This window comes from Sandaracinobacteroides hominis (genome assembly GCF_016464365.1).
Lineage (GTDB): Bacteria > Pseudomonadota > Alphaproteobacteria > Sphingomonadales > Sphingomonadaceae > Sandaracinobacteroides > Sandaracinobacteroides hominis.
In genome coordinates this window covers 56,165-113,835 of sequence record NZ_JADCUC010000003.1, presented here as the reverse complement: position 1 = coordinate 113,835, position 57,671 = coordinate 56,165, and the positions used below count along the sequence as shown (strand labels likewise).

The 57,671-nt window shown below is 65.2% G+C and carries 46 protein-coding genes and 1 tRNA gene (2 of these 47 running past the window's edge); 22 read left to right on the top strand and 25 right to left on the bottom strand.

Annotated elements, in window-relative coordinates; translation table 11 throughout:
- The 4 genes in view from IM784_RS07815 to IM784_RS07800 are tightly spaced (at most 45 nt apart) and all read right to left on the bottom strand, a layout consistent with a single transcriptional unit that may run on beyond the window.
- Positions 1-520, bottom strand: partial view of a serine hydrolase gene (locus tag IM784_RS07815; RefSeq protein ID WP_199554762.1) — the 5' end (the start) only. Its footprint begins 1,808 nt before the window's first position; 520 of the gene's 2,328 nt are visible here — the first part of the coding sequence; its start codon is at positions 518-520; its stop codon lies off the left edge, out of view.
- Positions 520-1,545, bottom strand: a complete 1,026-nt coding sequence (bla, locus tag IM784_RS07810) for a class A beta-lactamase (protein ID WP_199554761.1) — start codon at positions 1,543-1,545, stop codon at positions 520-522. The genes IM784_RS07815 and bla overlap by 1 nt, the downstream gene beginning before the upstream one ends.
- 32 nt (positions 1,546-1,577) lie before the next feature.
- Positions 1,578-3,659, bottom strand: coding sequence for a TonB-dependent receptor (locus IM784_RS07805; RefSeq protein ID WP_199554760.1), 2,082 nt, complete (start codon positions 3,657-3,659; stop codon positions 1,578-1,580).
- Between the two features lie 45 nt (positions 3,660-3,704).
- Positions 3,705-4,427, bottom strand: a complete 723-nt coding sequence (locus IM784_RS07800; RefSeq protein WP_199554759.1) for a TonB-dependent receptor plug domain-containing protein — start codon at positions 4,425-4,427, stop codon at positions 3,705-3,707.
- 439 nt (positions 4,428-4,866) lie between these two features.
- Here IM784_RS07800 and IM784_RS07795 point away from each other — a divergent pair, with 439 nt between their 5' ends.
- Positions 4,867-6,462, top strand: coding sequence for an N-acyl-D-amino-acid deacylase family protein (locus IM784_RS07795; RefSeq protein ID WP_199554758.1), 1,596 nt, complete (start codon positions 4,867-4,869; stop codon positions 6,460-6,462).
- Positions 6,463-6,470: 8 nt separating this feature from the next.
- Positions 6,471-7,499, top strand: coding sequence for a DUF1611 domain-containing protein (locus IM784_RS07790; RefSeq protein ID WP_199554757.1), 1,029 nt, complete (start codon positions 6,471-6,473; stop codon positions 7,497-7,499).
- Here the strand turns inward: IM784_RS07790 and IM784_RS07785 are convergent.
- The 8 genes from IM784_RS07785 to IM784_RS07750 form a co-directional block, all read right to left on the bottom strand.
- Complete coding sequence (locus IM784_RS07785) at positions 7,480-8,136, bottom strand: helix-turn-helix domain-containing protein (RefSeq protein ID WP_199554756.1); 657 nt, start codon at positions 8,134-8,136, stop codon at positions 7,480-7,482. The genes IM784_RS07790 and IM784_RS07785 overlap by 20 nt on opposite strands.
- Positions 8,137-8,260: 124 nt before the next feature.
- Positions 8,261-9,412, bottom strand: coding sequence for a dipeptidase (locus tag IM784_RS07780; RefSeq protein WP_199554755.1), 1,152 nt, complete (start codon positions 9,410-9,412; stop codon positions 8,261-8,263).
- Positions 9,409-10,974 (bottom strand): serine hydrolase, encoded by a 1,566-nt coding sequence (locus tag IM784_RS07775; RefSeq protein WP_199554754.1) that lies wholly within the window; start codon positions 10,972-10,974, stop codon positions 9,409-9,411. The genes IM784_RS07780 and IM784_RS07775 overlap by 4 nt, the downstream gene beginning before the upstream one ends.
- The gene (locus IM784_RS07770) at positions 10,971-12,077 is read right to left on the bottom strand and encodes a YkvI family membrane protein (protein ID WP_199554753.1); all 1,107 of its coding nucleotides are present in this window, start codon (positions 12,075-12,077) and stop codon (positions 10,971-10,973) included. The genes IM784_RS07775 and IM784_RS07770 overlap by 4 nt, the downstream gene beginning before the upstream one ends.
- A complete protein-coding gene (locus tag IM784_RS07765; protein WP_199554752.1) occupies positions 12,074-13,117 on the bottom strand; it encodes a DUF1611 domain-containing protein in 1,044 nt (347 codons plus the stop codon). Before IM784_RS07765 ends, IM784_RS07770 begins: the two co-directional genes overlap by 4 nt.
- Positions 13,084-14,232 carry a dipeptidase gene (locus tag IM784_RS07760; RefSeq protein ID WP_199554751.1) on the bottom strand — a complete coding sequence of 383 codons (1,149 nt, stop codon included), beginning with the start codon at positions 14,230-14,232 and terminating at the stop codon, positions 13,084-13,086. Before IM784_RS07760 ends, IM784_RS07765 begins: the two co-directional genes overlap by 34 nt.
- Before the next feature lie 34 nt (positions 14,233-14,266).
- On the bottom strand, positions 14,267-15,262 hold the full coding sequence (locus IM784_RS07755; RefSeq protein WP_199554750.1) for a dipeptide epimerase: 996 nt from the start codon (positions 15,260-15,262) through the stop codon (positions 14,267-14,269).
- Entirely contained in the window at positions 15,262-17,256 is a 1,995-nt protein-coding gene (locus tag IM784_RS07750) for a serine hydrolase domain-containing protein (RefSeq protein WP_235976681.1), read from the bottom strand. Before IM784_RS07750 ends, IM784_RS07755 begins: the two co-directional genes overlap by 1 nt.
- A 179-nt stretch (positions 17,257-17,435) precedes the next feature.
- On the opposite strand from IM784_RS07750, the gene IM784_RS07745 reads away from it, so the two are divergent.
- Positions 17,436-18,065 carry a helix-turn-helix domain-containing protein gene (locus IM784_RS07745; protein ID WP_235976678.1) on the top strand — a complete coding sequence of 210 codons (630 nt, stop codon included), beginning with the start codon at positions 17,436-17,438 and terminating at the stop codon, positions 18,063-18,065.
- A gap of 187 nt (positions 18,066-18,252) precedes the next feature.
- Positions 18,253-20,565, top strand: coding sequence for a TonB-dependent receptor (locus IM784_RS07740; protein WP_199554748.1), 2,313 nt, complete (start codon positions 18,253-18,255; stop codon positions 20,563-20,565).
- Positions 20,566-20,653: 88 nt separating this feature from the next.
- Here IM784_RS07740 and IM784_RS07735 read toward each other — a convergent pair whose 3' ends face one another.
- From IM784_RS07735 to IM784_RS07715, 5 genes are all read right to left on the bottom strand, one after another.
- Entirely contained in the window at positions 20,654-21,871 is a 1,218-nt protein-coding gene (locus tag IM784_RS07735) for an acyl-CoA dehydrogenase family protein (RefSeq protein WP_199554747.1), read from the bottom strand.
- A gap of 12 nt (positions 21,872-21,883) precedes the next feature.
- Positions 21,884-22,978: an acyl-CoA dehydrogenase family protein gene (locus IM784_RS07730; RefSeq protein ID WP_199554746.1), complete on the bottom strand. Its 1,095-nt coding sequence runs from the start codon at positions 22,976-22,978 to the stop codon at positions 21,884-21,886.
- A gap of 63 nt (positions 22,979-23,041) precedes the next feature.
- A complete protein-coding gene (locus IM784_RS07725) occupies positions 23,042-23,308 on the bottom strand; it encodes a hypothetical protein (RefSeq protein WP_199554745.1) in 267 nt (88 codons plus the stop codon).
- 3 nt (positions 23,309-23,311) lie between these two features.
- Complete coding sequence (locus tag IM784_RS07720) at positions 23,312-23,911, bottom strand: prolyl hydroxylase family protein (RefSeq protein WP_199554744.1); 600 nt, start codon at positions 23,909-23,911, stop codon at positions 23,312-23,314.
- 31 nt (positions 23,912-23,942) lie between these two features.
- Positions 23,943-27,395, bottom strand: a complete 3,453-nt coding sequence (locus IM784_RS07715; protein WP_199554743.1) for an indolepyruvate ferredoxin oxidoreductase family protein — start codon at positions 27,393-27,395, stop codon at positions 23,943-23,945.
- A 172-nt stretch (positions 27,396-27,567) separates the two neighbouring features.
- Here IM784_RS07715 and IM784_RS07710 point away from each other — a divergent pair.
- Positions 27,568-27,652, top strand: a tRNA-Leu gene (locus tag IM784_RS07710).
- A gap of 67 nt (positions 27,653-27,719) precedes the next feature.
- On the top strand, positions 27,720-29,306 hold the full coding sequence (gene tig / locus IM784_RS07705; RefSeq protein ID WP_199554742.1) for a trigger factor: 1,587 nt from the start codon (positions 27,720-27,722) through the stop codon (positions 29,304-29,306).
- 205 nt (positions 29,307-29,511) lie between these two features.
- On the opposite strand, the gene IM784_RS07700 is transcribed toward tig, so the two are convergent.
- Positions 29,512-30,282 carry a TorF family putative porin gene (locus IM784_RS07700; RefSeq protein ID WP_199554741.1) on the bottom strand — a complete coding sequence of 257 codons (771 nt, stop codon included), beginning with the start codon at positions 30,280-30,282 and terminating at the stop codon, positions 29,512-29,514.
- Positions 30,283-30,570: 288 nt separating this feature from the next.
- Here IM784_RS07700 and parE point away from each other — a divergent pair, with 288 nt between their 5' ends.
- Genes parE through IM784_RS07685 form a run of 3 tightly spaced genes read left to right on the top strand, consistent with a single transcriptional unit; the run spans position 30,571 to position 35,168 of the window.
- Positions 30,571-32,547, top strand: a complete 1,977-nt coding sequence (gene parE, locus IM784_RS07695; RefSeq protein ID WP_199554740.1) for a DNA topoisomerase IV subunit B — start codon at positions 30,571-30,573, stop codon at positions 32,545-32,547.
- Positions 32,548-32,605: 58 nt separating this feature from the next.
- On the top strand, positions 32,606-34,348 hold the full coding sequence (locus IM784_RS07690; RefSeq protein ID WP_199554739.1) for a tetratricopeptide repeat protein: 1,743 nt from the start codon (positions 32,606-32,608) through the stop codon (positions 34,346-34,348).
- Between the two features lie 10 nt (positions 34,349-34,358).
- A complete protein-coding gene (locus tag IM784_RS07685; protein ID WP_199554738.1) occupies positions 34,359-35,168 on the top strand; it encodes a 4-(cytidine 5'-diphospho)-2-C-methyl-D-erythritol kinase in 810 nt (269 codons plus the stop codon).
- Here IM784_RS07685 and IM784_RS07680 read toward each other — a convergent pair.
- Positions 35,165-36,115 (bottom strand): L-threonylcarbamoyladenylate synthase, encoded by a 951-nt coding sequence (locus tag IM784_RS07680; protein ID WP_199554737.1) that lies wholly within the window; start codon positions 36,113-36,115, stop codon positions 35,165-35,167. The genes IM784_RS07685 and IM784_RS07680 overlap by 4 nt on opposite strands.
- Positions 36,116-36,161: 46 nt before the next feature.
- Here IM784_RS07680 and IM784_RS07675 point away from each other — a divergent pair, with 46 nt between their 5' ends.
- Complete coding sequence (locus IM784_RS07675; protein WP_199554736.1) at positions 36,162-37,946, top strand: acyl-CoA dehydrogenase; 1,785 nt, start codon at positions 36,162-36,164, stop codon at positions 37,944-37,946.
- Here IM784_RS07675 and IM784_RS07670 read toward each other — a convergent pair.
- Positions 37,943-38,764, bottom strand: a complete 822-nt coding sequence (locus tag IM784_RS07670; protein ID WP_199554735.1) for a 3'(2'),5'-bisphosphate nucleotidase CysQ family protein — start codon at positions 38,762-38,764, stop codon at positions 37,943-37,945. The two genes, IM784_RS07675 and IM784_RS07670, sit on opposite strands and share 4 nt — an antisense overlap.
- A gap of 62 nt (positions 38,765-38,826) precedes the next feature.
- On the opposite strand from IM784_RS07670, the gene IM784_RS07665 reads away from it, so the two are divergent.
- Positions 38,827-39,366 carry a hypothetical protein gene (locus IM784_RS07665; protein WP_199554734.1) on the top strand — a complete coding sequence of 180 codons (540 nt, stop codon included), beginning with the start codon at positions 38,827-38,829 and terminating at the stop codon, positions 39,364-39,366.
- Positions 39,367-39,369: 3 nt separating this feature from the next.
- Here IM784_RS07665 and IM784_RS07660 read toward each other — a convergent pair whose 3' ends face one another.
- Entirely contained in the window at positions 39,370-39,942 is a 573-nt protein-coding gene (locus IM784_RS07660; protein ID WP_199554733.1) for a nitroreductase family protein, read from the bottom strand.
- 107 nt (positions 39,943-40,049) lie between these two features.
- On the opposite strand from IM784_RS07660, the gene IM784_RS07655 reads away from it, so the two are divergent.
- Positions 40,050-42,026 carry a TonB-dependent receptor gene (locus tag IM784_RS07655; protein WP_199554732.1) on the top strand — a complete coding sequence of 659 codons (1,977 nt, stop codon included), beginning with the start codon at positions 40,050-40,052 and terminating at the stop codon, positions 42,024-42,026.
- Here IM784_RS07655 and IM784_RS07650 read toward each other — a convergent pair.
- The 4 genes from IM784_RS07650 to IM784_RS07635 form a co-directional block, all read right to left on the bottom strand.
- Positions 42,007-42,687, bottom strand: coding sequence for a hypothetical protein (locus IM784_RS07650; RefSeq protein ID WP_199554731.1), 681 nt, complete (start codon positions 42,685-42,687; stop codon positions 42,007-42,009). The genes IM784_RS07655 and IM784_RS07650 overlap by 20 nt on opposite strands.
- Before the next feature lie 85 nt (positions 42,688-42,772).
- Complete coding sequence (gene rpoD, locus IM784_RS07645; protein WP_199554730.1) at positions 42,773-44,782, bottom strand: RNA polymerase sigma factor RpoD; 2,010 nt, start codon at positions 44,780-44,782, stop codon at positions 42,773-42,775.
- 42 nt (positions 44,783-44,824) lie between these two features.
- Positions 44,825-46,603 carry a DNA primase gene (gene dnaG / locus IM784_RS07640; protein ID WP_199554729.1) on the bottom strand — a complete coding sequence of 593 codons (1,779 nt, stop codon included), beginning with the start codon at positions 46,601-46,603 and terminating at the stop codon, positions 44,825-44,827.
- Position 46,604: 1 nt separating this feature from the next.
- Entirely contained in the window at positions 46,605-47,057 is a 453-nt protein-coding gene (locus IM784_RS07635; RefSeq protein WP_199554728.1) for a GatB/YqeY domain-containing protein, read from the bottom strand.
- Positions 47,058-47,166: 109 nt separating this feature from the next.
- On the opposite strand from IM784_RS07635, the gene carA reads away from it, so the two are divergent.
- The 10 genes from carA to IM784_RS07585 all read left to right on the top strand — a co-directional run.
- On the top strand, positions 47,167-48,330 hold the full coding sequence (gene carA / locus IM784_RS07630; protein WP_199554727.1) for a glutamine-hydrolyzing carbamoyl-phosphate synthase small subunit: 1,164 nt from the start codon (positions 47,167-47,169) through the stop codon (positions 48,328-48,330).
- Positions 48,331-48,365: 35 nt separating this feature from the next.
- Positions 48,366-48,887: a hypothetical protein gene (locus IM784_RS07625; RefSeq protein ID WP_199554726.1), complete on the top strand. Its 522-nt coding sequence runs from the start codon at positions 48,366-48,368 to the stop codon at positions 48,885-48,887.
- A gap of 14 nt (positions 48,888-48,901) precedes the next feature.
- The gene (locus IM784_RS07620; protein ID WP_199554725.1) at positions 48,902-49,294 is read left to right on the top strand and encodes a ribonuclease E inhibitor RraB; all 393 of its coding nucleotides are present in this window, start codon (positions 48,902-48,904) and stop codon (positions 49,292-49,294) included.
- Positions 49,294-52,524: a carbamoyl-phosphate synthase large subunit gene (carB, locus tag IM784_RS07615; RefSeq protein ID WP_199554724.1), complete on the top strand. Its 3,231-nt coding sequence runs from the start codon at positions 49,294-49,296 to the stop codon at positions 52,522-52,524. The genes IM784_RS07620 and carB overlap by 1 nt, the downstream gene beginning before the upstream one ends.
- A gap of 165 nt (positions 52,525-52,689) precedes the next feature.
- Positions 52,690-53,169 (top strand): transcription elongation factor GreA, encoded by a 480-nt coding sequence (greA, locus tag IM784_RS07610; protein WP_199554723.1) that lies wholly within the window; start codon positions 52,690-52,692, stop codon positions 53,167-53,169.
- Between the two features lie 6 nt (positions 53,170-53,175).
- Positions 53,176-53,859: a rhomboid family intramembrane serine protease gene (locus IM784_RS07605; protein WP_199554722.1), complete on the top strand. Its 684-nt coding sequence runs from the start codon at positions 53,176-53,178 to the stop codon at positions 53,857-53,859.
- Between the two features lie 64 nt (positions 53,860-53,923).
- Complete coding sequence (locus IM784_RS07600; protein WP_199554721.1) at positions 53,924-54,592, top strand: TetR/AcrR family transcriptional regulator; 669 nt, start codon at positions 53,924-53,926, stop codon at positions 54,590-54,592.
- A 90-nt stretch (positions 54,593-54,682) separates the two neighbouring features.
- The gene (locus tag IM784_RS07595; protein ID WP_199554720.1) at positions 54,683-56,647 is read left to right on the top strand and encodes a TonB-dependent receptor; all 1,965 of its coding nucleotides are present in this window, start codon (positions 54,683-54,685) and stop codon (positions 56,645-56,647) included.
- Positions 56,648-56,684: 37 nt separating this feature from the next.
- Positions 56,685-57,017 carry a hypothetical protein gene (locus IM784_RS17610; protein ID WP_328799482.1) on the top strand — a complete coding sequence of 111 codons (333 nt, stop codon included), beginning with the start codon at positions 56,685-56,687 and terminating at the stop codon, positions 57,015-57,017.
- Between the two features lie 67 nt (positions 57,018-57,084).
- Positions 57,085-57,671: the 5' portion of an SDR family NAD(P)-dependent oxidoreductase gene (locus tag IM784_RS07585; protein ID WP_199554719.1), read on the top strand. Its footprint extends 205 nt past the window's final position; only the first 587 of its 792 coding nucleotides appear in the window; it begins with the start codon at positions 57,085-57,087; its stop codon lies off the right edge, out of view.

Sequence of the window (57,671 nt, the reverse complement as noted above, 5' to 3'; positions counted from 1 at the left end):
TGGTTTCGTTGAGACTGGCGACGGCGTCAGGCTGGCCCATCGCTGCATAATCGAAATAGTGGCCGCGCGGCGGTTCGCGGACGAGGCCGCTGCGATGAGTCATCAACTGGCGCAGGGTGATCGGAACGCCGAACGGGTTGATGGGGCGAAATTCGGGGAGATAGGTGGTGACGGGAGCGTCGAGGTCGACCCTGCCCTGCTCGACCAGGCGCATGACCGCGATGTCGGTGAAGAGCTTGCTGATGGAGCCGGCGCGGTAGAGTGTTTGCGGGGTGGCGGCGAGCTTGCCGGCCGTGTCGGCCTTGCCCCAGGCCTTGCTACAGATGGTGCCGTTCCTGTCGATGAGGGCGATGGCGATGGACGGGATCTGCTTGTCGGCCAGTTCAGCCTGGGCGGCCGCCTCGATAGCGGCCGTGGCCTGCGCCAGCGCGACAGGGGCGATGGTTGGCGTCGTAGCGGGTTGGGCAAGAGCCTGCGGAGCCGCGCCCGCCAGCAGCAGCGCCGCCCAGATCGCGCGCATCAGCGGCCGCCGAGGACGTAGTAATTATAGGCGGTGCGGGCCATTTCGGCGATGACGCGCTCCTGCGTCTCGACGCCCTTGGTGTCGCCCTTCACGAAGACGGCGATGGCGACCTTGCTGCCATCTGGCATGGTCATCAGGCCGACATCGTTGGCGATGCTCATCAATGTGCCGGTCTTGTGGGCGACGACGGTGTTGGCGGGCAGAAGTCCTTTCAGGCGCTTCTCGCCGGTGATGCAGCGCTCCATGATCGCCAGCAGTTCCCTGGTGCTGGCCGGGCTGAGCGCCTTGCCGCTTTCGATGGCAAGGAGGAGCTGGACCATGGCTTCGGGTGTGGAAGCGTCTCGCGGGTCGTCGTTGAAGGGCTTGTTGGGCAGGCGCTTCTGGTCGCGTTCCTGTTTGCTCGGGTCGGCCTTGAAGGCGGCCTGGATGTTCTCGGCGAAGGTGCCGGGGCCCGGCGTGATGTCGAGCGCGCGGTAAATGAGGTGGGCGGTGTCTGCGTCGATGCGCTGTCCGGAGACGCCTTGCCGCTTGACCCAGTCCGTCACCACCGCCGGGCCCCCGGCGAGTGCCGTAAGCACGTCGGTTGCCGTGTTGTCGCTCCGGGTCAACATCAGTTCGAGCAGGTTGTGCAGCGACAGCGACACACCCGCATGCGGCGCGAAGCGGGCGATGCCGTCGGAATTTACCACCAGCTTCGGATCGACGTATATCATCTGGTCGAGTTTGAGCTCGCCCTTGTCGATGCGTTCGAAGATGCGGCCGGCCACCGCGATCTTGAAGGTGCTGGCCATAGGGTAGGTGACACCCTTGTTGAGGGTGATCATCTCCTTCGAGCCGACCTTTTGCACGGCGACGCCGACGCTGCCGTCTGTCTGCTGCGCGAGCCTGGCGAACTGGGCGGCAAGCGCGGCCTGTCCGGCGGGGGTGCCGGCCTGGGCATGGGCGGCGACCGTCAGCGGCGGGGCGATGATCGCCGCGGTTGCGAGCAGGCCAGCCACGGCCAGCGTCTTCATTCGGAACATTGCAACTCCTCTTCTGGCCGTGGCTTCGATGCCTAGAGCGTGACGCGGACGCCGATGTTGTACTGGCGGCCGATCAGGTCGAACAGTTGGCGGGGTGCGCCATAGCCGTCGTAGCCGGTGACCGGCGGATCGGTGTTGAAGAGGTTCTGGATCGCGCCGTAGAGCGAGACCTTGCCCTCTGCGCCGACGCTGAACAGGCCGACTTCGCCCGAGAGATCGATGTAGAGCCGGTTCTTGGCGTTGATCGGATCGGTGATCGGCACGTCGGGCTTGCTGGCGATGAAGTCGCGCGTGACGACGCCGCCGCCGACGTAGCGGCCGGTTACGTTGGCGCGGAAGGCGTCGGTGGAGTAGCCGAGCACGGCCTGGCCACGCCAGTGCGGTGTGCCGTTTACGCCGTCGATCAGCGGCTGCGCCATGTTGCCGGCGAGCTTGGTGGTGGAGCCGGCTATGCCGATGAGATCCAGCTGCTTCACATAGGTGGCGAGCACACGGATATCGAAGGTGCCGTTCCAGAGCGGGAAGTTGTAGGCGGCCTCGAAGTCGACGCCCTTCGTCTTGATGCTCTGGAAGTTGGCCGGTGCAAGGCGCATGCCGGTGATCCTGCCCGGGCTGATGCCGTCGGTGACGGGTTCGCGGGTGATCAGCTGGCAGATGGCCTGATCGCCGTTGAAGCAGAGCGTGGCGATCTGCTGGGCGGTGAGGGCGGCGATCGCGCCTTCGATCTCGATGTTGTAATAGTCGACCGAGAAGCGCAGCTGCGAGATCGGCGAAAGCACCATGCCTGCCGTGAAGGTGTCGGCCTTTTCCGGCTTCAGATAGGGGTTGCCGCCCTGGGTGGCGGAGACGGTGTAGCTTTCGTTGCGGGCAGCGTCGTTGATACCATAGATCAGCGTCTGCCCGGCGGCGAACATCTCTTGAATGTTTGGCGCGCGGATGTCACGCGAGCGGGTGGCGCGCAGGCGCAGGGCATCGGTGACGGCGTAGTTGACGCCGACCTTCCAGGTCTCGACCTGCCCGGATGTCTTGTAGTCGGTGATGCGGCCGGCGAGGCTGAGGTCGAGCTGCTTGGCGAAGGGCAGGTCGGCGAGGACCGGGATCAGAACTTCGCCGAAGGCCTCCACCACATCCTGCGTGCCGCGGAACGGAATGGTGTTGCCCACGCGATAGACGGTGGAGCCGTTCGGCCGCGAGGCGGAGATCGGATCGGACGTCGTTTCGCTGATGAACTTGCGCCAATGGATGCCGCCCGCGAAAGCCACGGCGCCTGCGGGCAGGTTGATCACATCCCCGCGAACGAGGAAATCGAGGGTGGTTTGCGTCTGATGCCAGTCGCGGACGGACGGCCCCAGGATGCTGGCGATCGCGGCCGCCTGCTCGCCCGGCTGGATGACCCCGAACAGGTTGAGCGGGATGCAGCCATTGCCGGGGTTGGTGATGGTCGAGCGGCAGATCGGATCGACGACGCCGGGAGTGGCCGGGTTGTCGACGGCATCGACGGCGCGGAGCCAGGCCTGGGTGTTGCGGCTGTCCATGAAGACCGTCTTGTTGCGGCTCTTCCCGTAGGTGAGGGCGAAATCATAGTTCCACGAGCCGATGATATTGCCCTTCACACCGCCGACCGCCTGCCACGACCAGACATCCTGATCGAAATAGCCGCGGGCGTAATCGTTGAGCGAGCGGCCCATGACGAAACTGGTGATACCCGGGTTGGCGTTGAGGATCGCGCGGACGGGGGTGGGGATGAAGACATTTTCGCTGCGGATGGTGATCTGGTCGTTGCCGATGATGCTGTCGCCGATCATCTTCGAGCCGGCGTAGCTGCCGCGACCATAGAGGGTGAAGGAGTCGGAGAGCTCGTATTCGGCCTTGGCCAGCACGGCCCAGCGTTCATAGGGCTGTTCCAGCACGAGATCGTTGGTGTTGTTGACGCCGCTGCCGCCCTGTTGCGACGTGGCCGTGGTGAGGGTTCCATAGTCGAACGGACCTGTCTGGCCGTTGCCCAGGAACTGGATGCCGCGCAAAAGCGCCGTGCCGTTGGGGCCGACTGCGCTGTTGATGACGCCACCATAGGCGGCGTTGGAAACGCGGGCATCCGGCACCAGGATATACATGGGCTCGTTGTTGGTGCTGGTGTAGGCGGGGTTGTTGATGACGGTCTAGTCGCCCCAGGGCCGGCTGCCGACGCGGGGAACGCCCTTGGACTTGGCATATTCCGCGCCGACGAGGACATGGCCGCGGCCGCCGCCGAATTTGGTGCCTGCGGCGACGGAGGCGAGGTAATTCTCGCGGTCTCCATAGTCGCTGATGCCGAACTGGGCATTCCCGCGCAGGCCCTGCAGCTTGTCGTCGAGCTTGAAGTTGACGACGCCGGCGACGGCATCGGAGCCATAGACGGCCGAGGCGCCGCCGGTGACGACTTCGACCGAGCTGATCGCCGCCTGCGGGATGGTGTTGACGTTGATGACGCCTTCGGGGGAGGCCGGGATATAGCGCTTGCCATCGACGAGGGTGAGGGTGCGCAGGTAGGTGAGACCGCGCAAGTCCATATAGTTGGCGCCGGCGATCTTCGACAGGTTGGTACTGGAAGAGGGCGTTGCGCTGGCCTTCAGCGCCGGGAGCTGGTTCAGCGCGTCGGCGATGTTGGGCGCGGCGACGCGTTCGAAATCGGCCACGCCAATGACGGTGACCGGGGTGGGCGTATCGAAGCCGGAGCGGGCGATTTGCGAGCCGGTGACGATGATGTCGTCATATCCGGTCTGCTCGGCAGCTGTCGCCGTCACCTGTGCCAGCGCGGGGGCGGCAAAGGTGGTCAGAAGCGTGGTGGCCAGAAGTGCCGAAACCCGGCTGCGTCGCGGCTGAAACTGAAATGCCGTGTGCATCGCATATCCCCTTCGTTATCTGCGGAGCCTCCCGTCGGCGTTCGCGAACTTTGTCGCGATTCCTTGCAACATTCTCGGTTTGGAGAAATGGGTCAAGAGATTCTGAGAAATTTTCTGTTTCCGAAAGTGATAATTGCCGATTGCACGCAGCTTCCTGGCCGGTTTTACGGGCCCGTCGGGGTTGAGGGAGATTTGGTTTAAATGATACTTATCAACAGGATATTGAAATTTCTGGCGCAGATTGTTTGCCGCGTTAGCGGCCAATGGGCGCAGGTTGCATCGGCTTCCGATCATATTTCCTGAACGGAAAATTGTCTTTCGGATGCGAAAATTGCCCGCTAGGCTAGCGTCGAATCATTCGTCTGGGGAAACCGGAAGGGGCCTTATGCGGACTTACCTGCGCGCGGCGCTTGTTGCTGCCTTTCTTGCGCATACATCTTTGGCGACACCTCTGGCGGCGAAAAGCCCTGCCTATGATGTGGTGATCCGAAACGGTCGATTGCTGGACGGCGCCGGGAACCCGTGGGTGACGGGCGATCTTGCCATTGTCGATGGACGGATCGCCAGGATCGGCAAGGTAGAGGGCAAGGGCAAGCGCGAGATCGATGCGGCCGGGCGTTATGTGACGCCGGGCTGGATCGACATGATGGACCAGTCGGGCCGGGTGCTGCGCGAAAATGGCCTGGCGGAAAACAAGCTGTATCAGGGTGTTACCACGGTGATCGCCGGAGAGGGCGGGACCCCGGTGCCGGCTGACGAAGTGGCGGCATATTTCAGGGAGCTGGAGAAGAAGGGCATCAGCATCAACTTCGGCACCTATTATTCGGCAACGCAGGCGCGCGAGGAAGTGATCGGAGACAAGGCGACTCCGCCGACGCCCGCGGAGCTGGAGAAGATCCGCGAGAAAGTGCGCACGGCGATGAACGCCGGCACGCTGGGGCTGGCAACGGCGCTGATCTACCCGCCCGGGAGCTTCCAGACGACCGACGAGCTGGTGGAGATCGTGAAGGCGGCCGCCCCCTGCCGGGCGATCTATGCAACGCACATGCGGGACGAAAGTGCCGGATTGCTGGACGGCATCCGGGAGGCGATCGAGATCGGCGAGCGGGCCGGGGTGAAGGTGGAAATCTTCCACCTGAAGGCCGCCTATGCGCCGAACTTCGGCAAGATGATGCCGGATGCCGTAAAGCTGATCGACGCGGCGCGGGCGCGTGGCGTCGATGTGGCGGCCGACATGTACATGTATCCCTTTGCCGGGACCGGGCTGGAAATCACCGCGCCCACCTGGGTGTATGAGAATGGCTTCGATGCGGCGGTGGCCCTGCTGAAGGACCCGGTGCAGCGCGAGCGGATGAAGAAGGACCTGGCCGCCGGACCGCAGCCGGGCTGGACCAACATGGTCTATTCGGCGGGCGGCTGGGACAGGGTGGTGCTGGCCAATCCGCACAATCCGAAGTGGGAACCGTATCGCTTCCAGTCGATCGCGGCGATTGCAAAGCAGCTGAACAGGGACCCGGCGGATGTGGCGTGGGACATCATGCTGGAGGCGCTGCCGAAACGCGCCGTGGCGCTCTATTTCATGATGGACGAACGCGACATCGAGACGGCGCTGAAGCGGCCGTGGGTTTCGATCGGCAGCGATGCCGGCGCCGCTCCGGTCTATGGCAAGATCGACGGGCTGGGGCTGCCGCACCCGCGTGCCTATGGCAACGCGGCCAGGGCGATTGCCGAATATGTGAAGCGGCGGCCGGTGCTGACGCTGGAGGATGCCGTGCGCAAGATGACCTCGTGGCCGGCGGCGCGCATGGGGCTGGATGATCGCGGCGTGCTGCGCGAGGGGCTTCGTGCCGACATCACCATCTTCGACTATGACAAGCTGGACGACCGTGCGTCGTTCGCGGAGCCGACCATTTCGCCGGTGGGCATCGACTATGTGCTGGTGAACGGCCAGCTGGTGGTGGACGGCGGCAAGATCACCGGTGCCCGTCCGGGCATGGTGCTGAAGGGCGCCTGCGCGCCAGTGACCAAGTCGTGAGGGGGGACATGACGACGCTTCCTACACCCTATCTGCTGTTCATGGGCGATATCGCCGAGCCGGGCTTTGCCAAGACCGCCTATGGGCTGCACCAGTGGGTGCCCGAGAATTGCCTGGGCGAGCTCGATTTTGCCGGCTCGCTGCTGACGACCGGCCTCCCGCGCATGAACGCAGCCGAGGCGGCGGGCAAGGGCGCACGCGCGGTGGTGATCGGCGTGGCGCATCCGGGCGGCCAGTTGGGGGATAGCTGGATTGCGCCCCTGGTCGGGGCTCTGGAAGCGGGTCTGGACATCATCAGCGGGATGCATGGGCGGCTGTCTGACAATGTGGTGCTGGCGGAGACCGCGAGGCGCTTTGGGCGGACGCTGCACGATGTGCGGGTGCCGCCGGCCGGCATTCCGGTGGGAACGGGCGTGAAGCGCACGGGCAAGCGGTTGCTGACCGTGGGCACGGATTGCGCGCTGGGGAAAAAATATACCGCGCTATCGATTGCGCGAGTGATGCGGGCGAAGGGCGTGGCGGCGGATTTCCGCGCGACCGGACAGACCGGCATCCTGATTGCGGGCGGTGGCATCCCCATCGACGCCGTGGTTTCGGATTTCGTGGCGGGGGCGGCGGAAATGCTGAGCCCGGATGCGGCGGCCAACCATTGGGATATCGTGGAGGGGCAGGGTTCGCTGTTCCATCCGAGCTATGCGGCGGTGACGCTGGGGCTGCTGCACGGCAGCCAGCCGGATGTCATCGTGCTGTGCCATCAGCCGGGGCGGACGGCGATCCTGGGCCGGCCGGACTTTCCGGTGCCGGCGCTGGATGCGGCCATCGATACCTATCTGCAGGCGGGGCGACTGACCAATCCGGCGATCCGGTGCGGCGGGATCAGCCTGAACACCGGCAGCATGGGCGCGGCAGAGGCCGAGGCGGAGATTGCGCGGACGGAGGACCGTTTCGGGCTGCCGACGGCCGATCCGTTGCGGGGCGGGCCGGCGCTGGAGCGGCTGGTGGACTTTTGCCTGGGGTTCAATCCGCGATCGGGTTGAGGTGCGGCTTCAGTTCCTCGTCGCGGGCGGAGCAGACGGAGAGGATGCGGCAGGGGCCTTCCGAGACGGCGACATAGCCATGGCCCATCGCGCCATCGTAATAGATGGAATCGCCGGCCTCTAGGCGAACCGGCGCGTACAGGTCGCAGTGGAAGTCGAGCGAGCCTTCGAGGACCAGGACATATTCCTCGCCCGGGTGGCGCATCAGGTCGCCGAATTCCTCGATCGAACGCACCTGCACGTCGATGATCATCGGGTTCAGAGATTTGTTCAGCAGTTCGGCGGCTGGATAGACATACTCGTAGGTAGAGGTGCGGATGCGCGGTCCTTCGCCGGCGCGGGAAATGCTGCGGCGGCCGGTGAAGCGCGAGGCAGGTTCGGGCGCACCCTTCATGAACAGGCGGGCGATATCGATATCCAGGCCGCTGCTCAGCTTCAGCAACTTCTCGTAGGTAAGCGACATCTTGCCGGTTTCGACCTTGGAGAGGGTCGAGACGGGGAGACCGACGCGTTCGCTGACCTGCGCCAGCGTCCAGTCCTTCTCCTGCCGGATCTGGCGGAGGACGGCGCCGGGATTGACCGCGTCGCCCGGGGTTTCGCGGGGAAATGCCTTCTTTTGCTTTGCGGCAGATTTCATGCGTTGTTTCCCGACCGGAGCCGATTGACTTGCGGACAATCTAGACGATCCGGGAAATTACGCGAACCTGAAAATCGGGGTGAAAACGGAAAATGGTTTTCAACCCATTAACTGTATCCGGCGGCTATTTTACCTCTGCTGCGCGCAGGATGCGCAGGATGTTGCCGCTCCACATCTTTTCGAGATCGGCCTCGCTGTAGCCCGCCGCCTTCAGCCGTTCCGTGACGTGGGGGAGGGCCGTTATGTCGGCCAGCCCTGCGATCCCGCCGCCGCCGTCCCAGTCGGCGCCGAAGCAGACATGGTCAGGCCCGGCGACCTTCAGCACGTGCAGCGTCGCCTGTACGAAGCGCTCGAAATCGGCTTTCCAGATCGGGTCCCGCTGGTCGAGCGCGCGCCATTGGCGGGCCATTTCCTCGCGGTCGGCCTGCGAGAGGGTTTCGATGTTCTCGAACTTTTCGAACAGGGCTGCGCGCTCGGCAGTCATGTTCATCGGCGCCAGGAACACGCTGGTGACGCAGATGGCGCCGCCCTTTGCCGCCAGCTTGCGAATGCGATCGTCGCTGAGGTTACGAGGCAGGTCGGTGAAATCGCGCGAGCCGGAGTGCGAGAGGAGCAGCGGTGTCTTTGACAGTTCGAGCAGCTGGTCGAACGTGTCGTCGGAGGAGTGGCTGGGGTCGATCACCAGACCGAGCCGGTTCATCTCGGCGACCCATTTGCGGCCGAGCGGGCTGAGGCCGTTCCACTTCGGCTTGTCTCCGGAGCTGTCGGCAAGCTGATTATTGGCGCCGTGCACAGGGCCCGCGAGGCGAACGCCGCGGCGTTTGAACTCGGCCAGCAACGACAGGTCTTCGCCCAGCGGGTAGCTGTTTTCCATGCTTTTGAAGGCGACGAGCTTGCCGGCCTTGTGCAGTGCCAAGGCTTCATCTGCCGTGGTGGCGAGGCCGATCGCCCTGCTGTTCGCCGCCATGACCCGGTCGATGCTGTCGCTGCGGTTGCGGGCGTGGGCGAGGGCTGCTGCATAGCCTTCGGGAGTGAGCGGGCCTTGCCCGGTGTAGATGACGAAGAAACCGCCATCGAGGTTGCCGGCCTGCATGCGCTGCAGATCGACCTGGCTGAGATCGATTGCCGGATCATGCCTGGCGGCGAAATCCCAGCCGGGGGCGTCGAAGAAGCTGGGGGTGTCGAGGTGGGTGTCCAGCGTGAACAGCTTCTGGTGCAGGGTTTCCGCCTGCGCTGTGGTTGCCAGCAGGAGGGCGATCAGGGCTGCGTGCTTCACTTGGCCATGTCTTTCACCGGACGGAGATCGAGATCCTTATAATCCCAGCTGAAGTCGGCGATGGGATTTTCCACCTGCATCGAAACGCGATCGACCTTGCCGTCGGCATCCAGCGCGAAGGTGACAAGGGCGGGTTCGATGCCCTTGTCGGTGAAACGGGTGACGAACGTATCGTATTGGTAATGCTCCAGCGTGCCCTTCATGTCGGGCGTGGAGCGGAAATCGATGGTGAGGCCCTTGGCGGTCTGGCCGATCACGACATCGCCATACCAGGCATCGCGGTAGGTGCCGGCGTAGGTGCCGAGCGGCAGGGATGGACCGACCTTGGCGGGCTTGGTCTTCGGCGCGGCGAGCTGCTTCACGGCATTTGCCTGCCGGGCCTTCACGAAGGTCTGGAACTTCTCCGGCCAGCCGGCCGCCGGCTGATCGAGATAATGGTCGATCAGCTCGAACATCAGTCCGCGCAGCACCCAGCCGTCTTCGCTGTTGATCTGCAGGGCGAAGCCGACGTCCTTGCCCGGAATGAGAGCGGTGATCGTCTGCGAGCCGAGGACGGCGCCGCCATGGGAGATGATCTTCACGCCGCGATAGTCGCTGACATCCCAGCCAAGCGCGTAGGTCTTGAAATTGGGGGTGAGCGCGGCGAGGTCGCCGGGGAAGGCGGATATCGGCTGGAGGACGACCGGGGTCCACATTTCCTTTGACTGGGCTTCGCTGAACAGGCGGCCGCCTTCGGGGAGCGCGCCCTTCGCCAGTTGCGCGGTTAGCCAGCGGGTCCAGTCGTCGGCGCTCATGGCGATGCCGCCGGCGGGCGCACCGTTGCGGCCGAGCTCGTCGCCTTCGGGCAGCGGTTCCTGCGGGCCGACGCCGCGGATCGCCCCCATGCGGGCGTGCGGCTGGGCACGGTTGGGGTTGGCGAGGCGGCCTTCCTTGCTGGTGGTGCCGTCTTTCATGCCGCCTGCGGCCAGCAGGTTTTTCTGCACATAGTCTTCCCAGGTCTGACCGGTGACTTCCTCGATCAGCTGGCCGGCGACCATGTAGAGGATGTTGTCGTAGGCGTAACCGGAGCGGAAGCTGGTGGCTGGCTTGATGTTGGCGATGCGCTTCACGCTTTCCTTTCGGGAAAGATAGGTGCGCGGCACGAACATCAGGTCGCCGGCGCCGAGGCCGAGGCCGCTGCGGTGGACGAGGAGATCGCGCACGGTGATTTCGCGGGTGACGTAGGGGTCGTACATGCGGAACCAGGGGAGATGCTGGATGACGGGATCGTCCCAGCCGATCTTGCCCTGATCCACCAGCTGGGCGAGCGCGGCGGCGGTGAGCGCCTTCCCCGTGGAGCCGGTCTGGAAGATCGTATGTGCATCGACCTTGTCTGTCGTGCCCAGTTTGCGGACGCCGAAGCCCTGCGCCATCACCGGCTTCCCCTGCTCGACGATGGCGACGGACATGCCGGGGATGCCGGCCTCTGTGCGGAGCTTTTCGACGCGGTCTGCAAAGCCGGCAGGGGGTGCCGCCAGCGCGGGGGCGGCTGCGAACAGCAGGAGGGCGGCGAAATGTTTCATGCGTTTGTCTCCGGCGCGGGGCGGCGCCACAGGGTGTAGAGGCCGATGGTCAGGAGCGGGGCGACGAAGACGGCCAGGAACATCCAGGCGAGCAGGCGGTAGCCGCTGGCGATGAGGGCGATGAGGCCGATGCGGTCGGCGACGAACAGGCACAGCGCCATCAGCAGCGCGGCGGATACGGCGCGCGGGATCGGGCCGAACGGACGCTTCACGGCATTGCCGATGCGCTCGTTGATGGCATGGACGGCGCCGGCGCCGCTTTCGAGAAGGGCGGCGAAGATCATCGCCTGGAACATCCAGTGGAACAGCGGCACGTTTATCTGACGCAGCAGGAAGTCCGACGGGAGCGCTTCCTTGCCGATGGCCGGATAGAAGGCGGCCATTCCGAGGAAGAAGAGGATGGCGGGGAGCATGGCGAGCGGCCCGGCCACAAGGCCGGCGACGACGGCGTCGCGCTGGCTGGTCATGTGGCGCAGCACGGGCAGGATCACCACCGCGCCAATGATATTGTAGCTGGCATAGGTAAGGCCGCCGAGCGCCCAGTCGCCGGAAGGTGGCGGGGCGATGGCGAAGGCTTCGCTGATGCGGTGGCCGAAGCTGGTGAGGGCGAGGACAAGGAAGATCGCGTAGGTGAGGTAAAGCAGCCACGAGACATATTTGAAGACTTCCTCGACGCTGTGGGTGCCAAACGCGACCGTGGCGACGATGCCTGCCCCCAGAAGCAGCCCGCCGACCCAGATCGGCCAGCCGAACATCGCCTCGCCGATGGCGCCCGCTGCGGCGCCGAAGACGGAGAGGATGAGGACGACGAAGATGATGTAGGCGATTTCGAACAGGAAGGCGGCGGGGCCGAGCAGCTTCTGGAAGAAATGGCGATAGTCGTAGGCGCCGACATGGCGGGCGAAGGCGAAGGTGATGGCGGCGATCCCGCTCCAGATGAGCATGGCGAGGAGCATGCCGGCAAGGCCGCCCCAGGGGCCGTGCGGCAGGAAGAATTCGGCGAGTTCGCGGCCCGTCGCGTAGCCGCCGCCGATGATGACCGCCTTCAGCGCGAAGCCGGGCAGCAGGAAGCGCTGGAACCAGCTGGAAGTGGCGGCGCTCATGCGAGGCAGGCGTCGACGAGGGCGTCGAAGGCGGGGCCGCCGCGGACCGGGTCCGCCGCCGGCAATCCGAGACGCGCGGAGGTGGCGGCAAGGACGGCTTCGGCGGCTGCTTCGGAAAGCGCCGAGGTGTTGAGGCTGACCCCGGCACAGCGGATGGCGGGGTTGGTGCGCTTGCCGAGCAGCACCGTCAGTTCGATCACCTCCTCTATGGTGGGAAGCGGCAGGCCGGCGATGCCCATCACCTCGCTGCGGTCCGGATCGTGGCAGACGATGAACAGGTCAGGTTGGCTCCCGTGCAGCAGGCCCAGCGAAACGGCGGCATAGGCCGGGTGGAAGAGCGAGCCCTGACCCTCGATGATGTCCCAATGATCGGGCGCCGCATCGGGGCTGAGCTGCTCGGCGGCGCCGGCTTCGAAATCGGCGACGACGGCGTCCATCGGCATGCCGCCGCCGGCGATCAGGATTCCGGTCTGCCCGGTGGCGCGGAAGTCGGCGTCCACGCCGCGTGCCTTGAAGGCGCGGGCGATGGCCAGGGCGGTGTATTTCTTGCCCAGTGCACAGTCGGTGCCAACGGTCAGGAGGCGATTGCCGGTGCGCTTGCGGCCGTTGCCGGTGGGAAGCCCGGCGGGGGGTACGCGCACGTCGATCAGCTGGCGGCCGTTGCGCGCTGCGGCGTCGGCGAGCTCGGGGATGGAGCCCAGGCGGACGTGCATGCCGCTGACGAGATCAAGGCCGGCGTCGAGCGCTTCGACGAGGAGCGGCACCCAGGCGGGCGGGATGACGCCGCCTTCGTTGGCGACGCCGATGACGAGGGAACGGGCGCCGGCTTTGCGGGCGTCTGCAGGGGAGAGACGCGGCAGGCCGGTGGTGACGCTCGCCGTTGGCAGCGCGATTTCGCCAAGGCAGTCGTCGGCTGCCCAGTCGCGGAGGCCAAAGGCCGTCTTGGCGTAGCTGGGGTTTTGCGTGTCCCCCAGGAAGAGGAGGTAGGGGCGGGGGATGCTGCGCGTCACGAGCTTTTTGCTTCCGGGCGGGGCGTCCATGTCTGGGCGAGCAGGCGGCGGAAATTGCCACCGAGCACGGCCTTGATGTCGGCGTTGGAATAGCCGCGGCGGATCAGTTCCTCGGCCAGCGTGAAGGTCTTTTTCGGATGATCGAAGCCGTCTGTATCGATCTTCTCGCGGAAGCCGTAGCTCGCCTTGTAGGAGGATTTCAGGATCGCATATTCTTCGGGCTTCATGTCGTCATAGCCGTTGAGATCGGCGTCCGAGCCGATGCCGACATGCTCGATGCTGGTGAGCTTGCGGACATGATCGATGTGATCGACGAGATCGACGATGGTGGTGGGATCGGTCTTCTTGATGAACATGCGGACGCCGGTGATACCCATCACCCCACCCTTTGCGGCGAGCGCCTTGATCGCTTCGTCGGTGGTGGTGCGGGGGTGATCGACCAGCGCCCGGCAATTGCTGTGCGTGATCGCGATCGGGCCCTTGGCGAGCTGGATCCCGTCCAGCTTGGTCTGGTCGCCGCAGTGGGAGATGTCGACCAGCATGCCGACCTTTTCCATTTCGGCGATGATGGAGACCCCGAAGTCGCTGACGCCGCCGTCGACACGGTCCGTGCTTCCGGAACCGATCATGTTCTGGCTGTTGTAGGTGAGCTGCGAACAGCGCAGGCCGAGGCGATGGAAGCGGGCGACATCCTCGACCGTGCGGAAATGCTCGGCGTTCTGGATGCCCATGATGACGGCGCAGAGGCCGCGGGCCTTGGCGCGATCGAGGTCCTCGACTTCGCCGACGAGCGTAAAGACGTCGCTGTTGCGGCCGACGAAGCCCTGCCAGGCGGCCAGATTTTCCAGCGCATCGGTGAAGGCGTCGGGGCCGCCCAGGCCCCAGGCGCTGTGGAATCCGGTGATACCGCTGCCGCGAAACTCGGCCTTTTCGGCGTCGGTCAGGCGGCGGGTGTAGGCGTCTGCGGTGAGGCTGATCTTGAGCGGCGCCAGCATGTCGATGACGAGCGATTCCTTCACCACGTCGATCGCGCGCTTCGAGAAGGCGGGGCCGCCTGCCGCCAGGGCGATCCGGCTTTTGGCGATCATCGGGAAGGCAAGCAGCGAGGCGCCGCTTCCCAGCATGTTCCGGCGCGAGAGAGTCATGGTGTGGCCCTTTTTCGTGTTCAGGTCAGGGGAGTCAGGCTGCTCCACCCCAAAGCTCTGCCGGGCAATCGATCTTGCCGTCGGTGTAGGTGACGGCTGGCGTGCGATCGGTTGCGAGGAAGGTGGGACCGTCGAGATCGACCACGTCGCAGAGCTGGCCGAGGAGGAAGGAGGGCGCCATGGCGAGGCTGGAGCCCATCATGTTGCCGACCATCACGTCGAGGCCCATTTCGCGGGCGCGCCCGGCCATGGCGAGCGCTTCGGTAAGGCCGCCGCACTTGTCCAGCTTGATGTTGAGCACGTCGAAGCGGCCGGGCAGGCGATCCATTTCGGCGAGCGACAGAACGCTTTCGTCTGCGGCGACCGGGATCGGGCGATCAACCTCGTCCATGTCGGCTTCGGCACCGCGGGCGAGGGGCTGCTCGAGGAGGGCGATGCTGTGGGTAAGCAGCATGTCGAACAGCGCGGGAAGGGCGTCTGCCTTGTAGCCCTGATTCGCGTCGACCCCGATCCAGGCATCCGGGCGGACGGCGCGGACTGCGGCTACGCGGGCAGCGTCGAGCTCGGCCTCTCCGGTGAGTTTCAGCTTGATATGGTGGGTGTCCAGCGTGGCCGCTGCTGCTGCCATCACCTCTGGCGCGTCAGCGCCCAGCGTGATGGTGGTGGGAAGCTGGCGCGGGCTTTGGAGGCCAGCCAGCTGCCAGGCCGGGCGACCGGATTGGGCGGCCTCCAGATCCCAATAGGCGCAATCGAGGGCGTTGCGGGCGCCGCCGGGGGGCAGCAGCGCCTGCAGGTCCTGACGGGTGGCGCCTGCCTCTATGGCGGGGCGGACGCTTTCGATCGCCGCCATGATCGCGGCAGCATCGTCGTTCAGATAATAGACGCCCGCCGACTCTCCGCGTCCGGTCGATTGTCCGTCGGAGAGTTCGACAAGCACGACCGCTGTCTCGGTAAAGACGTGGCCGGAGATGCGGAACGGCTTCTTGTAGGGAAACAGCTCGATACGCGCGGATAGGGTGAGGTGGGTCATCAATATACCGTTCCAAAGCCGATCAGCTTGCCGAACCAGGCAAACCACAGGAAGATTATGGCGGACAGCACCACCAGCACGCCCCACAGCCTTGAGCCCCAGCCCGAGTTGCGGCGCCAGATCAGCAGCAGGTTCCAGATCGCGAAGCCGAGGAAGGCGACGAGAACCACCGGCGTGAGGATCTGCAGCGTGTAGAGCAGCCAATCCAGCTTGCCGCCGAGATTGGCGAGGTCGGCGAACATCAGGGTGATGAGCGTTGCCCAGCCGGCGAAGATGGCGAGCGCCAGCCATGCGAGCGCATGGGTGATGCGGAATACCCGGCGATCTCTTCCGGTAAGCGGGAAGGCGACGCCGTGGCGGCGACGGGCGATGGCGCCTGCCGGCCAGGCGAGCGCGGTGAGCGCGACAAGGCCGAGTGCGGCGCTGATGGCGGGCACCAGCCATTTGGCATCGACCGTCCAGTGCACCGGATTGAGCACCATGAACGGCGAGATCTGATCGATGCTGGCGCGGACGACACGGCCATTTTCCACCTTGGCAGCCAGGCGTTCGCCGGTGAGCGGATCGCGCCAGACGAACGGGGCGACTTCGACCCACTTCACCGGCTCGCGGCCGAAGCCGTTGAACGAGGCGGAGGTAACCTGACCCTTGTCGTCGACGCTGATCTTGGTCTGGCCCAGCAGACCGGTGGCAGCCATGAAGCTGGCGACGCCGCCGCGGCTGTTGGCGTAGTTGCCGGCCAGCAGCGCACCATGTTCGCGCCTGGTCTTTTCGTCGAGCTTCTGCGCCGGTTCCAGCGGAACCGGGGCGAGATAGCGGTTGGCGAACTGGTGGAACAACGCGTTGCGCAGCGATCCGGCGGCGCCGGGGTCGCCGAGGCTGTTGATCGACAGGAAGAAGCCGGTGTTGCTGTCGGGAAAGAGCATCAGCAGCGAGTGGAACCACTGGGTGTCGCCGCCATGTCCGATGGCGCGGTGACCATTGGCGTGCTGCTCGTAGAAGCCCAGCGCCATGGTGTTGAGCGGACCGACGCCGGGGGCGCGGTAGTCGTGCATCATGGCCGCAGTTTCGGGCTTCAGCAGGCCGGCACCATTGGCGAGGTGGGCGAGCATGAACTTGCCCATGTCTTCGCCGCTGGCCGACAGGCTGCCGGCCGGGGCCGGGAGGACGAATTCGAACGGTTTGGCATCGGTGCCGGCGGTCTTGTAGCCCTTGGACATCAGCGGCGCGAGAGCCGGCGGCAGCGGCTGGCGGAAGGTCGCGTGCTGCATGTCCAGCGGCTTGAAGATATGGGCGTCGAGATAATCGTCGAACGGCTGGCCCGAGACACGCTCCACGACATAGCCGGCGAGCGCGGTGGCATAGTTGGAGTAGGAAGGTGTCGATCCCGGCGCATAGACGCGGACCGGCAGGCTGCGTTTCAGCACTTCGCCCAGCGGCAGGTGATCGTTCGGGTTCGGGCTGATCAGATAGCGCGCGCTTTCATCGAAGCCCGACGTGTGCGTCATGATCTGTCGCAGGGTGACGGGCTTGCCCTGATAGTCCGGAATCTTGAAGTCGATGTATTTGTTGACGTCGGCATCCAGATCAACCTTGCCCTGTTCGACCAGCTGCATGACCGCCGTCCAGGTGAAAAGCTTCGAGACGGAGCCAGGCCGGAAAAGGGTGGTTTGCGGTGAGACTGGCGTGCGCTTGGCGACATCGGAGAAGCCGAAACCGCGTTGCGTGAGAATCTGGCCGTCCTTCACGATGACGACGACGGCGCCAGCGATATCTGCGCGGGCGAGGGCATAGGGCATCAGCCCATCGAGCCAGGCGTCCGCGTCGGCCTTGGTCAGCGGGACTGAGCCGACGGGAGCTGCCGGTAGGATTGCGGCGGTTTTCGCGGGCGTCGCGGCGACCGGGGCGGGGGCCGGGCCCTGCGCCATTGCGCCAGAGAACGTGCCGGTAAGGGCGAGCAGCCCGACTGCCAGATCTCGTATGATTCGCCGCATGCAGATTCCCTTTATGCTCCTGCCCGTGAGCGTCCTTCCGCGCCATGGCTGCAGGCTTCCTTGCGCTGCTTGCACGAGCTGGATGGAGCGCTTATCGTTAAGGCAAGCTTCGTCCCAATCGGAGCATCATGGTTCTAATTGGAAAATTGTCAAACAGGTTTGTGGGGCTCTGGAACTCGATGAACGATACGCATTCGACACTCGGGACGGTGCTGAGGGGCCTTCGCAGCCGCCAGGGGTGGACGCTGAAGGAAATGAGCGCGAAGACCGGCATCCCGGTCTCTACGCTGTCCAAGATCGAGCACGATCGGCTGACGCTGTCCTATGACAAGCTGCAACAGCTGTCGCGGCGGCTGGGGATGCGGATGTCCGAGCTGTTCGCAGAAGGCCCGGATGTCGAAGTGCCGCAGGTGACGGCACGCCGCAGCATCGGAACGATGGAGCGGGCGCTGCGCGTCGAAACGGACAACTACGACTATCATTATCTCTGCACGGACCTGCGCCGGAAGCGGATGATCCCGATCCTGACCCGCATCCGCGCCCGCAGCACCGAGGAGTTCGGCGATCTGGTCACGCATCCCGGCGAAGAGCTGGTCTATGTGCTGGAGGGGCGGATCGTGGTGCATACGACGCACTATGATCCGGTGACCCTGAACCCCGGCGAGGCGATCTATATCGATTCGACGATGGGCCATGCCTATCTGGTGGCCGAAGGCTTTGAGGAGGCGCTGGTGCTGGGCGTCTGTTCGAGCGCCGAAGACGGGCTGATGGATTCGCTGATGAGCCTGCATGGAGAAGTGGCGGCCTGAACGCCGGGCCCTGCGCGCGGCCACATCGTGGCTTTCCGGAGACGCTGAACTGAAAAACTGTCCTGTTCGGGATTGAAATTCTCGGATTGGAATGATCTTATGCATTTTCATGACGGTTGGGGCCGTCTCAGGGACAGTCTGCGGGAACACGCCACAAGGCGGCCCTGCGAGAGAAGGGAATTTCAGAATGGCGATGGGTCATTGGTTGCAGGGCGCCGGCATGGCAGCGATCGTGCTGGCGGCCGCACCGGCATTGGCGGCAGATGCCGTGGATACTGAAACCGGGATGGAAGAAATCCTCGTGACCGCTCAGCGGCGCGAGCAGACGCTGTTCGAGGTGCCGCAATCCGTTGCCATCCTGAGCGGGGCAACGCTGGAACAGCAGCAGGCAACCAGCTTCCTCGACTATGTGAAGATGGTGCCCGGCATGGGGCTGACGCAGGATACGCCGGGTGAATCGCGGGTTATCCTGCGCGGCGTGAATACCGGCTCCGTCGGTTCCACGGTTGCGATCTATGTCGATGACAGCCCGTTCGGCGCGAGCGGCAGTCTTTCCAACGGCGGCATTCTGGCCGGAGACTTCGATACCTTCGACATCGAGCGCATCGAGGTTCTGCGGGGGCCGCAGGGCACGCTCTATGGTTCCAATGCGCTTGGTGGCGTGTTGCGCTTCATCACCGCAAAGCCCAGCACCGACAAGCTGATTGCGCGCGGGCAGGCCGGCGTTGAAACGACCAAGGGCGGCGGCACCAGCTGGTATGCCAACGCCATGGCTAACGTGCCGCTGGGCGAGACGCTGGCGTTCCGTGCAAGTGGTTTCTATCGCGATACGGCGGGCTATATCGATGCCGCGGGACGCAACGCGAAGAATGTGAACGACGCGCAGATCTATGGCGGCCGCGCTTCGCTGCTGTTTGCGCCGTCCGATAATTTCTCGGTTCGGCTGTTTGCGCTGGCGCAGAATATCGATGTCGGTTCGCCTTCGAACTTTACCGTCAATCCGCTGACGATGCATCCAACAGACCCGATTACCGGGGCCAACACATCCAACCTGACGCGCTATGAGCGGATTGCCGAAAGCAATACAGTCGACTACCGGATGTATTCGGGGACGATCGATTGGGCGGTGGGCTTTGCCGATCTCACCTCGATTACCAGCTACAGCACGCAGATCCAGAAGCAGCTGAGCGACATCAGCACCAACTCGATCCGCCCGACGGCCAACTTCTTCTATGCGCCGGCGGCGCCGGGGACGATCGGGGTCGCCTATCAGAACAACATCGACGTGAAGAAATTCACGCAGGAGGTGCGGCTGGCCTCACCAAACAACGACAAGTTCGAATGGGTTGTCGGCGGTTATTACACGCATGAGGACACCGGGCTGGCGCAGGAATACCTGCCCTTCTCTCTGGCGACCGAGCAACTGCTGCCGACCGAGTTCACCTTTGCAGGCACCACCTATCCGCACTTCGTGACTGCAGCCATCGACGCCAAATATGAGGAAGTCGCGGCCTTCGGTTCGGCGACGCTGCATCTGGGCGATCGCTTCGATATCACCGCGGGCGGGCGCTACAGCCATAACTCGCAGAGTTCCACTCAGGAGGTGATACAGCTGGGTGCCGGAACGCCGCAGGATGGTTCTTCGTCCGAAGGCGTCTTCACCTGGTCGGTGTCGCCACGCTTTGAAATCAACGATCGCACTGTTGTCTATGCGCGTGTTGCCAAGGGCTATCGCCCGGGTGGGCCGAACTTCATCCCGCCGAACCCGCCGGCCGGATATCCCAGCGAATTTTCGGCGGATACGCTCATCAGCTATGAAGTCGGCCTGCGGGCGGAAACGCCGGAGCGGACCTTCAGCCTGGATGCCTCGGTCTATTATCTCGACTGGAGCGACATCCTGATCCTGGGGCTGGTGGATACGCCGGCAGGGCCAGTCGGGGTGAACACCAACGGGCAGGATGCGAGCAGCGTCGGTGTGGAACTGACGGCCATCGCCCGGCCCATCGCCGGTCTGACCATGACGCTGAACTTCGCCTACAACGACGCGAAACTGCTGGACGACACCGTGCCGAGCGGTGGCGGGACCAACCTGACCGGCGGCTATGACGGCGACCAGCTCCCCTATGCGCCGAAGCTGAATACCAGCCTAGCGGCCGACTATGAATGGTCGATCGGCGACGATGCGGCGGCCTGGGTAGGCGGCAATGTGCAGATCGTGAGTGAGCAACCCGGCGGCTTCAACGCGGCCTATCGCGCTGCCTTTGGCGGGCCGATCATCTTGCCGGGCTACATGAATGTGGACCTGCGGGCCGGCGTTCGCTTCGGCGGGGTCACCGTTTCGGCCTATGCCCGGAACCTGACGAACGAACTGGCCCTGATCAGCGCCGGGGCCTATCCGACGGCGGTGCCGACCGATCTGGGCGGACAGAATATCACCCAGATGTTGGCGGGTGCAGCGCGTCCGCGGACGTTCGGCGCGACGGTCGGATTCAGCTTCTAGAGCGGAAATGCAAAGGGGGCGCCCCGCAACGGTGCGGGGCGAAGCCTGCGTTAACCATTAGGGAAACGCAGGCTTTTCCTCTGCCGCGTTACAGCGGCTTCAGCTGGCTGAAAGGGGTGTCCTTGTCGGGGCGAAGGTCTCCGGGGAGGCCCAGCACGCGCTCGGCGATGATGTTGCGCAGGATCTCGTCGGTGCCGCCGGCGATACGGAGGCCCGCCGACCACATGTAGCTGCCCTGCAGTTTTTCGAGATCGGAGCCGGCCTCCACTGCGAGGCCGGACATTTCGGCGAGATCGAGGGCAAAGCTGGAGACGTCCTGCAGCGTCTTGGCGACGACTACCTTGGAGATGGACTGCTCAGGCCCCGGAACCTGCCCGCGCGAGAGGGCGGAAAGCGCCCGCATCTGCGTGAGCTTGATGCCTTCGTCGGCGATATAGGTGTCGGCGATGCGGTTCCTGACATCGGCGCGCTGGATGGCGGGGCCGGTGTCTGTGTCGATGCCGCTCGCCACGTTGATCAGCGCCTGATAGCCCGGCGCGCCGCGCGGCTTGCCGCCGACGGCCAGGCGCTCGTGCATCAGCGTGGTGAGGCTGACCTTCCAGCCGTCGCCGACGGCGCCCAGGCGGTGCGTGTCCTTCACGCGGACATCGGTGAAGAAGACTTCGTTGAAGTCGCTGCTCCCCGACATCTGGCGGATGGGACGGACTTCGACGCCGGGCGCCTTCATGTCCACGATGAACATGGTGAGGCCCTTGTGCTTGGGCGCGTCGAAATCGGTGCGGGTGACGACGATGCCGAAGTCACTCTTGTGGGCGAAGCTGGTCCAGACCTTCTGGCCGTTGATGACCCATTCGTCGCCGTCCTTCACCGCCCTGGTGCGGATCGAGGCGAGATCGGAGCCGGCCACCGGCTCGGAGAAGAGCTGGCACCAGACTTCCTCACCGCGCAGTGCCTTGGGCACATAGCGGGCGGCGATTTCCGGCGAACCGTGGGTGAAGACGGTGGGAATGCACATGCCGAGGCCGATCGAATAGAGCCCCGACGGCACGAAGGTGCGGCCTTCCTCCTGGTTGAAGATGATCTGGTGCATGGGGGTGAGCCCCTGCCCGCCGATCGCCTTGGGCCAGGTGATGCCGACATAGCCGTTTTCGAACTTCTTCAGCTGCCACGCCTTGGAGCGGGCCACGAAGTCCTCAAGCCCCCAGGGCTTTTCCGGTGGCTGTTGATATTCGGCGGCGGCTTCGGCGAGCCACGCCTTCACTGTGGCGCGGAATTCGGCTTCCTGCGGAGCGTCGTTGAAATCCATCTTCCCTCTCCCTCAGGCGGCTGCGCGGTTGCGGTTTTCGAGCGCCCGGACGAGGCGATCTGACCAGTGCGCCTTGCTGCCGATGGAGACGGCGAGCAGGCGGTTGCGGCGATAGTAGAACTGGCAATCCTGTTCCCAGGTGAAGCCGATGCCGCCGTGCAGCTGCACCGATTCCTCGGCGGTGTATTTCAACGCGTCGAGGCTGGCGACGCGGGCGGCTGATGCCGCCTGCGCCAGTTCGGGGGCGTCCGCGCTCCAGGCCCAGCAGCCGTGCAGGGCGTGGGCGCGGGCGAGTTCGGCCTTGATATACATGTCGGCGAGCTTGTGCTTCACGCCCTGATAGCGGCCGATGCGCTGGCCGAAGGCGACCCGCTCCTTCGCATAGGCGAGCGTCATTTCGCGCGCGGCGTCGGCGGTGCCGAGCGCTTCCCATGCCGAGAGCACGGCGAGGCGTTCGGTAAGCTTCACCCAGTCTGCAGCGGTGCCGAGCGCTTCGGCGGCGACGCCGTCGAAGCCGACCTTCGCCGATGGGCGGACGAGGTCGAGCGTGTCCTGCTTTTCGCGGGTGGCGCCGTCCAGCGAGGCGATGGCCATGGCCGGGCCGTCAGCCGTGGCGACGGTGACGATCGCGACGGTGGCGACGAGGCCATCGATGACCGGGTTTTTGGTGCCCGAGAGCTTGCCGCTGGCCAACTTGGCGGAGGGCATCTGGGTGGGGCTGTTGCTGCCCTCAGCCCAGGCGAGGCAGCCGACTGCTTCACCCGACGCCAGTTTCGGCAGCCATTCGGCCTTTTGCGAGTCGCTGCCGGCAAGCAGGATCGCCTCGATGGCGGCGAGCGTGGACATCAGCGGCACCGGGGCGAGGCTGCGGCCGATTTCCTCGGCCAGCACGCAGGCTTCATCGGCGCCGAGGCCGAGGCCGCCATGCTCTTCCGGCACGCGGGCGGCTGGCCAGCCCTGTTCTACGACTTCGGCCCAAAGGGCGGCGTCGTGGGTGGCGGCTGCATCCATCACTTTGCGCGCAGCCGGGGGCCCGGCGCGGGCGTCCAGAAACTTGCGGGCTGCTTCTTTCAGTGTCTTGGCGTCGTCTGACAGGTCGAAGTTCATGAGGCTGTTCCTCCCGCTTCCGGCCTAATCTGTCAGGCGATAGGATTTCGCCTGTCGATTGCGTCAGTCTCCGCCGCCATCGCTTCCGCCGTCGCTGCCGCCGTCTCTACCATTGGCGCCCCAGCTACCGCTGGCGCCGCCGCCCCCGAACGCACCGCCGCCGCCCTTGAAGCTGTCATGGCTTTCGCTTCGGTCGCCAGAGCCGCCCGTCTCCGAAGCATGACCATGGCGTTCTGTCTTGTCGCTGCGCTTTTCCACCTTGCGAACGCCGCCAAACTTGAAGGCCAGCCAGATCACCAGCAGCAGGACAAGGATGAAGGCAATTACCATGGCTCAGCGCATCTCCCGCTCGCGATACCATTTGGTAATGATGTATTTCGTGCCGCGATGCACCTTCATTCCGGCGTGCAGGGTTTCATAGTTCGGCCGGCCTGCCGCATCGAGGTTGTGCCAGGCGACCAGCTTTCCGGTTTCGGGCTGGATGATCTTGTCGATGCGCTTGAAACGGGTTGCGCCGCCCTCCTCCGGCCGGTTCAGATAGACCATCAGCGTCCATGTGCGCTGGCCGCCGATGGCGGTGTTGGCGTGCCAGTCGGGGCCGGTTTGCTCGAAATAGTCGGTGTGCAGTTTGAACTCCTGCCCCGGCGCATAGCGCTGGCCTTGCAGGACTTCGCCGTGGTTCACCGGCTGCCCGCTCATCTCGGCCAGCAGAGCGTCCACCTTGTCGACGAGCGGATCGCCGGGGAACAGGTCGCAGGTCTCGCTGGTGCGGTTGAAAGGGTCGCCGTTGGCGTCGGAGATGGTGGAGGGGCGGCGGTTGCTGTCTATGCGGGCGACGAGGGCGTCGCAGGTGTCCGCATCCAGAAAGCCGCGCTTCTGGTAGAGGGTGAGGGTCTTGGAGGGGAAGCGCTGGCAGCCGGAGAACGGAGTCATCCGGCCACCTTAGCTCTGATTTGTGACGATGTCAGGCAGCGGCGCGGGCAGCTTCTCCTGGCCATTTGGCCCACAATGTGGCGCGGCGCAGCGCGACCGACCTTTCCGCCGCCGCCTTCACCGGGCCATAGCCGCGTGCGTCCAGCGGCAGGCGGGCGATTTCGGTGGCGAGCGCAAGATTTTCGGTGGTGAGGCCGGCGATCAGTTTTTCGACCTCCGCTTCATAGGCCGGAATCGCCTCCCGCTCGCCGCGCCGCTCCTCGCTGCGGCCGAAGGGATCGAAGGCGGTGCCGCGCAGACCCTTGGAGGCTGCGAGCAGCTTGAAGATCGGCTCTACCAGCCAGCCGGGCATGTCATACTTCTTCGGGCGGCCGGTTGCCGGATCGGTCCTGGCGAAGATCGGCGGTGAGAGGTGGTAGGTGCGCTTCTGCATGGCGTCGAACGTCTCACCCAGCTGGGTGGTGAAACGGCCATCGGTCATCAGCCGGCCGACCTCATATTCGTCCTTGTAGGCCATCAGCTTGTGGGCGGCGCGGGCGACTGCTTCCGTCAAGGCCTCGCTGCCGGGGCGGGCGGCGGTTTCGGCGGCGCGAACGCGGGCGACGAGGGCGGTGTAGCGCGCGGCATAGGCGGCATTGCCCCAGGCGGTGAGGTCTGCGGCGCGCCTGGCGATGCGCTCGTCCAGCGTTTGCGCCACGACCGGGGCGGGCGTGACGAGGGCTTCGACGCGCGCGGGATCGTGCGCGAGCAGGCGGCCCAGTGCGAAGGCCTGCTTGTTGAAGGGAACCGCGACGCCGTTCAGCTCGATAGCGCCCTCCAGGCTGGCGAGCGAGAGCGGGATCAGGCCCTTTTGCCAGGCATAGCCCATCAGCAGGATGTTGGCGGCGATGGCGTCGCCCATCAGCTGGGTGGCGATGCGCTCGGCGCTCACAAAGTCATGCGCGCGGCTTGCCTGTTCGACCGCCTTCTTCACCTGTGCGGTCTTGAAATCATAGTCGCGGTTGCGGACGAAGTCGGCGGTGGGTGCGATGTTGGCGTTGGCGACGACATGCGTGCGCTGCGGCGACATCAGGTTCTGTGCGGCCTTGTCTGCGGCAACCACAGCGTCGCAGGCGATCACCAGATCGGCGGTGCCGGTCATGATGCGGGGCCCGAGCAGATCCTCGTTGGTGGGGGCGAGGCGGACGTGGCTCCAGACTGCGCCGCCCTTTTGTGCGAGGCCGGCCATGTCCGCGGTGGTGGAGGCGACACCGGCGAGGTGGCCGGCCATGCCGAGCAGTGCCGAGACGGTGAGGACGCCCGTGCCGCCGATGCCGGTGACGAGGATGTTGGCGGTTTCAGACAGCGCCGGAACGACGGGTTCGGGGATGCCGGAAAGGTCGAGCGCCTTTTGCTGCGGCTTGTGCAGCTTGCCGCCGGTGACGGAGACGAAGCTGGGGCAGAAGCCCTTCACGCAGCTGAAATCCTTGTTGCAGCTGGACTGGTTGATGCGGCGCTTGCGGCCGAATTCGGTTTCCAGCGGCTCGACGGAGACGCAGTTGGACTGCACCGAGCAATCGCCGCAGCCTTCGCAGACGGCAGGGTTGATGACGACGCGGCGATCCGGATCGGCCATCAGCCCGCGCTTGCGCCGACGGCGCTTTTCGGCGGCGCAGGTCTGGTCGTAGATGATGATGGTGCAGCCGGGGGTTTCGGAGGCGGTTTTCGAGATGCTGTCGAGCATGGAACGGTCGTGCAGCTCGGCTCCGGCGGGTAGGATGCCGCTGGGGTAGCGTTCCAGTTCCTCGGTCAGCACCCAGACGCGCTTGGCACCTTCGGCCTGCAGCTGGCGGGCGATCTGCGGCACTGTCAGCTCGCCGTCGTGCTTCTGGCCGCCGGTCATGGCGACGGCGTCGTTGAAGAGGATCTTGTAGGTGATGTTGGCGCCGCTGGCGATCGACTGGCGGACGGCCAGAATCCCGGAGTGGAAATAGGTGCCGTCGCCGAGATTGGCGAAGACATGGTTTTCCTGCACGAACGGTGCTTCGCCCACCCAGGTGACGCCTTCGCCGCCCATCTGGGTGAAGGTTTCGGCGCGATCCATCCACAGCGCCATGATGTGGCAGCCGATGCCGGCCAGCGCGCGGCTGCCTTCGGGCACCTTGGTGGAGGTGTTGTGCGGGCAGCCCGAGCAGAAATAGGGGGTGCGCTTGGTGGGGGGCGTGAACTTGGCGATCAGCGCCTCGCGCTTCTCGAAGAAGGCAAGGGCGTTGGCGATGCGGTCGGTCTTGTGGAAGTGGCCGACGCGCTGGGCGATCACCTTGGCGATCATGCCCGGCGTCAGTTCGTTGTCGGGCGAGAGCAGCCATTCGCCATGCTCGTCCTGCTTGCCGACGACCTTCGGGCGGACGCCGGGCTTCCAGTTGTAAAGCTGCCACTTCAGCTGATGCTCGATGAACTCGCGCTTTTCCTCGATGACCAGCACTTCCTCGAGGCCCTCGGCAAAGGCGCGGACGCCATCCGGCTCCAGCGGCCAGGGCATGCCGACCTTGTAGAGGCGGAGACCGATGTCGTCGGCGACCTTGGCGTCGATGCCGAGCTCGTCGAGGGCCTCCATCGTGTCGGCGAAGGCCTTGCCGGTGGTCAGGATGCCGATGCGCGGGCGCGGCGTGTCCCAGACCAGCTTGTCGATGCCGTTGGCCTTGGCGAAGGCTTGCGCGGCGAAGCCCTTGTAGCGCTGCAGACGGGTGTCCTCGTCGCGCCAGATGTCGTTCGGGCGGATGTGGACGCCGCCTTCGGGGAAATCGAAGGGGGGGAGGATGATCGAACGGCGCTCGCTGGCGGTGTCGACGGTGGCGCTGGTCTCGACCGTGTCTGCTGTCGCCTTGAAGCCGACCCAGGTGCCGGCGAAGCGGCTCATGGCAAGGCCGAGCAGGCCGTATTCGACGAATTCGTGCACCGAGGCAGGCGCCAGGAACGGCACGAAGGCGGCGGAGAAATTGTGATCGGACTGGTGCGGAAGCGTCGAGGATTTGGCGCCATGGTCGTCGCCAACGATGGCAAGGACGCCGCCATGCTTCGACGTGCCGGCGGCGTTGGCGTGCTTCAGGACATCCATCGCGCGGTCGAGGCCGGGGCCTTTCCCATACCAGAGGCCGAACACGCCATCATATGTCGGCTGGCGGTTGAGGGCGACCATCTGCGAGCCCCAGACGGCGGTGGCGCCAAGCTCTTCGTTGACGCCGGGGACGAACTGGATGTGGGCTTCGGCGAGGCGCTTCTTCGCCCGCCAAAGCTCCTGGTCGAAGCCGCCCAGCGGCGAGCCGCGATAGCCGGAGACGAAGCCGGCGGTGTTGAGCCCGGCGACCGCATCGCGCGCCTGCTGGACAAGCGCGAGGCGGACGAGCGCCTGCGTGCCCGAGAGGAAGATTCGCTCGGCATCCAGCGCATAGCGGTCGTCAAGCGAGACGGCGCGCGCTGGCGGCGGGGCGGTAACGATGGTCATGCGGCTCTCCCGGAAATTAGGGCAATAATACTGCCCTTTTTTCACCTTTGCAACCGATTCTGATGCCCTTTGCCGCGCGGCGCTTGCGCGGCCGGACAGCGCTGGTATAAGCCCGCGCTTCATTTCAGGCCGTGAGCGCCGCCAATTGGCGTGTCTTCAGGACCGGGGGTGAGCGGGTGTGGCGGAACTGGTAGACGCGCTGGTTTTAGGTACCAGTGTCGAAAGACGTGGGGGTTCGAGTCCCTTCACCCGCACCATCCGGACTGGCCGACAGGCCCCAAGTTTTCCGTCGCAAGACGAAATCTCAAGAGGATCGAGTTTCTGATGACTGTCACCGAGACGCTGAACGAAGGCCTGAAGCGCGGGTATGAGCTGACCATCACGGCTTCGGCCATTGCCGCCAAGGTGGATAGCGCGATCGCCGAAGTGGCGCCGCAGGTCCGCATGCCCGGCTTCCGCCCCGGCAAGGTGCCGAGCAACCTCATTCGCAAGATGCACGGCGAAGCGCTGCGCCGCGAAGCGATCCAGCAGGCCGTGAACGATGCCGTGAACGGGCTGATGACTGAAAAGGCGATCCGGCCGGCGATGCAGCCGACGCTGGATCTGGATGGCGGCGCCAACGAAGGCGAAGACCTGAAGGTTTCGGTGAGCCTGGAAGTGCTTCCCGACGTTCCGGACTCCGACGTCGACGGCATTTCGCTGGAGCGGCTGACGGTCGAAGCAACGGACGCCGACATCGATGCCGCAGTGGAGCGGCTGGCCGAGCAGCAGAAGAGCTTTGAGGACGCCCCCGCCAAGCACAAGGCGAAGACCGGCGACCTGGTGGTGATGGACTATGCCGGATCGGTCGATGGGGTCGCCTTCGACGGCGGCACCGGCGAAGGCATGGAAATCGAGCTGGGCTCGGGCCGGCTGATCCCCGGCTTTGAAGACGGCCTCGTCGGCGTGAAGACCGGCGACGAAAAGACCGTGAAGGTGACCTTCCCGGACGACTATCCCGCCGAAAACCTCGCTGGCAAAGCTGCCGAATTCGCCGTCAAGGTGACGGCCGTTCGCCAACCGAAGACAGTGGTGATCGATGACACGCTGGCCACCAACCTGGGCCTGGAGTCGCTGGATCAGCTGAAGACCATCCTGAAGGATCAGGTCGAAGCCGAGTTGAACGGGCTCACCCGCACCTATCTGAAGCGGAAGCTGCTCGACCATCTGGCCGCCGCGCACAGCTTTGAAGTTCCGCCTTCGATGGTGGATGCCGAGTTCCAGCAGATCTGGCAGCAGGTGGCCGCCGAAGCATCTGACGAAGACAAGGCTTCGATGGAAGCGGAGCGTGGCGACTATGGCCGCATCGCCGAGCGCCGCGTGCGCCTGGGGCTGCTCCTGTCTGACATCGGCCAGAAGAACGGCGTGCAGGTGAGCCAGCAGGAAATGAACCGGCTGGTGGCGCAGGAGGCTTCGCGCTTCCGCGGCCAGGAGCGCGAAGTGCAGAAATATTTCGCCGAGAACGCGATGGCCGCCGCCCAGTTGCGCGCCCCGCTGTTCGAAGAGAAGGTTGTCGACTTCCTGCTGGGCAAGGCGAAGATCACCGATCGCGCCGTGACTCGCGCCGAACTGGAAGCCGCCATCGAGAGCGAGGACGAGACGCCTCTGGGCGCCGGCGCGCCCGGCCATGTGCATGGCCCGGATTGCGACGATGACCATGGGCACGACCATGGTGCGAAGCCGGCGAAGAAGGCTGCTGCCAAGAAGGCAGTGCAGGCCGAGGAAGCGGCTCCGGTCGCGGAGGAAGCTGCGGCTGCTCCGACGAAGAAGGCGCCTGCGAAGAAGAAGGCGGCTGAGGCTGTGGCGGAAGCTGCGGTTGAGGAAGCGCCTGCGAAGAAGGCTGCTCCGAAGAAAAAGGCTGCGGCCAAGTAAGGCATTTGCGGGACGACCCGGCCGCTGGCTAAGCCAGCGAGTCCGGGCTGGTTTCAAGAGAAGTAGAAGAAGGCTCGGCGAAGCCGAGTCGTCGGACACGACAAAAAGGGGCGGCCTGTTGGGGCCGCCCCTTTTTGCATGCGGGCCGCAGCCTGCGGCGAGTCCGGGAGTTAGCGCTGCGCGCTAATCCCGGCCGCCTTTGGCTTCAGAACGCCGCGGTCAGGCTGAGCACAATACCATCCTTCGCAAGACGGTTGGCGCGGAAGCTGTCGCCTTCGCCATGGTCGATCGTCGAGCGCGACAGGTCGTTGCCGACATAGGCGATACCGACCGTGATCGGCGAGAAGGTGATGTCGGCGCCGATCAGCCAGTCCCACTTGCTGGTGGAGCGGCCGGATTCGTCGACGACGAGCGCGCCGCGCTCGTTGCCGAGCGTGCCCTTCAGCGTGATCGGCGTGCTGGGGATGGCTGCCGACAGGCCGCCGTAGAAATAGCGGCTGGAGCGGCTGAGGTTCTTCTGGTCCGGCGCCCAGTTGATGCCGGCCGTCGCGGTGACCGGGCCGAGCGGCATGGAGCCCGAGGCATAGAGTTCGACAACCGTGGTGTCCGAGCTGCCCGGATAGAAATAGCCATAGACGCCGACGGTGGTGGTGATGCCGGCGAGCGCGCCGGTCCAGCCGCCATAGATGTCGATCTCCGTCGTGGAGCCGGCATAGTCGGCGATCGACGAGCCCCACATGGAGACGAAGAAGCCGGGCTTGGTATTCAGCGTGATGCCGGCCTGAACGGCGGGATCGAGATCCGAATAGCTGACGCCGCGGAACCGATAGTCGCTGACGAAGGCGGCCGAACCGGTGAAGCTGATCGGCTTTGCCTCTTCGTCCTGCGCACTGGCAGCGACGGGCATCGCGAGCGCCGACAGGAGAAGCGCGCCCGAGAACAGGCCGCGGCCACCGATGTTGAAGAATGAATTCATTTTCCGCTCCTTAAGAAACCTGCACAGCGATTCAGTGACCCCGCACTGTACGCGGCCCTGCATTGATGATGCGCTCGCTGGAGGCACTATGGCGGGAGGCTTTACGCCTTCTTCGCGTTTAAAATGAAGATTGATTGTGCAGCGCACAAGTATGAAAAACACTATTTCCCGGCCTGTTGCAGCAGGATTTGGCCGCTGTGGCTTTGCTGCAACAATCCGGAGATGGGCGTTCCCTGCCTGTTCCCCAAGCCTGTTCCCATAGCACGAGGCTGCCGCTAAGGATGCGGCATGACGGATCTGTTTTCTGGCGGCACGGCCGAGCCGCAAGGTTATGATGCCCATTCCATCGAGGTTCTGGAGGGGCTCGAGCCCGTCCGCAGGCGGCCCGGCATGTATATCGGCGGCACCGATATTGCCGCGCTGCACCACCTGGCAGCCGAGATCCTGGACAATGCCATGGACGAGGCGGTGGCCGGCCATGCCAGCCGGATCGAAGTGGAGCTTTCCGCCGACGGCACGCTTTCCATTTCCGACAACGGGCGCGGCATGCCGGTGGATCGGCATCCGAGGTTTCCGGACAAATCGGCGCTCGAAGTGATCATGACCATGCTGCATTCGGGCGGCAAGTTCACAAGCGGCGCCTATTCCACGTCCGGAGGCCTGCACGGCGTTGGGGTTTCGGTGGTGAACGCGCTGTCCGAAGAGCTGACGGTGGAAGTTGCCCGCAACAAGGTGCTGTGGCGGCAGCGCTACTCCCGCGGCGCGGCGCTGGGGCCGATCGAGAATGTCGGCTCGGTGGCGAATCGACGGGGCACGACGGTTCGTTTCCGCCCGGATCCGCAGATCTTTGGGGCTGGTGTCCGCTTCAGTGCGGAACGGCTGTATCGTCTGGCGCGATCCAAGGCCTATCTGTTTGGCGGCGTGGAAATTCGCTGGAGCTGCGACCCGGAACTGGTGACAGAGAAGGTTCCGGAAACGCAGACCTTCATCTTCCCCGGAGGTCTTGCCGACCATCTGGCCGAGGATGTGGTGGGCGAGGCGACCGTCACCAATGCGCCGTTTGCCGATTCGCACGAATTCGCTGGAAATGCCGGTCGCGTGGAGTGGGCGATGCACTGGACCGTCGCCGGCGAGGCATCGCACAGCTGGTATTGCAACACCATTCCGACACCGCAGGGCGGAACGCACGAAGCGGGTTTCCGGGTGGCCATAATCAAGGGGCTGAAGGCCTTCGCACAGCTGGTGGGCGTGAAGAAGGCGGCTGATCTGACGGCGGATGACGCGCTCGTGGGCACGCGCATCATGCTGTCGCTGTTCATCCCGCAGCCGCAGTTCCAGTCGCAGACGAAGGATCGCCTCGCCTCGGTGGAGGCGCAGCGGCTGGTCGAGACGGCGGTGAAGGACCATTTCGATCACTGGCTGGCCGACGACCAGGAACGTGGGCGGGCGCTTCTTGCCTTTGCCATCGACCGCATGGACGAACGGCTGGCGCGGCGAGCCGAGCGCGAGGAAAAGCGCAAGACCGCGACCAACGCGCGCAAACTGCGACTGCCCGGCAAGCTGACGGACTGTTCCGCCAACGGGCGGGACGGCACCGAACTGTTCATCGTGGAAGGCGATTCGGCGGGCGGTTCCGCCAAGCAGGCGCGCGACCGCAAGACGCAGGCGATCCTGCCGATCCGCGGCAAGATCCTGAACGTGGCCAGCGCGGCGGCAGCAAAGATCGGGGCCAACCAGGAAGTCGCCGATCTGGCGCAGGCGCTGGGCTGCGGCACACGCGACAAGTATCGCGACGAAAGCCTGCGCTATGACCGGGTGATCATCATGACCGACGCCGATGTCGACGGCGCCCATATCGCGACCCTGCTGATGACCTTCTTCTTCCAGGAAATGCCGGGGCTGGTGCAGGCCGGGCGGCTCTATCTGGCGCAGCCGCCGCTGTATCGACTGACCGCCGGGGCCGAAAGTGTCTATGCGCGGGACGATCTGGAGCGCGAGCATTTGCTGGCGACGAAGTTCAAGGGGCGCAAGGTGGAGACCGGGCGCTTCAAGGGTCTGGGCGAGATGGCGCCGACGCAGCTGCGCGAGACGACGATGGACCCGTCGCGGCGGACACTGATCCGCGTCACCCTGCCGGAAACGCATCAGGATCGGCATCAGGTGCGCGATCTGGTCGACCGGCTGATGGGGCGCGTGCCCGAGCATCGCTTCAACTTCATCCAGGCGCATGCGGCGAGCATGGAAGTGGATGCAATCGACGCCTGATGCGTGCGACAGGCCTGCTGTTGGCGAAGGTTCAGATGCGCGCCTATAAGCTCTGCCGATGATGTCCGTTCGTTCGTGCCTGCTGTCAGGTCTTGCCGCCATCCTTCTGGCAGCGGGGCCTGTTGCCGCCGCCAAGCCGCCCACGCCCGACGAGGCGGCGGAGGCCTATGTGCAGGGCCGGCTTGCGCTTGCCGAGGACGATCTGGGGACCGCCGCGCAGCGTTTCGATTTGGTGCTGAAGGCTGGTGCGGACGATCAGCTGCGGCGGCGGGCGCTGGATGTCGCCATTCTGGGCGGTGACATGCCTGCGGCGGTGAAGCTGGCCAACCAGATCGCGCTGCAGTCGGAATCGGCGCCGGGCGAAGGGCTGGAGGATTCGATGGTCGCCCTGACCCGGCTGGCGGGCGCAACGGCAGCGCGAGACTGGAAGGCGTATGACGCCGCGCGGATCGCATTTGCAGCCCCCGGTCGTGGCGGTGAATCGGGTAAAGTGCTGGCGACCCTTCTGGAAGCCTATGGGCTGGCCGCCCGGGGCGACGTGGCCGGCGGCCTCGCCATCGTGGAGGCGGACGACGCCAAGGGCATTTCCGGCTCCTACATGTCCGAGCACAGGGCGCATCTGCTGGCGCTTGCGAAGCGCTGGCCGGAGGCGGCGGATGCCTATGGTGCCATTGTCGCAGCCGAGGGGGCCAATGTTACGCGGCTGCGCATTGCCGCCGCAGCGGCCGCCCTTGAGGCGGCTTCGAGCAATCCGCAATACAGGTCGAAGGCCATTCTGATCCTGGGCGGCGGCCCGGCACGTGACCCATATCTGATGGAAGCGCGCGCCCGGCTGGCGGCGGATCCGAAAATGCAGGGCCGTAAGCTGGGGGCTATGCCGCAGCGCGCAAGCGAAGGGCTGGGGCTGCTGTTCCTGCGGCTGGCGGCGGACCTTGGCCGGGAACGCGCGACCGGGCCGGCGCTGAGCTTTGCCCGTCTGGCGACGTTCGTGGAGCCGGGGCTGCAGGATGCCTGGTTCGTGACTGCAGATGCGCTGGTTCGCAGTGACAAGCCGGATCTGGCACTGCAGACGCTGGACAAGGCGCCGACCGATGCGCCCACGCAACTGATTGCAAACGCGCGCCGCGCCTCGATCCTGGCAAGCGAGGATCGCACCGATGAAGCGCGGGCTATCCTGCAGCGCCTGACGGCGCGGCCTGACGCCAGCTCCGAGGACTGGGCGCGGCTGGCGGATGTCGAGCGGCGGGCGAAGAATTATCCGCAATCCATTGCCCTGTATGGGAAGGCGCTGCAGCTGTTGCCGGAGCCGGCGGGACCGGCGCATGCGCAACTGCTGTTCCTTCGCGGCTCGGTAAACGAGGTGGCCGGCAATTGGGCTGATGCCGAGGCCGATCTGCGCAAGGCGGCGGAGCTGCAGCCGGACAACCCGGTGATTCTCAATTATCTGGGCTATTCGTTGCTGGACCGGCGGATGAAGATCGACGAGGCGCGGGATCTGATCGCGCGGGCCTACAAGGCGGCGCCCGACAACGGGGCGATCATCGACTCGATGGGTTGGGCAGAATATGTGCGCGGCAACTATGCCGAGGCTGTGCAGTTGCTGGAGCGGGCGCGGGCCGCCGAGCCGGCCGACCCGACTGTCGCCGATCATCTGGGAGACGCACTGTGGAAGGCGGGCCGCAGGATCGAGGCGCGGCATGCCTGGAATTCCGCGGCGGCGCTGTCGCCGGAGCCGGAGTTGCAGGCACTGCTGGCGAAGAAGCTGGATTTCGGGCTCGATATCGCGCTGGCCAGCAGGTGAGTTGCAGCCGATGAGTCTTGACGTGGCCGGCGTGGAGGACGCGCCGGCAAAGGTAAATCTGGCGCTGCATGTGCGCCATCGGCGGGCAGACGGTTTTCACGAGCTGGAGACGCTTTTCGCCTTCACCCGTTTTGGGGACCGCCTGCTGGCACGGCCGGCAGATGTCTGGCGGCTGGAGGTCGCAGGGCCGATGGCAGAGGCTTCCGGGCCGCTGGAGGACAATCTGGTGCTGCGGGCGGCGCGGGCGTTCGCTGCCGCGAGCGGAAGCCGCGATTGCTATGCGCTGCGCCTTGAAAAGCGCATCCCCGTGGCAGCCGGTCTGGGCGGTGGAAGCGCGGATGCCGGAGCCGCCCTGCGTCTGCTGAACCGCCTCGCCGGGTCGCCGCTGGCGGATGCGGCGCTCGAAACCATAGGCGCCGGACTGGGTGCGGACGTGCCGGCTTGCGTGCGCTCCCGGACTGCCTGGGGGCAGGGCGTCGGGGAGGAGCTGGACAACGGACCGCAGCTTTCCGGCAAGGGCATCTTGCTGGTCAATCCGCGCGTGGCTGTTCCGACCGGTCCGGTGTTTCGGGGCTGGGATGGTGTCGATCGCGGCGCGCTGGGCCGGGACTGGCGCGGCGGGCGGAACGATCTGGAAGCGTCTGCTGTGGCGCTGCAGCCGGTGATCGCCGAGGTGCTGGGCTGGCTTCGCGCGCTTCCGGGCGTGGAAATGGCGCGGATGTCGGGCTCAGGCGCGACCTGCCTGGCGCTGTTTGACGGGGCGGCGCCCGATGTCCATGCACCGGCTGGCTGGTGGATGGCGCGCACCGAACTGCTTTAGAGAGGTGCTGCTGCCCGCTTCAGGCGGTCGTTGATTGCAGCCCCCAGGCCATGCGTGGGGATTGGCGCGACGGCGATGGCGGTGCGTCCGCTGGACTGGGCGCGGTGGAGGAAATCGAACAGGTTGGCAGCGGCTTCCACGAGGTCGCCAGAGGGCGAGAGATTGGCATCGCCGGCGACGGCGCCGAAGCCGATGAGAAATTCCCGGGCGTCTGCGCTGGCGGCATTGAGGCGGAGCGGCAGGGCAGGGGCATAGTGGTTGAGAAGCATGCCCGGCGCGGCGACAGGATCTGCGTCTTCGGCTATTTCGAGCGGGCCGGTCACCTCTTCGAGCTGCTCGCGGGAGATGGCGCCCTGGCGGAGAAGACGGGCCTTGCCGTCGACTACCGAGACGATGCTGCTTTCAAGGCCGGCAGACGTGGGGCCTGCGTCGAGAATCAGCGGGACGCGGCCTGCCAGGGATTCCCGGACGTGGGCGGCATGCGTCGGGGAAAGGCGGCCGGATCGATTGGCGGACGGGGCAGCGAGCGGGCGGCCAAGCGCTGCAAGCACGGCCTGCATCGCCCGGTGCGCGGGAACGCGCAGCGCGACGGTGGGGAGGCCGGCGGTAACCAACGCCGCAACGGGCGAGCTTTCCAGACGCGGCAGGACGAGGGTGAGCGGGCCGGGCCAGAAACGGGCAGCGAGCGCCTGGGCCAGCGGTTCCATCCGCGCATGGCCACGGGCCGCCTCGCCATTTGGCAGATGCACGATCAGCGGGTTGAAGCTGGGGCGGCCCTTGGCGGCATAGATGCGCGCAACCGCCGCGCCATTCGTGGCATCGGCGGCGAGGCCATAGACAGTTTCCGTCGGGATGGCGACCAGTTCCCCGGCATCGAGCAGGGCGGCCGCTTCGGCGATGGCAGCCATGTCTGCAAGTCGGATGCGCGTTGTCTCGCCAGCGGTCATGCCGGTCGCTATAGCGGCAGCCGTTCACAAAAACAGGTGCCCCAGAATGTCCTATACCCCGCCGATTTCCGAGCAGCGCTTTGTGCTGGATGTAGTTGCGCGCATCGACGAACTGGCCGGGCTTCCGGGTTTTGATGCGGTGTCTCCGGATCTGGTGGACGCCATCCTGAACGAGGCGGGGAAGCTGGCGTCGGGGGTGTTTGCACCGCTGAATGTCGTGGGCGACAAGATGGGCGCTCGCGCCGTGGACGGCGTGGTGACCATGCCGGAGGGTTTCAAGGCCGCGTTCGATGCCTATGCCGAGGGCGGCTGGATCGGGCTGGGGGCGGACCCGGCGCATGGCGGGCAGGGGCTGCCGTTCGTGCTGGCAAGCGCGGTGCAGGAGCAGATCACCAGCGCCAACATGGCGTTTTCGCTGTGCCCGATGCTGACGCTGGGCGCCATCGAGGCGCTGCAGGCACACGCAAGCCCCCAGTTGCAGGAAACCTATCTGCGGCCGCTGGTGGAAGGGCGCTGGACGGGGACGATGAACCTGACCGAGCCGCAGGCCGGTTCGGATGTGGGCGCGCTGCGCTCGAGCGCGACGCCGGCGGCCGACGGAACGTGGCGGGTGAAGGGCCAGAAGATCTTCATCACCTGGGGTGAGCATGATCTGGCAGAGAATATCGTCCATCTGGTACTGGCGCGGACGCCGGATTCGCCCCCCGGCACCAAGGGTATCTCGCTGTTTCTCGTGCCCAAATTCCTGGTGAACGCCGATGGCTCGCTGGGGGCGCGCAACGACGTGCGGGTGGTTTCGACCGAGCACAAGCTGGGCATCCACGCCAGCCCGACCTGCACGATGGCGTTCGGCGATTCGGGCGCGTGTGTCGGCTGGCTGGTCGGCGCCGAGAATGCCGGAATGCGGGCGATGTTCACGATGATGAACCATGCCCGCATCAATGTCGGGCTGCAGGGCATCGCCATTGCCGAGCGGGCGACGCAGCATGCAGTCGCCTTTGCCCGCGAGCGGGTGCAGTCGGCAAGGTTCGGCGGCGGGCGCGCGCCGGTACGGATTATCGAACATGCCGATGTGCGGCGGATGCTGATGACCTGCCGCGCCTATACCGAGGCGGCGCGGGCGATTGCCTATCTGAATGCCTCGGCAGTGGATCGTGCGCATGCGGAGACGGATGCAGCGCGCAAGGGCGAGGCACAGGCGCTGGCCGATCTGCTGACGCCGGTGACCAAGGCGTTTTCGACCGACATCGGAGTCGAGGTGAGCTCGATCGCGCTGCAGGTGTTCGGCGGGATGGGCTTCATCGAGGAAACCGGGGCGGCGCAGCATTATCGCGATAGCCGGATCGCGCCGATCTATGAAGGCACCAACGGCATCCAGGCGCTGGATCTGGTGGGGCGGAAGCTGGGCATGGAGGGCGGCCGCCATTGGCGGGCGCTGCTGCAGCGCGAACGGCAGTTTATTGCCGGTCTGCCGAAGACAGGGGAGCTGGGGCAGCTGACGCCGTGGCTGGAGGACGCCGTGGAGGCCTTGCAGACGGCTTCGGTGTGGATGTCGGGCAACGAAGGCGACAAGCTGGCCGATACGGCCGCGGCCGCGACGCCGTATCTGCGCATGTTCGGGCTGACCATCGGGGCGACGCTGCTGGCGCGGCAGGCAGTGGAGGCAGCCCGTCGGCTGGAGGCCGGCGAGGGCGACCCGGCCTTCCTGAAGGCGAAGATCGCCACCGCACGCTTCTTTGCAGAGCAACTATTGCCGGCTGCGGCGGCGCTGCTGGGGCCGATCACGCGCGGCGCAGAGCTGCTCTATGCGATACCGGAAGAGCTTCTCTAGCCGCTGAAGGCCGGCAGGCGGGCGGCGGCCGCCGGCTCGCCCAGGCCCAGGAAACTGGAGTTCAGGTAGGTGGGCTTGCCGTAGCCGAGTGGCGCGCCGTTGGTGCCCAACGTGATGCCGCCTGCGGCGCGCAGGATGGCGTCGGCGGCGGCGGTGTCCCACTCGCAGGTGGGGCCATAGCGGGGATAGACGTCGGCCAGACCTTCGGCGAGCAGGCAGAATTTCAGGCTGGAGCCGGAGGGGCGGGTGTCTGCACCGGATAGCGCCGCAACCCACGCTTTGGTTTTCTCGTCGAGGTGGGAGCGGCTGGTGACGACAATCGGCGGCGACGCCAGCGGACGGACATGGATCGCCTGACGCTTGCCGTCGGCGTCGGTCTTCCAGGCGCCCAGGTGCGCGGCGCCTGTCCAGAGCGTTCCGGTGGGCGGATGCAGGACGAGCCCGAGGGTTGGGATGCCTTCCTCGACCAGGCCGATGTTGACCGAATAGTCGGGACCGCCGTTGATGAAATCCCGCGTGCCGTCCAGCGGATCGATCAGCCAGAAGCGGCTGCCGGGGGCGGGCTGGATGCCGGCGGCGGAGGCCTCTTCGCCGATGATGACGGCATGCGGGTCGATCTTGCGGATGGCGGCTTCGAGCAGCAGCTCGGCTGCTTCATCGGCTTCGGTGACGGGGGACTTATCCTGCTTGTCGCGCCGGCGGTCGGTTGCGCCCCCGGCCTTCAATCGCTCTATGAGGGTGCCTGCTTCGCGCATGGCGGGAGAGAGCGCTTCCAGCAGTTCGGCGTGGGCGAGATCTTCGGAAAGCGAGAATGGCATGCGTCGCGACTCTTGTGGCTGTTACCCGCTGCATTATGCTTGGTAGGAGAGTGGAAGGACAGATGGTGAAAATGCAAATGCTTCGGGCGGGGTTGTTTTTCGGTTTGGCATGGGCGGGGCCGGCGATGGCCCAGGTGCCGCAATCGCTGCTCGCCTGTTCGACCAGGGTTGCCGATGCCGAGCGGCTGAAATGCTATGACGATGCGCTGAACGCATTGTCGGCCGACGCCCGGAAGATGTCCGAGAAGCGGGAGAAGGAAGCGGCGGCTGCAGCCGCCGCCGCTGCCGCGACTGCTGCTGCGGCCGCAGAGGCAAACGCCAAGGCTGCGGAGGCAGCAAAGACGGATGCATTCGGCAAGCGTGCTTCGGCTGAGGAACGCATCGAGCAGGTTGATGCGACGGTGGCCGAGATCCTGCGCGATTCCGCCAACAAGGCGATCTTCGTGCTGGATAACGGCCAGATGTGGCGCCAGGCCGATGGCTTCGGGCAGGCGCTTATCAAGGCGGGCACCGCCGTTTCGATCAAACGCGGCTCGATGGGGAGCTTCCGGTTGGTGCCGAGGGGAAGCAGCCGGACCGTTGCGGTGATCCGGATGCGCTGAGCATCACGGCCAGTTGCGGACAATGTCCGGCATATTCGGGCGGGGTCGTTCTTCCAGAGGCTTCGCGGCGGTGCCCAGGAAGAAATAGCCGGCGATGGTGCCCCCCGGCACGCCGAGCGCATCGGCGATGCCGGGCATCGTCGCCGGGGCGCCGCTCAGCCAGTTGCCGGCGTAGCCCAGGGCATGGGTGGCGAGCAGCAGATTCTGGGCAACGGCCCCGGCCGACAGCAGCTGTTCCCACAACGGAATGTGGCTTTCGCGCGGCAGCGAGAAGAGCGCGACGCAGACGGGCGATTGCCGGGCGAACTGCTGCAGCGATTCGATCTCCAGCCGTCCGGCGAACGGCTTTTCGGCGCGATAGAGGCGCTCGAGCAGGTCGGCGAAGGCGGTGCGATCACGGATGACGACAAAACGCCAGGGCGCAAGCTTGCCGTGATCGGGCACGCGGGCCGCGGCCTGCAGGATGGTTGCCAGCTCCGCATCGCCGGGGCCGGGCGCGACCAGGTCGCGCGCCTTGCCCGAACGGCGGGTGAGCAGCAGGCTGAGTGGGCTGGACAGGTCGTTGAACTGAGGCATGCCGGGCGTTTGGCATGGCGCGAACCGTTATGCCAGCCTATTTGTGCGAACGATTCGCAATAAATCCGTCAGTTTCGCCCTGACCCCCGGAGCGCTAGTCGGGGACGATGTTCGATTTGCCGCAGACTGCCACGCCCGTTGCCGAAACGATCCTGGTGCAAGGCCGTGCCATCACCCCGGCGGCAGGAGCCGAGGCATTCGGGCGGATTCACCTGGACGAGGTGGCTCTGGAGCCGGCTTCAGGACGGGTGGAGGACGCGCTGCGCGGGATTGGCGGCGTGCAGTTGTTTCGCGCCAGTTCGACACGGACGTCGAACCCGACTGCCGACGGGATTACCGCTCGCGGGCTTTCCGGCAATGCGGCCAGCCGATTGCAGGTGACGCTGGATGGGGCACCACTGGCGGATCCGTTTTTTGGCTTCGTTTCCTGGGGCCAGCTGGTGGGGCGCAAGCTTGCATCAGCCGAGCTGGTGCGTGGCGGCGGACTGGGCGGATCGGGGGCGCTGGCGGGAACGCTGGAGCTGACCTCCGCCGTGCCCGATACGGAAGCCAGCCTTCGCGGCGGAAGCCGGGCCGGCCTTGACACTTCGGCTTCCCTGGCCCTGCCCGGCGGCGGATTCGGCCTGTTTGGCGGCTATTCGCGGGGCGACGGGCACATGTTGGTGGCCCATCCGGGGCCGGCGGACGTGCCGGCTGCCTATCGACAATGGTCTGCGGGCGCGCGGGCCGGGGGCGAGGTGGGCGGCATGCGGCTGTCGGCGTCGCTATCAGGGTTTGACGATCGCCGGCTGCGCGGAGTGGAAGGCGCGGACATCCGCTCCAGCGGCGGCGATGCGAACCTGCGCCTGGAGATGCAGGACGGCTGGCGGACCCAGGCGCTGGCGTTCCTGCAGCTCAGGGATTTCTCGACCGTCAATCGCACATTGGATGCAAGCCGGTCCGTGGCGACCACCTCGCTCGACCAGCAGAAGACGCCGGCAAGTGGCTGGGGCCTGCGGCTGGCTGCCGAGCCGCCGTTGGGCGACAATCTGGCGCTGAACATCGCAGCCGAATGGCGCGCCGCGGATGGGAAGACGCTGGAGCTGTTTCGCTATGCAGCCGGATTGCCGACGCGGCAGCGACGGGCCGGGGGAAGCCAGCAGGTGGGCGGCCTTGCAGCCAACGGCACCGCGCGGCTTTCGGACGCCCTGTTGTTGACGGGGGCTTTTCGGGTGGACCGCTGGCGGCTGGGGACGGGAACGCTGCAAGAGATCGATCTGGCGACCGGGCTGCCTGTGCTGGACGAGTCGTCGGATGCCCGGACCGGCACAGAGTGGAGCGGGCGGGCGGGCGCCTTGTGGAGACCGTTTGCGGCGGTGCGGGTGCGCGCCGCCGCCTATCATGGCTGGCGGCTGCCGACCTTGAACGAACTGCACCGGCCGTTCCGGGCCGGGGCCGATGCCACGGCTGCGAACCCGTCGCTGGAGCCGGAGCGGCTGGACGGGGTGGAGGCAAGCATCGGCTGGCAGCCGGTTGCTGCTTTTGACGCAGGGCTTACGCTGTTTGCCAACCGGCTGAAGAATCCGATTGCCAATGTAACGCTGGCGCAGGGGCCGGGGGTGTTTCCGGGCGTCGGCTTCGTTGCGGCCGGCGGACGTTATCGGCAGCGCCAGAATCTGCAGGAGATCCGCAGCCGCGGGCTGGAGGGCGATGCATCGGTGGCGGCCGGCAGCTGGCGGTTGCAGGGCAGCTTTGCCTGGGTGGATGCCGAAATGCGTGGCGGCGGGCTGGATGGAAAGCGGCCAGCGCAGGCTCCGGAGTTTTCCGGCAGCATGACCTTGGGTCGTTCCGGCGGCGCGGTGGACGGATCGGCGACGCTGAGGGTTCTGGGCGCGCGCTTCGAGGATGACCTGAACGACCGCCGATTGGCGCCGGCGACAACGCTGGACCTGAAGCTCTCCGTCCCGGTGACGAAGCGGCTGCGGCTGGAGGCGGCCGCGGAAAACCTGTTCGACGCCGATGTCGAATCCGGCTTCTCCGGCGCTCAGGTGGAACTGGGCCAGCCGCGGACGCTGTGGCTGGGTATCAGAGTGGGCGGAAGCTGATCTCGCTCTTGCGCCTGCCGCCAAATCCGAACGGTGCGCTGACGTCGGAATCGGAGGTCTGGCTGGCAAGGAACGGGTAAGTGGCGCCGGGGCGATAGTTGCTGATCACTTCGAAGCGATTCATCGTGGCGATGCCGCGAATCTTGAACGGCTCCGGGGAATAGATGCGCACGCGCACGGGCGTGGGCTTGCCGTCGACGTCCTCGACCGTGAGATCGGCCGACAGCCTGGACGAAATGTCCCCGCCGGGCGTCACCACCGCGCCTTCGGGCAGGCTCGCCCAATGATAGACGGTGCGGCCGTTTGCCTGAGACTGCTTGGTGGGCGGCGTCCGCAGCACGACGCTGAGCCGGTGGAAGCCGGGGACAACATTGCGCGGATTCGCCTTGGCGTGGCGATCGATTTCCTTAGGTGTCGGCTTGTGGCCGTTGAAGTTCACCAGAGTCCATTTGCCGCTGCGGGCGCCGGTTGGGGTGAAACGGTCGACGACGAGGGCCGGTTCCTTTTCAGGATCGGCGCGCAGTTCGGCGCGGGAGGTGCGTTCGATGGCTGGAATCGGAGCTCGGGCTGAGTCTGCAAGAATCCTGTCGAGCACGGCGTCGGCCTGGGCAGCAACCGGGGCAAAAAGCATCAGGGCGGCGGCGAAAAGGGCAGGGCGCATCGGTGTCCTTGTGCGATAGGGGTGCGGCAAATGCGAAACGGGCGCCCCTTTTGTTGGGCGCCCGCTTGCTGGTTTCTGAACCGGATCAGCTGTCGAGGAAGCTGCGCATCTTCCGGGAGCGCGACGGGTGCTTCAGCTTGCGCAGCGCCTTCGCCTCGATCTGGCGGATGCGTTCGCGGGTGACCGAGAACTGCTGGCCGACTTCCTCCAGCGTGTGATCGGTGTTCATGCCGATGCCGAAGCGCATCCGCAGCACCCGCTCTTCCCGCGGGGTGAGGCTGGCGAGGACTCGGGTGACGGTTTCCTTGAGGTTTGCGTGGATCGCGGCATCGACGGGGATGATCGCGTTCTTGTCCTCGATGAAATCGCCCAGGTGGCTGTCTTCCTCGTCGCCGATCGGCGTTTCGAGCGAGATCGGCTCCTTCGCGATCTTCAGCACCTTGCGCACCTTGTCGAGCGGCATGGAGAGGCGCTCGGCAAGCTCTTCCGGAGTCGCTTCGCGGCCGGTTTCGTGCAGATACTGGCGGCTTGCGCGGACCAGCTTGTTGATCGTCTCGATCATGTGCACCGGAATACGGATGGTGCGCGCCTGATCCGCGATCGAGCGGGTGATGGCCTGCCGGATCCACCAGGTCGCGTAGGTCGAGAATTTGTAGCCGCGGCGGTATTCGAACTTGTCCACCGCCTTCATCAGGCCGATGTTGCCCTCCTGGATAAGGTCCAGGAACTGCAGGCCGCGGTTGGTGTATTTCTTGGCGATGGAGATGACGAGGCGCAGGTTTGCCTCCACCATTTCCTTCTTGGCGATGCGGGCCTCGCGCTCGCCCTTCTGCACCATGTTCACGATGCGGCGATACTCGGAAAGATCGACGCCGGTTTCGTGGGCGATGGCTCCCAGTTCCTCGCGGATGCGGATCGTCTCGCGCTCTTCGGCGGCCGCAAACGCGATCCATTTCTTGTCGCGCGTGGCGTTGGCCGCCAGCCAGCCGTCATCCAGCTCGCGCCCCAGATAGCTGTCCAGGAAGTCCTTGCGGTTGATCTTGTGGCGGTCGGCCAGCTTCAGCATCTGCCCGCCCAGCGTCATCAGCCGGCGGTTGAAGCTGTAGAGATGCTCGACCAGGAACTCGATCTTGGCATTGGTGAACTGCACCGCCGTGATCTGCTGCGTCAGCTCGATGCGGAGCTTCTGATACTTCTTCTCGTCGGGCTTGGGGAATTCGACCCCCTGCGCGATCGACTGCATCCGGCCCTGCTGCAGCTTGTGGAACTTCGCATAGCTCGCCTCGATGGCAGCGAAGGTTTCAAGCGCCTGGGGTTTCAGCGTTTCTTCCATGGCGGCCAGGCTCATGCCGCCTTCGTCTTCGTCTTCCTCGGCCGGGCGCGGGGCGCGGCGCTCGGTCATCTCGTCTTCTTCGTCAGGTGCGGCAGGCGCCTCTTCGGGCTCGGCCTCTTCCTTGAACTGGACGGGAAGGTCCGAGCCTTCCTCGGCTTCCTCGCCATCCTCGGTGATGGTGGGCTTGGCCAGCATGGCTTCGAGATCCAGGATCTCGCGAAGCTGCATGCGGCCTTCGTTCAGCGCGTGCGACCAGTCGATGATGGCGGCAAACGTCATCGGGCTTTCGCAGAGCCCTGCGATCATGGTGTCGCGGCCGGCCTCGATCCGCTTGGCGATGGCGATTTCGCCTTCACGGGAAAGCAGCTCCACGGCGCCCATTTCGCGCAGGTACATGCGCACCGGATCGTCGGTGCGGTCGAGCTTTTCCTTGGGCGCAGCGGTGGGGGCGGGGCCGATGGCGTCGACCTCGACTTCCTCGACCTGCTCCTCTTCCTCGGCTTCGGCTTCTTCCGCCGAATCCTCGTTCTCGACGATGTTGATGCCCATGTCCGACAGGGCCGACATCACGTCCTCGATCTGCTCGGACGACATCTGATCCTGCGGCAAGGCCGCATTCAGCTCGTCATAGGTAATCCAGCCGCGCTTCTTCGCCTTTGCAATGAGGCGCTTCAGCGTTGCTTCGTTAAGGTCGATGACGGGTGCGCCATCGCCTTCCGCCTTTTCAGGCGCTTCGGATTCATTGAACGCGGTTTTCGCCATGCCGGTCCTAACTCGGATAGGCGCGAGTGGCTGCCTTGCCGCTCACGCCTTGTCGTTTTCGATTGCCAGTGCAGTCATCCTGCGGTTGGCCTCGGCTCTTGTCGCGCGGCGGGACTGTTGCCTTTCCCATTCCCGCGCAAAGTCATCCGGGCTGCCAACGTCACTGGGCTGCTGCTCTTCCGTGCCTAGATGGTGCGACTCGGTCATGTGCGCAATAGCCGTCGCGACTCGGTTGCGCAAAACATCTTCCGAATCCACGTCTTTAAATAGTGGCGCGTAGCCTGACAGCAACGGTTCTGCCCTGCTGCCGCGCAGCAGATGATCGCGGGCAAGAAGCAGCGAGGCCGACGAAATCGGCAACTCCGCAAGCGCTTCGGCGACTTCCTCAACCAGCGTCGGGTGCTGGCTGAGCGTGCGCAGCAACATGCCGGGGGTAGGTTCGGCGCGCTGGCGGGCGGCGGCGCGGGTTTCCGGGCGCGCCGTTGGAACGGGGGGGTGCCACGGTCCTTGCCGACGCGGGCCTGCTGCCTGCGGGCGGTCGGAACGGGCCGGGCGTGCCGGGCGCAGCATTTCGTCGGCGCGGTCGAGCCAGGTGTGGAGATAGTCGCGGCGGATATCCTGATCGGCAATTTCGCCGGCAAGCGCCTTCAGCCGCGCCTTAAACGCGGCCCTGCGTTCCGGCGTGTCGAGCGGGCCGGCATTAAACTCGCTGTCGAACAGGAAGCGCTCCAGCGGGAGGGCGGTCGCAAGGAGGGCATCGACGGCAGCCTTGCCGCCCTCTCGGGCGAGATCGTCCGGGTCCTTGCCCTTGGGGAGGGCGACGAGTGCGAGGCTGCGACCGGGGGCGAGCAGGGGCAGGGCGTGGGTGGCGGCGCGCAGGCCCGCGCGCATGCCGGCGCCGTCGCCATCGAAGGCAAGCACCGGCTCGCCGACAATCTTCCAGGCAAGCTGCAGCTGGTCTTCGGTCAACGCGGTTCCGAGCGGGGCGACGGCTTCGAGGATTCCGGCGCCCGCAAGGCCGACGACATCCATATAGCCTTCGACCACCAGCAGGCGCCCTGCCTTGCGGGCGGCAGGCGCGGCGCGGTGCAGATTGTAGAGCAGGCGGCCCTTGTGGAAGACCGGGCCTTCGGGCGAGTTCAGATATTTGGGTTCGCCGGCGCCGAGGATGCGGCCGCCGAAGCCGACCGGGCGGCCGCGCGCATCGTGGATCGGGAACATCAGCCGGCCACGGAAACGGTCGTAGCGGCGGTCGTCTGCCTCTCCGGTCAGGCCGGCGTCCAGCAACTGCGGCGGTTCGACGGTTTCGAACTTTGCCTTCAGCGCCTTTGACATCGCATCGCGCGAATCGGGCGCGAAGCCGAGGCCGAACTGGGCCTGCAATGCTGCCGACACGCCGCGGCGCTCGAGATAGGCGCGGGCGTCTGCACCGCCAACGGATTGCATCTGGCCACGATACCAGTCGCTTGCCGCTTCCAGCAGTTCATAAAGGCCCGCCCGGCGCCTTGCTTCGGGGTTGTCGGGACGGGATTCGGGGACCGCAAGCCCTGCCTCCGCGGCGAGCGATTTCACCGCCTCCATGAAGGACAGGCCGTCCAATTCTGTCACGAAGCGGATGGCGTCCCCGTGCGCGCCACAGCCGAAGCAGTGGTAGAAGCCCTTGTCTTCGTTGACGTAAAAGCTGGGCGTCTTCTCGTTGTGGAAGGGGCAGCAGCCCTTCAGCTCGCGGCCCGCGCGGGTAAGCTTTACCCGCCGCCCGACAACGGCCGCGAGCCCGATCCGGGCGCGCAGATCGTCGAGGAATTCGGGCGGCAAGCTCATCCTACGCCAACGCCGCCTTCACCAGGCCCGATGCCTTGGACATGTCGATCTGGCCCTGCAGGCGCGCCTTCACCAGTGCCATCACCGCGCCCATGTCCTTCACCGACGTCGCGCCGGCCTCCTTCACCAGCGCGACGACGGCCGCCTGCGCTTCGGCCTCGGACATCTGCCTTGGCAGGAAGCTCTCGATCACGGCAAGTTCCGCGCCTTCGGCTGCCGCCAGTTCGGGGCGGTTGCCCTTCTCGAACATGTCGATCGATTCGCGGCGCTGCTTGGCCATCTTGCCCAGCACTTCCATCACCATCACATCGTCGTCTGCCGGGGCACCGCCGGTGCGGGCCTCGATATCCCGGTTCTTCAGCGCGGCCTGGATCAGGCGGATGGCGTTTACCCGGGCGCTGTCCTTGGCCTTCATGGCCTCGATCAGGGCAGCCTTGATGTCGTCGCGTATCATGTTTTTCTCCTGTTTGGGTCTCATATGCGCGTTGCCGCCATTGACCAAACGGCGCCTTGACCGTAACGCGGCGCCTTAGCTCAAAACCTGCTGACCCGAGGATCTGCCGATGGCCGAAGACACCCGCTTGCGCCAACCACATGGCGCGACTGGAGTCCTCGTTCTTGGCGATGGAACCGTCTTCTGGGGGCAGGGTGTCGGCGCCGAGGGCGAGGCCGTTGGCGAGCTGTGCTTCAATACGGCGATGACCGGCTATCAGGAAGTGATGACCGACCCGAGCTATGCCGGGCAGATCATCAATTTCACCTTCCCGCACATCGGCAATGTCGGCGCCAACCTGGAGGATATCGAGGGGCCGAACCCGCACGCGCTGGGCTGCGTGATGGCAGAGCCGATCACCGCGCCGAGCAGCTTCCGCAGCCAGCAGGGCTTTAGCGAATGGCTGGCAAACTGGGGGCGTATCGGGCTGTCGGGTGTGGATACGCGGGCGATCACGCGGCGCATTCGCAAGGCTGGCGCACCAAATGCGGTGATTGCGCACAATAGGGACGGCGTTTTCGATCTGGCGGCCCTGCAGGCGAAAGCCGCCGGCTGGTTGGGCCTTGAGGGCCTCGATCTCGCGAAGGAGGTTTCCTCCACGCAGATGTGGGCTTGGGATGGAGGCCCGTGGAAGCTGGGCGAGGGCTATGCGCCCGGCGATCTGCCCGACGATGCGCCGCATGTCGTCGCCATCGACTATGGCATCAAGCGCGCGATCCTGCGGCAGCTGGTGGATGCCGGCGCCAAGGTGACGGTGGTGCCGGCGACGGCGACCTTCGACGAGATCATGGCGCTGAACCCGGACGGGCTGTTCCTGTCCAACGGCCCGGGCGATCCGGCGGCGACCGGTGTTTATGCGGTGCCGACCATCCAGAAATGGCTGGCGACGAAGAAGCCGCTGTTCGGCATTTGCCTGGGCCATCAGATGCTGGGGCTGGCCGTGGGTGCGAAGACGGTGAAGATGCACCAGGGCCATCGCGGCGCGAACCATCCGGTGAAGCGGCTGGAGGACGGGAAGGTGGAAATCACCTCCATGAACCACGGCTTCACCGTCGATGCGGACACGCTGCCGGGCAATGTGCGGGCGACGCATGTAAGTCTGTTCGACCAGACGCTGTGCGGGCTGGAGCTGGTGGACCAGATGGCTTTCTCTGTTCAGCATCACCCCGAGGCATCGCCGGGGCCGCAGGATAGCTATTATCTCTTCAAGCGGTTCGTGGAGGGGTTGCGGTGAGCTCCCGACATCGGCGGTTATGGGCTACCATACCTATGTTCGCGGCAGCGCCTGTCGTCAGCCAACCCGCTGTGGGTGAAATTGGACCGGCGCAAGATGCCATTAAAGTAGGGCCGTTTTCAGTAGGGTGGAAGATTGATCCGGCCTGTCGTCCTTCAGCGTGTAAGATTTCATCTATCACATGGAAATCGAATAGCGGATTGACCAAATATAATCTGTACGACACCGGCTCCATTGTTAATTTGTCTTGGACTCGCGACGGAAAATATAAATCATGTTTCGTTGTTGATCCGTGGATTTCGTTGGACTTGCCGATGGATCACTATTTCTCGAAGAAAAAATATGAAGAACTTCCCTGCGGGTTAGCTGAAATGGACGCATCCGAGCGGTTTGAAGTTGAGGAGGCAACCAAGATATTTGGCGAAGCATTCGATAAATTTCGCTTGTTTTCCAAGAAGTTGCATGGAGTTTCAGAATCCAGATGCGTAGAAGCGGAATCTGGGCCGCCCGCGCCTCACGGAATACGGTGCAAACAGTATTCCAGTGCTGAACATTGAGTGAAGGCTTCCCTATGACCGAGCGGAAAATCGATCCCGATCAACTGGCTGCCGAAATCGCCGCCGATGCCGAAATCCTGAAGGCGCTGGCCGAGAATGGCGATATCGCCTCGCTGCCGCGCCCCATCGACCTGCACTTCAAGGGCTCGCCCAGCCGGATCGAGGCCTTGGCAAAGGCGGCCGAGGAGCTTGGCCTCGAGTTTGTCGAGTTCGGCGAATATGAAGATGGCGACTGGGCGGCGGACTTCACGCTGGACGGCACCACCGAGCCGGAAGCCATGGCGGCGCTGACGAAGCGGGCGCTGGAAATCGAGATCTCCCACGGCGTCGAATATGACGGCTGGGGCTGCGAAGCCCGCACCGGCACAGACGAAAATGGCGAAGAACCAACTGGAACCCTGAACTGATGCCCAAGCGCACCGACATCCAATCCATCCTGGTCATCGGCGCCGGCCCGATCATCATCGGCCAGGCCTGCGAGTTCGACTATTCCGGCACGCAGGCGGTGAAGGCGCTGAAGGGCGAGGGGTATCGGGTGATCCTCGTCAACTCCAACCCGGCGACGATCATGACCGATCCGGAGCTGGCCGACGCGACCTATGTGGAGCCGATCACCCCGGCAGTCGTCGCCCGCATTATCGAGAAGGAGCGGCCCGATGCGGTGCTTCCGACGATGGGCGGACAGACCGCGTTGAACACGGCGCTGGCACTGGCAAAGGACGGCACGCTGGAGAAGTTCGGCGTGCAGATGATCGGTGCCGACGCGCACGCCATCGAAAAGGCCGAGGACCGGCTGAAGTTCCGCGATGCGATGGATGCGATCGGGCTGGAATCGCCGCGTTCTGCCATTGCGCATACGCTGGACGATGCGCTGAAGGCGCTGGACCATGTAGGCCTGCCCACGATCATCCGCCCCAGCTTCACCATGGGCGGCACCGGCGGCGGCATTGCCTATAACCGCGAGGAATTCACCCGCATCGTGCTGGGCGGCCTGGAAGCCAGCCCGACGACCGAAGTGCTGATCGAGGAATCGGTGCTGGGGTGGAAGGAGTATGAGATGGAAGTGGTCCGCGACAAGGCGGACAACTGCATCATCATCTGCTCGATCGAGAATATCGATCCGATGGGAACGCATACCGGCGATTCCATCACTGTCGCGCCGGCGCTGACGCTGACCGACAAGGAATATCAGATCATGCGCAACGCCAGCATTGCCGTGCTGCGCGAGATCGGCGTGGAAACCGGCGGATCGAACGTGCAGTTCGCGGTGAATCCGGAGGACGGCCGGCTGGTCGTCATCGAGATGAACCCGCGGGTGTCGCGCTCGTCGGCGCTGGCCTCGAAGGCGACGGGTTTCCCGATTGCCAAGGTCGCGGCATTGCTGGCGGTGGGCTACACGCTGGACGAGATTCAGAACGATATCACCGGGGTGACACCTGCGAGCTTCGAGCCGACCATCGACTATGTGGTGACGAAGATCCCGCGCTTTGCCTTCGAAAAGTTCAAGGGCGCCGACAATTCGCTGGGCACGGCGATGAAGTCGGTCGGCGAAGTGATGGCCATCGGCCGCAGCATCCATGAATCGCTGCAGAAGGCGCTGCGCGGGCTGGAAACCGGCCTGACCGGGCTGGACGAACCGGAGGGCTTTGCCAACGCGTCGAAGGGCGAGATCCTGGCGGCACTGGCGAAGCGCGTGCCGGACCGGCTGCTGATCGCGGCGCATGCGCTGCGGGTGGGGATCGTGCCGGCGGAAGTGACGCGGGTTTCGCATTATGACCCGTGGTTCGTGGAGCGGCTGGCGGAGATCATTGCCGCTGAGGAGCTCGTACGCACCAGCGGCCTGCCGGGCGACCTGCGGCCGCTGAAGGCGATGGGCTTTTCCGATGCGCGGCTGGCAAAGCTGGCCGGCGTCTCGGAGATGGAGGTGCGTGGGGCTCGGCATGCGCAGGGCGTGCGCCCGGTGTTCAAGCGGATCGACACCTGCGCGGCCGAGTTCGAGAGCCAGACGCCCTATATGTATTCCACCTATGCCGGGACGGAGTGCGAGGCGGAGCCGACGGGGAAGCGCAAGATCGCCATCCTGGGCGGTGGCCCGAACCGAATCGGGCAGGGGATCGAGTTCGATTATTGCTGCTGCCACGCGGCCTTTGCGCTGGATGAGGCTGGCTTCGAGACCATCATGGTCAACTGCAATCCGGAGACTGTGTCGACCGACTATGACACCTCCGACCGGCTCTATTTCGAGCCGCTGACGGCCGAGGATGTGCTGGAGCTGCTGCATGTGGAAATGCAGGCGGGGACACTGGAAGGCGTGATCGTGCAGTTCGGCGGGCAGACGCCGCTGAAGCTGGCACGCGCGCTGGAAGCTGCCGGCGTTCCGATTCTCGGCACCTCTCCCGATGCCATCGACCTTGCCGAAGACCGCGAGCGCTTTGCCGCGCTGGTGGACCAGCTGCAGCTGAAGCAGCCGGCCGGTGGAATTGCCCGCAGCCGCGAGGAGGCGATCGAGGTCGCCGAGCGGATCGGCTATCCGGTGCTGATGCGGCCCTCCTATGTGCTGGGCGGACGGGCGATGGAAATCGTCGAGACGACGGCCAACCTGGAAACCTATATCGAAACCGCCGTGCGGGTTTCCGGCGACAGCCCGGTGCTGATCGACCGCTATCTGCGCGACGCCATCGAGGTGGATGTCGATGCGCTATGCGACGGCGAGCAGGTCTACGTGGCCGGCGTCATGCAGCATATCGAGGAAGCCGGCGTGCACTCCGGCGACAGCGCCTGTTCTCTGCCGCCCTATAGCCTGCCTGCTGATATCATTGCCGAAATCAAGCGGCAGGCGGCGGTACTGGCACGTGCGCTCAGCGTGCGCGGCCTGATGAACATCCAGTTCGCCGTCAAGGACGGCGAAGTCTATCTCATCGAGGTGAACCCGCGCGCCAGCCGCACGGTGCCTTTCGTCGCCAAGGCGCAGGGCCGGCCCTATGCCAAGATTGCGGCGCGGGTGATGGCGGGCGAAATGCTCTCTGCCTTCGAGCTGGCGCCGCGCGGCACCGGACATGTATCCGTGAAGGAGGCCGTGTTCCCCTTCGCGCGCTTCCCCGGCAGCGACCCGGTGCTGAGTCCGGAAATGAAGTCCACCGGCGAAGTGATGGGCATCGACAGCGACTTCGCCATGGCCTTTGCCAAGAGCCAGCTGGGCGCCGGCGTGCAGCTGCCGATGAGCGGCAAGGTGTTCATTTCGGTGAAGGACAGCGACAAGCCGTTTATCCTCGAGGCGGCGCGCGGGCTGGAAACGATGGGTTTCGAGCTGGTGGGAACACGCGGCACGGCCGAATGGCTGAAGGAGCATGGCGGGGTCACGGTCAGCGTCATCAACAAGGTGCTGGAAGGGCAGCCGCATATCGTCGATGCCATCGTCGATGGCCAGATCGCGCTGGTGTTCAACACCACCGAAGGCGTGCAGTCGTTGAAGGATTCGGAATCGATCCGCATGGCAGCATGGAGCCGCAAGGTGCCGATCTTTACGACGGCGGCGGCGTCCGATGCCTCTGTAAAGGCCATTGCGGCGCTGAAGGCCCGGCCGATGGAGGTGCGGACACTGCAGGAACATCACGGGATGGAACCTGTTGTCGTCTGATCCGTTGTTCTTCGCACTTGCGGAATTCAGTGTGCCAGCCTAGCATCCCGTCCCGAGTTTGACTGAACCCACCCTCTGAATGGTCCGGGATATGCCAACGGCGGAGATTTCGCCGGGTTCCCGAGTCGTCCGACGCAACAACTTCTGGAAAAGTCAGAACTGAACATGGCAACGATTGATAAGGTTCCGATGCTGGCCGAAGGCCATGCCATGCTGCAAAAGCAGCTGAAGCAGCTGAAGGAAATCGAGCGCCCGGAAAATGTCGAGGCGATCGAGGAAGCGCGCGCCCATGGCGACCTTTCCGAGAACGCCGAATACCATGCCGCCAAGGAGCGGCAGGGCCAGATCGAAGCGCAGATCGCCGATATCGAGGACAAGCTCGCACGCGCGGCCGTGATCGATCCGACCACCCTGTCCGGCGACAAGGTCGTGTTCGGCGCCACCGTCCGCCTGCTGGACGAGGACGACAAGCCGATCACCTACCAGATCGTCGGCGAGATCGAGGCGGACGCCAAGCGCGGCCGCATCAGCTATAATTCACCGGTTGGCCGGGCGCTGATCGGGCGCAAACTGAAGGAAGAGGTGGAAGTTGTGACGCCTTCGGGCGACCGCAGCTACCTGATCGACGCAATCGACTTCCGCTAGCCATCGATGAACGCCGGCACGCCGCCGCCCGTATTCAACAGGGCTTCCCGGCTGCCGGCCGCCTATGCGACGCATGCAATCGTCGCGATATGCGTGCTGATCCAGCTTCTGGTCCTGGTGATGGGGCCGGAGTTCGGCCGCAACCTGACCTTGTCGGCGGGGCTTGTGCCTGCCCGGCTGACGGGCCATGTCATCGGGCTCAGCTCCCCGCTGCCGGCGTGGCTGACGCTGATAACCCATATCTTCCTGCACGGCGGGCTGGTGCATCTTGCGATGAACATGGTGTTCCTCGTCTGGGTGGGTCGGATGGTGGAATGGCGGCTGGGCATGTCGCGCTTCCTGCTGCTGTTCTTCCTGGGCGGTATCGCCGGGGGACTTGCGCAGGTGCTGACCGCTTCGGGCTCGGTCGTGCCCGTTGTCGGCGCGTCGGGTGCGATTTCCGCGGTGTTTGCGACCTATGCCCTGCTGTTCGCCCGCTCGGGCGAGGAGCCGGCGCGGATATTGGGGATGACCATTTCCGGAGAGACCGTGCGCGCCTTCCGCTTTGCCTGCCTGTGGATCGGGCTGCAGCTGCTGACGGCCGTTGCCTTCAATACCGGCTCGGGCGGGATCGCCATCTGGAGCCACATCGGCGGCTTTCTTGCGGGCCTGTTGTTCGGGCTTCCGTTCATCCGGGCGCCGAAGTCCTAGGAGTTCACGTCCTAGCCAAGCTGCCCGGTTGACCCTGCGCACTGGCGGCCAATAGACGGCGGCCATGGAAGACAGCCGCACCACCCTCACAGCTTCCCGCGACAGGCGGCTGACGCGGCGCGGGGCGGATACGCGCGAAAAGATCCTGCAGGCGACCATTACCTGCATTGTCCGATCCGGATTTTCGGCAATGACGGTCGAGAATGTGATGGCGCAAGCCCGGATCAGCCGCGGCTCGGTTCTGCACCAGTTCCCCAACCGGATGTCTCTCGCCGTGGAGACGGTGGCGCGCTCCCTGCAGGCGGTGATGCAGGAAGCGCGTCTGCGTGCCGAACGGATCGAGGACCCGTTCGCGCGCCTCGCCGACTATGCCCGGATCGTCTGGGAAACGCACGCCATGCCCGCGGGACTGGCGCTGACGGAGATCCTGCAGGCAGCGCGGTGGGACGCGGAGCTTGCCGCTGCAATCCGGCCCTTCACCATCCAGTCAGAGGAAGAGATTGCGACAGAGCTGGCCGAGATGGCCCGCCTGGCTGGTTTCCGCGACCCGCAGATCATGGTCGCGCGCGGCTGGCTGCTGGTGGCAAGCGCCCGCGGCCTCATCATCGAAAGTCGCCTCGGCTATGAGCGGCCGATGATCAGCGCGGCGATCGAGGAAATGAAGCAAAGCCATCGCCGCTTCTGCGAGACGATGGTCCCACTCTCTGATAGGATAGTTTCTGGTCACAATTGATTAGTCGCAATTGACCAATTTTGCATGCCGAGCTACCCGGTGGCTCGCGAACCGGCACAAGAATCCGCCGGCGCGACGGGGAGTGGAAAAATGCAGATTTGTGGGAGAATTGCCTTTCTTGGCGGTGCAGCCTGGGCTGCGCTGGTCGCAATGCCGGCGTTGGCGCAAGTGGCAGATGCTGCGCCGCCGGCCGCCGGGCCGGCCCCGGCAGAGCTGGCCGCCTCTGACGACAGCGCCGATATCATTGTCACCGCCCAGCGGCGCGCGCAGTCGGTGAACTCCGTGCCGATGTCGATCAACGCCATTTCCGGCGACACGCTGGTTTCGCGCGGTATCAACAGCACCGCCGATCTGGTGCGGCTGGTTCCGGGTTTCACCTTCACGCAGAGCCAGGTGGCGACGCCGGTCTATTCGCTTCGCGGTGTCGGCTTCTATGATTCCACTCTGTCCGCTTCGCCGGCGGTCAGCGTCTATGTCGATGAAGTGCCACTGCCGTTCGCCATCCTCACGCAGGGCGCAACGCTGGATATCCAGCGCGTCGAAGTGCTGAAGGGCCCGCAGGGCACGTTGTATGGGCAGAACGCCACCGGCGGTGCCATCAACTATATCTCCAACAAGCCGACCGACGAGTTTCAGGCAGGTGCCGATGCGACGCTGGCACGCTTCGGCGCCTTCGATGTCTCCGGCTTCGTCAGCGGCCCGATCACTGACAAGCTCGGTATTCGCTTCGCCGTGAAGACCGAGCAGGGCGGCGCCTGGCAGCAAAGCTACACACGCGACACATCGCTCGGCAAAGCCAATCGCTTCGCCGGCCGTGCCATCATCGTCTGGCAGCCGCTCGAAACGTTGACGCTGACCGGCAACCTCAACGCCTGGTCCGACAAGTCCGATGTGCAGGCGCCGCAACTGATCGGCCACACGCCCTACAACCCGGCCAACGCCCTGCCGGCCGTGCTGGCGGTTCCGCCGGCCCCCTCCAACGCCCGCGCCGCGAACTGGAGTGCAGACTGGCCGATGCGCCGCGACGATGATTTCTATCAGAGTTCGCTCCGCGCCGACTGGGAGTTCAGCGACGATGTGAAACTGACCTCCATCTCGTCCTGGTTGCGCTTCACCACCAATGCCACACAGGATCTCGACGCCACTGAATTCCTCCAGCTGGACAGCCGGACACCCGGCTATATCCGCAGCTTCTTCCAGGAATTCCGCCTCATCGGCAGCACCGGCCCGGTCCGCTGGATCGCCGGTGCCAACTACGAGCGCGACAAGGCTGGCGAGCAGCAGATCCTGCGCACCGACGATCTCAGCAGTCGCATCATCATCCCCGGCCTGCCCAGCCTCACGCGCTCGGGCGTCTTCACCAACCAGGCGGTTTCCACCTACGCCGTCTATGGCAATCTCGAGTACGACCTCACCGAGAATCTGACGGCGCAAGGCGGCATCCGCTATACCAAGAATGTCCGCGACTTCGAAGGCTGCGGCTATGATGCGGACGGCACCACCTATCTGAGCTTCAACGTGCTCACCGAAATCTTCACCGGCGCGCCGCCGAACCCGCCCATTCCGCCGGGCGGTTGCCTCACCTTCAACGAGGAGTTCCAGCCCTCGCTGATCGAGGATCGGCTCTCGCAGGATAATGTCTCTTGGCGGACCGGCCTCACCTACACCTTCGACAGCCGTGCCATCGTCTATGGCAATGTGTCGAAGGGCTGGAAGGCCGGCGGTTTTCCGACGGCGCCGGTGTCGTTCTACACCGGCTTCCTGCCGGCCACGCAGGAATCGCTGCTGGCTTTCGAAGTCGGCTTCAAACTCCCATTGGCCGATCGCACACTGCAGCTGAACGGCGCGGCATTCTATTATGACTATAAGAACAAGCAGGTTCGCGGCCGGATCAAGGACGAAATCTTCGGCCTGCTGGAGCGGCTGGTGAACGTGCCGAAATCGCATATCTATGGCGTAGAGGCCGATCTCAAGCTGGACACCGGGCAACGGTTTCACCGGCAATCTCTCCGGCACCTGGATCAAGGCCGAGATCGACGAGTTCTCCGGTTATAACGGCGTCGGCATCGATGCCGATTGGTCCGGTTCGCCGATGCCCTTCACGCCGGAATGGCAGATCATGGGCGATGTCGATTATCGCTGGTCGCTGAGCAGCAAGTGGGACGCCAATGTGGGGGCCAGCGGCAACTACAACAGCTCCACCAACTCGACCTTCGGCAGCCCCGATGTGCTGGATATCGGTTCGCGGGCGCTGTTCGATGTGCGGGCCGGTGTGGAGAGCTCCGACGGCCGCCTCCGGGCGCAGCTCTGGGGCCGCAACATCTTCAACAGCTATTACTGGAACACCACGTTTCAGGCCGACACGGTGTGGAAAATGGCCGGCCGGCCGGCAACCTACGGGATCACGCTGGGCTGGCGCTACTGACAATGGCCTGCGGCCGGATGAGGTCTATCATCCGGCCGCAGGGAATCCGCTCCGCGGAGGAGGCAGTATGAGATTTTCGGGCAAGATCGCGATCGTCACCGGAGGCGCATCCGGAATCGGCGAAGCCTTCGCGCGGCGCGTGCACGGCGAAGGCGGATCGGTGATGATCGCAGACCTGGATGCCGCACGCGGCGAGGTGCTGGCGGCGGAACTGGGCGAGCGCTCGGCGTTTCGCATGGTCGACGTGTCAGATGCCGAAGCCATGGTGGCTCTGGCAGACGAAACGGCTGCCCGCTTCGGCGGCCTAGATATCCTCTATAACAATGCCGGTATCGGCAACTATGGGCTGACGACCGACATGCCTGTCGAACAATGGCGGCGCTGCCTGGCGGTAAACCTCGATGCGGTCTTCTATGGCTGCCGGGCGGCCATCCCGCACATGCGGTCGCGTGGCGGCGGGGCGATCGTAAACACGGCTTCTGCATCGGGGCTGGCGGCCGATTATGGCTTCACCGCCTATAATGCGGCGAAGGCCGGCGTCATCAACTACACCCGCTGCCTCGCCATCGATCATGCCCGCGACGGTATTCGCGCCAACAGCGTCTGCCCTGGGCCGGTGGACACCCCGATCCTGACAACGGGCGTCGACGCCTT

What these genes read in the sequence shown, in the direction of transcription:
- bla (WP_199554761.1), bottom strand. Translation starts at nt 1,545, where the DNA reads ATGTTCCGAATGAAGACGCTGGCCGTGGCTGGCCTGCTCGCAACCGCG.
- IM784_RS07805 (WP_199554760.1), bottom strand. Translation starts at nt 3,659, where the DNA reads ATGTATATCCTGGTGCCGGATGCCCGCGTTTCCAACGCCGCCTATGGT.
- IM784_RS07800 (WP_199554759.1), bottom strand. Translation starts at nt 4,427, where the DNA reads ATGCACACGGCATTTCAGTTTCAGCCGCGACGCAGCCGGGTTTCGGCA.
- IM784_RS07790 (WP_199554757.1), top strand. Translation starts at nt 6,471, where the DNA reads ATGACGACGCTTCCTACACCCTATCTGCTGTTCATGGGCGATATCGCC.
- IM784_RS07785 (WP_199554756.1), bottom strand. Translation starts at nt 8,136, where the DNA reads ATGAAATCTGCCGCAAAGCAAAAGAAGGCATTTCCCCGCGAAACCCCG.
- IM784_RS07775 (WP_199554754.1), bottom strand. Translation starts at nt 10,974, where the DNA reads ATGAAACATTTCGCCGCCCTCCTGCTGTTCGCAGCCGCCCCCGCGCTG.
- IM784_RS07770 (WP_199554753.1), bottom strand. Translation starts at nt 12,077, where the DNA reads ATGAGCGCCGCCACTTCCAGCTGGTTCCAGCGCTTCCTGCTGCCCGGC.
- IM784_RS07765 (WP_199554752.1), bottom strand. Translation starts at nt 13,117, where the DNA reads ATGGACGCCCCGCCCGGAAGCAAAAAGCTCGTGACGCGCAGCATCCCC.
- IM784_RS07760 (WP_199554751.1), bottom strand. Translation starts at nt 14,232, where the DNA reads ATGACTCTCTCGCGCCGGAACATGCTGGGAAGCGGCGCCTCGCTGCTT.
- IM784_RS07755 (WP_199554750.1), bottom strand. Translation starts at nt 15,262, where the DNA reads ATGACCCACCTCACCCTATCCGCGCGTATCGAGCTGTTTCCCTACAAG.
- IM784_RS07750 (WP_235976681.1), bottom strand. Translation starts at nt 17,256, where the DNA reads ATGCGGCGAATCATACGAGATCTGGCAGTCGGGCTGCTCGCCCTTACC.
- IM784_RS07745 (WP_235976678.1), top strand. Translation starts at nt 17,436, where the DNA reads ATGAACGATACGCATTCGACACTCGGGACGGTGCTGAGGGGCCTTCGC.
- IM784_RS07740 (WP_199554748.1), top strand. Translation starts at nt 18,253, where the DNA reads ATGGCGATGGGTCATTGGTTGCAGGGCGCCGGCATGGCAGCGATCGTG.
- IM784_RS07735 (WP_199554747.1), bottom strand. Translation starts at nt 21,871, where the DNA reads ATGGATTTCAACGACGCTCCGCAGGAAGCCGAATTCCGCGCCACAGTG.
- IM784_RS07730 (WP_199554746.1), bottom strand. Translation starts at nt 22,978, where the DNA reads ATGAACTTCGACCTGTCAGACGACGCCAAGACACTGAAAGAAGCAGCC.
- IM784_RS07725 (WP_199554745.1), bottom strand. Translation starts at nt 23,308, where the DNA reads ATGGTAATTGCCTTCATCCTTGTCCTGCTGCTGGTGATCTGGCTGGCC.
- IM784_RS07720 (WP_199554744.1), bottom strand. Translation starts at nt 23,911, where the DNA reads ATGACTCCGTTCTCCGGCTGCCAGCGCTTCCCCTCCAAGACCCTCACC.
- IM784_RS07715 (WP_199554743.1), bottom strand. Translation starts at nt 27,395, where the DNA reads ATGACCATCGTTACCGCCCCGCCGCCAGCGCGCGCCGTCTCGCTTGAC.
- tig (WP_199554742.1), top strand. Translation starts at nt 27,720, where the DNA reads ATGACTGTCACCGAGACGCTGAACGAAGGCCTGAAGCGCGGGTATGAG.
- IM784_RS07700 (WP_199554741.1), bottom strand. Translation starts at nt 30,282, where the DNA reads ATGAATTCATTCTTCAACATCGGTGGCCGCGGCCTGTTCTCGGGCGCG.
- parE (WP_199554740.1), top strand. Translation starts at nt 30,571, where the DNA reads ATGACGGATCTGTTTTCTGGCGGCACGGCCGAGCCGCAAGGTTATGAT.
- IM784_RS07690 (WP_199554739.1), top strand. Translation starts at nt 32,606, where the DNA reads ATGATGTCCGTTCGTTCGTGCCTGCTGTCAGGTCTTGCCGCCATCCTT.
- IM784_RS07685 (WP_199554738.1), top strand. Translation starts at nt 34,359, where the DNA reads ATGAGTCTTGACGTGGCCGGCGTGGAGGACGCGCCGGCAAAGGTAAAT.
- IM784_RS07680 (WP_199554737.1), bottom strand. Translation starts at nt 36,115, where the DNA reads ATGACCGCTGGCGAGACAACGCGCATCCGACTTGCAGACATGGCTGCC.
- IM784_RS07675 (WP_199554736.1), top strand. Translation starts at nt 36,162, where the DNA reads ATGTCCTATACCCCGCCGATTTCCGAGCAGCGCTTTGTGCTGGATGTA.
- IM784_RS07670 (WP_199554735.1), bottom strand. Translation starts at nt 38,764, where the DNA reads ATGCCATTCTCGCTTTCCGAAGATCTCGCCCACGCCGAACTGCTGGAA.
- IM784_RS07665 (WP_199554734.1), top strand. Translation starts at nt 38,827, where the DNA reads ATGGTGAAAATGCAAATGCTTCGGGCGGGGTTGTTTTTCGGTTTGGCA.
- IM784_RS07660 (WP_199554733.1), bottom strand. Translation starts at nt 39,942, where the DNA reads ATGCCTCAGTTCAACGACCTGTCCAGCCCACTCAGCCTGCTGCTCACC.
- IM784_RS07655 (WP_199554732.1), top strand. Translation starts at nt 40,050, where the DNA reads ATGTTCGATTTGCCGCAGACTGCCACGCCCGTTGCCGAAACGATCCTG.
- IM784_RS07650 (WP_199554731.1), bottom strand. Translation starts at nt 42,687, where the DNA reads ATGCGCCCTGCCCTTTTCGCCGCCGCCCTGATGCTTTTTGCCCCGGTT.
- rpoD (WP_199554730.1), bottom strand. Translation starts at nt 44,782, where the DNA reads ATGGCGAAAACCGCGTTCAATGAATCCGAAGCGCCTGAAAAGGCGGAA.
- dnaG (WP_199554729.1), bottom strand. Translation starts at nt 46,603, where the DNA reads ATGAGCTTGCCGCCCGAATTCCTCGACGATCTGCGCGCCCGGATCGGG.
- IM784_RS07635 (WP_199554728.1), bottom strand. Translation starts at nt 47,057, where the DNA reads ATGATACGCGACGACATCAAGGCTGCCCTGATCGAGGCCATGAAGGCC.
- carA (WP_199554727.1), top strand. Translation starts at nt 47,167, where the DNA reads ATGGCCGAAGACACCCGCTTGCGCCAACCACATGGCGCGACTGGAGTC.
- IM784_RS07625 (WP_199554726.1), top strand. Translation starts at nt 48,366, where the DNA reads ATGTTCGCGGCAGCGCCTGTCGTCAGCCAACCCGCTGTGGGTGAAATT.
- IM784_RS07620 (WP_199554725.1), top strand. Translation starts at nt 48,902, where the DNA reads ATGACCGAGCGGAAAATCGATCCCGATCAACTGGCTGCCGAAATCGCC.
- carB (WP_199554724.1), top strand. Translation starts at nt 49,294, where the DNA reads ATGCCCAAGCGCACCGACATCCAATCCATCCTGGTCATCGGCGCCGGC.
- greA (WP_199554723.1), top strand. Translation starts at nt 52,690, where the DNA reads ATGGCAACGATTGATAAGGTTCCGATGCTGGCCGAAGGCCATGCCATG.
- IM784_RS07605 (WP_199554722.1), top strand. Translation starts at nt 53,176, where the DNA reads ATGAACGCCGGCACGCCGCCGCCCGTATTCAACAGGGCTTCCCGGCTG.
- IM784_RS07600 (WP_199554721.1), top strand. Translation starts at nt 53,924, where the DNA reads ATGGAAGACAGCCGCACCACCCTCACAGCTTCCCGCGACAGGCGGCTG.
- IM784_RS07595 (WP_199554720.1), top strand. Translation starts at nt 54,683, where the DNA reads ATGCAGATTTGTGGGAGAATTGCCTTTCTTGGCGGTGCAGCCTGGGCT.
- IM784_RS17610 (WP_328799482.1), top strand. Translation starts at nt 56,685, where the DNA reads ATGCCCTTCACGCCGGAATGGCAGATCATGGGCGATGTCGATTATCGC.